We start from the raw sequence: 56,982 nt of genomic DNA, 5'->3' as shown, positions 1-56,982 counted from the left end.
ATGGCCAGGCATTCGCGGTAACACTGCTCGGCCAGCGCCGGATCACCGCGGAGCTGGGCCACTCGGCCCAGGTGGAACATGCTGTTGGAGACACCCGACCGGTTACCCCGCTGCTTCTTCAGCGTCACCGAGGCACGCAGGTGCTCCTCGGCCTCTTCGTAGGCGCCCTGATCCTGGCAGACCAGTCCGAGCTGATGGTGGATGATGGCTGCGTTGGTGTCGTTCCGCAGCCGTTCGTAGAGGGCGAGCGCGGACAGGTAGCGCCGCTTGGCCTCCTCGAACTGGCGGACTGCCAGGCCGACGTGCCCGAGATCCTCGTGGCATTTGGCGATGCCCTCGGCGTAGTCGGCTGCTTCACACAGCGGCAACGCGCGCTGCAGGAACATCCGGGCGGTTCCCAAAGCACCGCGATCAAGCGCGGCGTCGCCGAGATGCACGTAGGCGCTGCCCAACGGTGTGGGACTGGGGTGGGAGTGGCGGAACCGGTGGTACTCCGCCGTTCGCTCGATCGCGTATGCCGCCGTCGACTCCTCCGCGTACCGCCGTACGGCCTGGGCAAAGGCCTGGGCGCCCAGTTCCATGCGCTGCACGGTGAGCAACTCAAGGTCCTGAAGGCCGCGCCGCTCGTCCTGGAGCCATGACTCCAGGGTGCAGGGCACCGCGGCGGCCACGTGTCCCAGAACCGTTCGTACGGCTCCGAGTTGCCGACTGCACGATGTCAGGTATGCCTTCTCACCCAGGTGGGCGAACTCGTCCCTCGCCCGGGAGAAACACCTCTCCGCCCAGGCCAGGTCCCCGTTCTCCCGCGAGATCTCGCCGAGCAGATCGTACGCTTCGGCGATGTTCCGGCTGCTCCCGATGTCCTCGAAGATCTCCAGCGCGGCTCGTCCGCCCGCCAGCGCCGCTGCGTGGTCGAAGCGGGCGAGGGCGATCTTCGCCAGGGCCATCCTGCCGTTGCCCTCGTTGACCCGGTCGCCCAACCTGACGAAGTGGGACAGGGCGCTTTCGGCGCACCGGGCCGCTTTGTCGAAGTCCTTGGCGCGCAAGGCCAGGAAGCCGACCTGGTGGTGGGCGGCCGCGACCCCCGCGAGGTCGTCCAGATCCTCGCACAGCGCCAGTACGTCGAGGTACTGCTGCTCCGCGAGCCGGTCGTCGCCCCTGTTCGAGGCCAGGCCCGCGAGGTGGTGCAAGGTGAACGCCATCCCTCGGCGGTCGCCGATGCGTTCCTTGACCGTCATCGACTGGCGGTACAGCCGCTCGGCCTCGGGCTGGTCCCCTCGGTGTTCGGCAATCAGCCCCAGTTGGTGCAGTGCGGCCCCCACCCGGTCGTCCGCCCCCAGCTCGACGAACGCTTCCAGAGCCTTCAGGTACCGTACCTCGGCCTGGTCATAGCGCCCCCTGCGGGCATCCAGGCCGCCGAGGTCCGCGAGGCACTCGGCAGCCCTGAGCGACCCTGGCGCCGCCATGGACAGCGCCTCGTTGCGCAAGCGCTCTTCCCGTGACCACTGGCCGGCCTTGTCCAGCTCGGTGCAGGCGAGCGCCGCGTAGTCGAGGGCCTCCATCACTCGGCCGCCGGCGAGCTCGTGGTACCTGGCCTCGAGTACGAAACGGATGTAGTCGGCCTGCTCCAACGGTGTCCCGCACCGCCAACCCCAGTAGGCACCCGCCCTGCGGTGTGCTTGCGTCAGCCGGTCCGGGCCGGCCAGACGGGCCAAGGCCGCGGCTGTCCACCGATGCACCAGGTAGCCGGAGCCGACGGGCGCCAGCAGCCCGAGGTGCAGGAGCCGGGCGAGGGCGTCCTCCAGGCCGTCGGGCACCGCGGGTGGCTCCGCCCGCGCGGACGGGGCGGCCGGCGCAGTTGCCACCTGCCAGACGAGACCGACCCGGTCCACCGGCAACCGGTACACCGCGGCGCCCAGTAGCAGCGGCTCGGCCAAAGCAACGGTTTCGAGGCCGGCCAACAGTTCCGGCAGCAGCACGTCCTGGGCGATCAGGGCGCTGGTGTCCTCCATCATCTGCCCCAGCCCGCCAGGAGTGACGGACCGGTCGGCCAGTGCCACGCGCAGCCGCGTGCTCAGTTCGTCGAAGCGGTCGGCGCCGTCGCGCAGCAGGGCGTCCAGATATTCAAGGGAACGCGGATGACCGCCCAGCCTCGTCCACACCTGCCACTGCTCGGCCGGCGACAACGCGTCCAGGCCAGGCAGCCGCCACATGAGCTTCCGGGTCTCCTGCCAGGTCAGCGGGCCGAGATGATGGGGATCGAGACCTGGTGCCGGGAAAGGGAACCTGCTGGTGACGATGATGCGATGATGCTCCGCCCAGATACGGACGAACTCCGACAGATCCGGGTCCACCAGGTGATGTCCGGCGTCGAGGTTGTCCTCGGCGTTGTCGAGAACGAGCAGGAGCGGCACGCTGCTCCGGGTGGTCGCCGCGAGCCGGTCGCGCCAGTCGCGTCCGGGTTCGCTCAGGGCCATGACCAACCGGTGCAGCGGGTGGGTCCGCCCAAGTCCTTTCCGTGCACAGTGAGCACGCAGTTCGCGACGTACCTGTTCCAGGATCGCGTCGGCGGCCGTGTCACCGCTGACCGCCACCACCACGCCGTCCGGGACCGCGGCCAGGAAGCGCTGGACCAGTTCGGCGGCCAGCGTGGTCTTGCCGACACCACCGATACCGTGCAGAAGGATCCGCCATTCGGTGCCGGTCAGCTCCCGCAGGGTGCTTCTGCGGCCGACGAAGTCATTCCGTGCGCGCACGATGCCGTCGAGGACGACGGACTGCGGACCCCGTTCCTCGGCGGGTTCCGCGGGGGAAGGACTGCCGTCGGACACACACAGCTCGGGGTCGGCGAGGAACAGCGCCGGTGTCGCCCACTCCGGAAGGGGGCTCGGTTCCTGTGCCAGTTGCCGACGAACCTCGCAGAACACGGCGAGCAGGTCCTTGTCCGGGTGCGCCGCAAGCCCTCGGTACAGGCGCGCGCCGAGCTCGGTGGCGTAGTCGTCGCTGACGGCGTTGGTCATCGCGAGAACGGCTGGAACACCGTTGTCCAACAGGCTTCTGGCCAGCCCCGGCAACTGCGAGTGCCCCTCCACGGCGGTGGAACAACCAGCCAGCACGATCAAGCGCACGTTGCCGTGGGAGGGCAGGACTTCCTGCACGAAGCGTGCGGCGTCCACCACGTCCTCCTGGCCGGAGCGCGTCTCCAGCAACAGTGCACCGGGGCGGGCATGGCAGGAGATGTGCAGCACCTGACAGGCTTCCTCGGCGAGCGCGGACCGGATGGCCGCCGCGCTGCCCCACTCGAGGATGCGCACCCGAAGGCCGGTGCGGTGACCGGGCTCCACGGCGTCCAGAATTCTGCCCAGTTCCCGCTCGTAGTCAAGCAGTTCGGCCATGCTGTTGTCGGGGGCGGCCACGGCGGCGAGAATCCGCAGGGGCCCGCCGGCGGCGCCGGCTGGGCCGGCCGTGTGCGTGGTCGTGCGGTACAGGTCGACTTCGGGATCCAGAGCCAGCGGGAGGGTGCGGCCGGGCGGTACGAGGGTCTCCCACGGAAGGTCCGCCACCGCCGGATCTCTCGCCTCGATGCCGATCCGACGGCGCCCGGGCTGACGCAACTCCTCGTGCAGCATCCGGCCGACGGGCCCGTCCAGGAAGCAGTCCGCGAGCGCTGCCCCCACTTCCCGCAACAACATGTGCGAGGGCTGTCTGCGCAGCCGCCACAGCAGGTCACCCGTGCGCTGGTCCAGCCCCCTCGGTGTGTGGGTGACTCTCTCGCCCCTCACTCGGCAGGCCACCAGCGCGGTGTCGATCGTCAGCCTGATCATGTGAGCCCCCGTTGTCCTTGCGGCCAGGATGTCGGGGCAGCCTGCCGGAAGACAATGGCGCCCCATCGCACCTGCCCTCATAATGAGTTCATGTCAGACGCTCCGGAAGAGCATCCGAAGACAAACGCGGTACGGGTCAACGACTCCGGCATGCTTGAGTTCTTCGACGGCGAGGTGTGGGCGCCGTACGTGGACCTCCCCGACGACGACCCCGGGCCGCTCGGTGTCGTCTTCCGCCGAGACACCCGGTGAGCGCCAGCCCACCGACCCCTTCACCCGGCACCGCAGTGCTGGACGCGCTGCCCTCACCCCTGGACTCCGTCGCCGACAGCCGGGAGGCGGCGCGCTGGACCCTGGTGTCCTGCGGCGCGGTGGGTGCTCTGCTGCTCGGTGGCGGCCCGCTGCTCGTCGTGGGGAAGATCAGCGACTGGGTGCATGCGGCCTGGGCCGGTGGCGGACTGCTCGTGGCACTGCTGGGGATCGCCTGGGCGATGTGGCAGACCAGTGAGGTCCTCGTCCCGCCGCTGACCACACCCGATGACCTGACCGCACCAACCCTTCGCGGGCTGCGAGAACAGTTCGATGCCGCACCAGACCACTACTTCGGCTGGCTCGCCACCGACGTCGAAGACCTCCTGCGGCACCGCCACCTCGCCCTGGAGATCAGCCGACGGCTGGCACACGCCGAAGGCGCCGAACGGGCGGCGCTGGAAGGCGGCTTGGCCACGGCCCGGCGCAACATCGCACGAACCGATCCCTATCTGCGATGGCTGCTGGCGACCGCACATGCCTGGCTGGTGCGGGAGAAGCTGCGCAGGGCGCGACGGCACACCTTCGCATCCGCCGTACTGGTGATCACCGGCGCGGTGGTGTTCCTGGGCGCAACGGGCCGGTGACTGCCGACCCGAACGTCAACAGAATGCGATCCGGTGGATCCCCGAAGGACGTGTGCACCTCCATACCGGGCCGGGCGGCACGGCGTGGTGGACGGCCTCCGCGTACGTGGAACTGGCGGCCACCCGCGCTCGGCTGGAGGAGGACGCCGATGCCGCGGCGCGTCGTACACGGAAGGCGCACAGTGGACGTATGCGCCTTGGGCGGAACTTCGCTTCGACACGGCGGCGGTGGCGCTCCACCCAGCCGTGCGCCCAGTCCTGCTTCTCCGCGTCGACCATGTCGAAGTTGACCCAGTCCGCGACCGTCACCGGGTCCTGGGGGCGGCAAAGTGGGAGGTGATGCAGGTCTGGAGCACGTGCTGCACCCCGCCGTGCTGCGGTCGCGCGGCGCCGTGGTCGGAGGCTGCCTTCCCGCTGTCCGGCCGTGGTGGCCCTGTCCGCGCCCTTGGCTGTCCGCGTTCGGCCTCCGGCCGTCCGTCGGCGGTCCGGCGTCCCCCCGTCCGGCCTCCGGCCGTCCGTCGGCGGTCCGGCGTCCCCCCCGCCGTGCCGGTCCCTTGGCCGTCCGGAGGCTTGCGCCGAGCTTGCGGCGGCCCGGTCGTGCCCGGCCCATCCGGCCGCGGCGCCTGACCGCCGCCCGCCCGTCCGTCCCGCGTGCCGTCCGCCGCCTGCCCGGTCCCGCGGGCCGGGCCGTCGTGTGCTCAGGAGCGGATCACGGTGGCCACGCGCTGAGGCCAGGTCGCCAGAATGCATGCGTGCACAGTATCCAGCGGTCGGCGGAGCGGCTTTGGACTGGAGGTGCTTCGGGGCGAGTGATCACGGCCCCGTAAGCTGATGGCGAGTCGGGCAGTCTGTGGAAGCCCGGAACTCTCCGGCCGGCAGACGGTTCCGGCGGCGTCACCCGTTTCCTGCGCCCGCGCGTCCGCCGCGGCGTCCCGGCGCTTCCCCGTCAGGCGGTTACCGCACAGGAGGGCAGCGACCGGGTCTGCCGGGTGCGGGGCCCCGGCCGGTCACGGGGCCGGGCTGGTCTGGTCCGAGGCCCACAGCCTGGATACGGAGCTCAGGTGCAGGTGAACGGTGCTGCGACTTCGGTCGCGCTGGGGAAGGTGGCGACTGTAGGAGATCATCACGCCAGCCGTGCAGTCGGCGAGGGTGGCGATGCCCCGCGATGCGAGCCATTCCGAAAGCCGCGCCAGTGCCCGAGAGCGGTGCTGATGACGCTGGCGCTGACTTGTGGCCGCCAGGAGACGGCGATCAGGGGCGATCAGACCGGCGACCGCAGGTCCTGTCGCCCCCGGGCGTGGGTGGTGAGGCGGCCGACGTACTGAAGGCGGCGTTCGTCGTTGTCCTTCCGAGCAGCAGCGTCCGCGAAGCGGTCAGGACGGCCAATTGGTGCCGCCCTGGGCGAGTGCGCTCCCCGCTCTGACAGGAGGCCCAGGGCGCGCCCGAGCGGACCGGCCACCCGGTCGTGTTGAAGCCGACCGCGCACGCCCCGGGTATCGGTGCGCTCGGAACTCGCCGGCGGGCCCCGCCCACTCGGTCGACAACGCCGATCTCCTGCTCGACCAAGGCATTGTCTTTCCGATCACCCGATCGCTGAACTGGCAGTCAGGGGTGGAGAGATCCCCGACGTCATGTGGGCGATGGTCGAGTTGCTGCTGCCGCCGATGGATCGTACAAGCCCTGATGGGGGCGCACGAACGCTTCATGCATCGAGAACTCTCATGCGTTCTACGCCTGCCTACCACGAAGTCGACGTGTCGTCAGGACTCATTACCCAGCAATTCTGCGCACGCAGCGGACTTTTCAGTAGGGCTTCGGAGTCCTGGAGCAGCAGCTCTCGCATGCGTAATGTCCAGGGCTCCTGCGTCAGCCGCTCGTGTGCCTCGGTGTCCTTGTTCCGGGAGACGGGGCCACGGCGACGTCCTGTGCCGCACCTCGGTGAACAGGCCTGACCACGACCCATACGGTGCCTGACCCCCGAGCAGTTGCCCCGACCGGCGGCCGACCCGGATTCGAACCAGTTCTCCGCCGAGCGCACAGGCAACCGACTGATTAAAGTGGGTCAAGGGGGCGTCGCACCTGAAAACAGGTCAGCGCGGCTGGCGACAGGTCGGAAGACCGACCGGTCGTGCCTCGCAACGGTGATACACCGCCGTTCAACAGTTGAAGTCACCATCAGCACAAACTCCGATACTCGAGAAGGAGGCGGAGTCATGGTGAGCAGTATCAAGCTCCGCAGCGCCTCGACCGTCGCAACGGCTCTGCTGGCTGCGGGAACCATCATTGCCCCGACCGCGGCCGAGGCAGCACCCGCGCCCTCCTCCGGCCCTGCGGCCCTCACGCCCGGAAGTCCCGCCGTCTTGCCGACGCAGGTCCACATGGGCAAGAACGTGACCTTCGGCGGCGGGGTCCCGGTGGGCGGCTGGTACTCGCTGAGCGTCTACCCCAGCGGGTCCTACAGCTACTCCGGCCACATGCACGATTCCGGCGCGCCCAGCTACAACTTCGCGGGTGTGTGCGTCGTGCGCTTCTCCGACAGCACGGCCTTCGTGTTCCAGACGTCAGGCCGGATGCATGGGACTTTCGAGTCGGGATCCCGTGACTACAACTGGAGCAGAAGCGCCTCAAGGGCGTCCATCCGTGACGCCTGGCGGGCCTCAGGTGGCGGCTGGAACGCGCGCTGCACCAACAGGGTGAATGCAGACATCGGCGCTCTGGTCGACTCGACGATCCAGGCGGTCGGATACGCCGCGAAGGTCATCGCGATCGTGGCCTGAACCGACGAACGGGTCACACCAGTCTCACCGGTCAACTCCCGGGGCCGGCCCAGCCAACCGTCGTTCGTCAGACCACCTGCAGGGAGCGTGATCCTCTACAACTGGGCCGAGATGAAGACCTTCGGCCAATTCCGGAAGCCTGGAAGCATTCCTGCAGGCGAATTCCCGCGCCTGCATCACATGCCGTGAACGAGCCGGCAAGCGATGCTCGACGTGACGCACCGACCGTCCTGGTCGACGCCCCGGGCACCCGATCGTAGCCGCCATCGAGCCACGGCAGTTGCCGACCGGTTGGCGGGAGTCCGACCACCTGGGACCGCAAGTGGCCCGGGCAGTCGCCTGCGACAGCCGCCCGGACGCGCCATACACACAACACCTAGACCTGCACTGCCACCGTGTCGGTCTCTCTACCGTCTCGGCGTCCGCGGTGTCGCTCGAAGCAGCCGCGGTGTCCTGGCCAGAGCGCGAGGTGTACATCACCACCTTCTGCCACAACGTGCCGATGCCGCTCGGTTCTTTACCGCGCACGGACGCGGGACGTCACCGGGCACAGCCTGCGGCAAGCGCGGGCTCTGCTGGTCGGGTGGTGACCGTGCCCGCCACGGACGTCGTACGCCTGCCGCCGGCCGCCTGGACGCCCCAGCTTTCCTGACGGACGGCTGGGGCGTTTCCCGTCTTCCAGTCACTGGGCAGGAGGGCCGCGTCGTTCAGGGAAGCGATCGTGGGTTGCTGCCGCGGCATAGGCCGCGTCCGGCCCGGTTTCTGGGGGGCGCGGTCGTCGCGAACTGGTCGCATTGCCGGCTGGGCCAGGGCTGGAGGCTTTGCAGACTCCAAACCCCGGCTCGGCTGTCTGGTGTCGATAGCCTGGGCGGACGTGCATGCACCGGACTGAGATCACTGAAATAGTTGAAACCTCATCCCCCGGGTCGGAGCAAGTGCCCACAGTTTGTCGACTAGTGACGGCCTCTCGGCTTGGAAGCCACGCGCTGTCCGGAAGCGGGCGGCTCCTGTTTACGTCGCACCTCCTCTTCTGGAAGCTTCACTTCTTGAACAGCGAGAGTGCCTATCGGCGTGTAAGTCTCCACACGTACACGCCAGGGTGAGGAGCTAATACTCCAGCCGTAGATGTGATCTTCATGGTTGAAGGGCGGCTTGGCGGCGGTAGTGGCTGCGTTGGGCGCGGGCTTGGTGGCGTCGACGCCAGGTGGACCAGCGCAGTCGGTGGGCGAGGTCGCGGGTGGGCGGTGCGATCAGGGCGGTGAACAGGCGCTGGATCTCATTGCAGGTAAGCGGGATCAGCCCGTTCGGACTGCTTCCGTCGTCGGCCAGGGCCTGGTCGCGGCGTTCGAGGGCGGCAGTGACGGCGAGGAAGGCGTGGGCGAGCAGGGCCAGGGTGACCCAGCGGTGCCAGGAGTCCCAACGGCGGACCTGGTGCTCATCCAGTCCGGTCAGGGTCTTCGAGCTCTGGAATGTCTCCTCCACCGTCCAGCGGCTTCCTGCGACCTTGACCAGGGTGGACAGCGGTACCCGGCGGGGCGAGAAGCAGCGGTAGAAGGCCAGTGCGCCGGTGCGGCGGTTGCGGCGGATCATCAGCCAGTGGTGTCCGGGGCCGGCGGGCAGGTCGAGCAGGGCCCAGTCATACCAGCGGTGTCCCTTGGCGCCAGCTCCCGCGGAGATCCTCTGCCAGGCCCGTTTCGGTATCCGGGTGGCCAGGGCGTCGGCCCGGAAGCGGCCGGGGCCGATGGTGAGGTGATGGTCGCTGGCGACCGCGAGCACGTAGCCCAGCCGCCGCTCTTCAAGGGCGGCGCGCAGGTGCGGGTTGTCGCCGTAGACCTCGTCGCCGGCCGCCCATGCGGCCCGGACACCGGCGTCCAGTGCGCGTTCGATCATGTGCGCGGCGAGCTGCGGCTTGGTGGCGAAGCCGATGTCCTGGGGCACGCTGGCCCGGTGGCACCGCCGCGGGTCGGAGGTCCAGGACTTCGGCAGGTACAGCGCGCGGTCGATTCCTGCATGGCCGTGCCGGGAGGCGTAGGTGAGGTAGACGGCAACCTGAGCGTTCTCGATCCGCCCGGCGGTACCGGTGTACTGGCGTTGCACACCGACAGTGCGGGTGCCCTTCTTCAGGTCGCCGGTCTCGTCCACCACCAGTACCGCCTGGTCGTCGGCCAGGTGCTCCAGCACAAACGCCCGCAGGTCGTCCCGCACGAGGTCGGCGTCCCATTTCGCCCGGGCGAGCAGGTGCTGCAGCCCATCCGGGCTGGTGCCTCCGGTGTGCTCGGCAATCGTCCAGCAGTTCTTGCGCGGCAGATCGGCAAGCAGCCCGAGCACCAGCTGCCGTGCCCGCAGCCGGGGTTCAATCCGACCGAAACGGCCCGCGATCCGGCCCATCAAGCCCTCGAACACCGCCTGCCAACGGGCAGGAACTACGCTGTGGCCCGCGGCCACCAATTCATCTTCAGTCCACACACCTGACGATGATCAACGGTGGCCGCAGCCATCTCCCCACCAGGCCCGCCAGCAAGATCACACCTCCGGTTGGTGTCGGGATCCTTCGAGGGGCGAGGTCAGTTCCTACGATTGCGTAATCCGGTCGCGCAGCCAGGAGTCGACGCCGCTCAGTGCCGTCCTGGCCATTGCCGTGGGGTGGCTCGTGAAGCCGTGGGGTGAGTCGGGGTAGACACGGAGCTCGACGTCATTGCCGGCCGCTGACAGCCGACCTGCCAGCGTCAGGTTGTCTTCCAACAACACGTCTGCGCTGCCCACGATCAGCAGCGTTGGGGGAAGCCCGCCAAGGACGCCGTAGACGGGAGAGATGTCGGGAACAGTGCGGTCTTCCACATGGCCGGCGTACGCCTGGATGAAGTACTCGTCCGCGATGCGGCGACCGGCCGGGGTTCGTGCGCTCAAGTCGTAGGTCCCGAATTGGAGTGCAGCGCCGGTGAATTGGCCGACGGCACCTCTGTCTCTCAGCCGGAGCAAGGTCGCCAGGGCGAGTGTGGCTCCCGCGGAGCTCCCGCCGATCGCAAGTCGGGACGTTCCGAAGCGGGCATCGGCTTCTTTAACGAGCCAGAGCGCCGCCGCTTCACAGTCGTCGGGTGCCGCTGGCCAGGGGTGCTCAGGGGCCAGCCGGTAGTCGACGCTGACAACGGCGAGGTGCAGGGCGTCTGCGAGCTCGCGGTTGCGTTTGTCTCCTCGCGCTGCGGAGTCCATGTAGAAGCCGCCGCCGTGTATGTCCAGGTAGACGCCCCGCGGCGGACCGTCGACAGGCGTGAAGATCCTGACAGGCACGCGAGCTCCCGCGGCTTCGATCGTCTCTTCGATGGCAGGCGGATCGGCGACACGAGGGGCGGACCTCTTCGCTCGCGCCTCCTTGAGCTCCTCCAGTGTGCCGGGGCCACGGCCAGCCGCCCTCGACTTATAGAAGTCACGAGCTTCATCGACCTGCTCCGCAGGCACGTCAGCGAACAGTGCGTCAAGCGCGAATCGCACGCGCCCTCCTCGTCACTCGGGTCTCAACGCCACGCTATCGCTGGCCTGTGGCGCCGGGTCCGCCGCATGCCTGGAAACAGCGCACGCCCACCTACACGTCTTCGTTGACGGTCCTGACGCGGTGGCCGTGTCGCGTCCACGCACTCCCGAGGAGTCAGCCCGGGTCACGACCCGATCTTCGGCTGTAGTACTAAGTGGTGCATTTCCGGATGGAGAGGTTTACAGCGTCCGCGGCAGGTTTCACCGGGTTGGCTTTGTCTCTCGGCTTGGTCGCACCCGTTTTTGCGCAGGGCGACGCGCCTGGGTCCGTTGCTCCGGCTTGCGTGGCGATTTACGAGAGCTGGCGCTACACCACTGCCGCCAACAACTGCGCCGACGCTGTCAGTGTCTCGGTGACTTACCAGGACGGGGCAACCGGTCCCTGCGTCGCCCTGCCCCCAGGCGCTGTCACCACGGTCGGAGAGGGCTACCTCGGCCAGCACGGTCATCCCGACCTCCTGGCAACGTGCCAGTCGTACTGAGGTCTGACCAACCGGCCGCGACGCTCACCTGAGAACCCCCAACGAAATGTTCTCCGAGGACTTGAGAGCCAACTCAGGTCACTCCCCACTCGTCGGTCACAGCCCGTAATTGGCCAGAAGTCGTCTGTTCCAGCCCTGTTTCGGTCGTCCTCCGCTGCCTAAGCTCGGCCGAGTTGTCGCGGCATCACCGAGTGTCTCTTGTCGACCCAGGAGGACCACCGTGAACCAGCTGACCACCCATGAGGGCCAGTCCCGCACCGAAGCCCGTCCCTCCGCCGAGGAAGAGCTCGACCTCGTCATCGGCGAGCTGGAGCAGGAGATCCCCGCCCGCACCGGAGCCGCGGCCGGCACCTGTATCCGCGTCTACTGCTTCTGACACCAGCCGCGGTCGACGACAGGCCGCGGCACGGTACACGCGGTGCCGTTCCGCCGCAGGCGGGACGGCACCGCGCCGGGAAGGACGCCATGACCCAGGTGCTGTGGCAGGCGGAAGCGGTCGCGCCGACCGCGCGGGGAAGCGTTTACGCGCTCGGCCCCGCCGCGCGCAGGGTGATCGACGCCGTACGGGCGGGCGCCACCGGCCCCTTGTTCCCTCCGGTGCTGCGCCTCGACGAGGACGGCCTCCTCGCCCATGACCGCTACCTGGCCGGTGAGGCAGATGCCGCGCTGCTGACGGCTGCGCTCACCGATCCCCGCTTCGCCCCGCTCGACACGCTGCTGGACGCCCTCGATGCCTGGTGCGGCCGCACCGCCGCCCAGCACACCGCCCTTCTCGCGGCCGGAGTGCTCGACGTCACCGACGGCGCGCTGTTCGGTCCGCTGGTGTGTGAGGCGTTCACCGCGTGCGCAGCCGGCGTCGCCTACGACGCCGAAGAGGAGTGCGCCCGCTGGACGGGCTTCCTGGACCGCTTCCTGCAACGTCTCGCCCGCGACACCGGCACTCCCTGGTTCGACCAGCTCGACCTGCGGCTGCCGGTGACCGGCATCGAGGCCCAGGGCGCGGAGACCCACAACGGCCGCCGCCGAGTGCTGCGGGTGCGCCTGGGCGGCGGCAGCATCGCCTACAAGCCGCGCCCGGCCGGCGGCGAAGTCCTCTTCCTGCCCCCGGACGACTCCGTGTTCGCCCTGCTCAACGCGTTGCCGAGCGCGTCCGGTCCGGTACGTCTTCCCGTGCTGCGCTGCACGCCCGGCTCCGGCCCCGACGGACGGGAGTACTCCTGGCAGGAGTGGCTCGGACCACCAACGCAGTGGGGCGTGATCCGTTCGGGGGACGGCCGGCGGCTGCACGGCACTCGCCTCGGCCGGCGCCAGGCGGAACGCTACTGGCACCGGGCGGGCTCGCTCGCCGCCGCGGCGTTCCGTTTCGGCATCGCCGACCTCGGCGAGGGCAACCTCCTGGTCGGTACCCGGCTCCAGGACCGGGAACCCCTGCCGTACCCCGTGGACCTGGAGATCTTCCTGACACCGCTGCGGCGGCTTCACGACACCGGGCTCATAGCCGACGAAGCCGCCGGAGACCATCACCATCCGGGCTTCGAGGACCGGCCCCGCTGGTGCACGGTCGACGGACCCGTCGCCCACTTCACCGAGACCGCCGACGGTGGACCACGACTCGTACGGCGGAACCGGCCCTGCACCCGGGGCGGCACCCGCACGGTCGTCGCCGACACCCACGGGCGCGCCGGAATGGGGCCCTACCTGCCGTCCTTCCTGCGCGGCATGTTCGACGCGTGGACGCTGATGTCCCGCCATCACGACCGCATCCGCGCCCACCTCCAGCGGGTCGCACCGGACACGTACGTCCGCGTGCTGCTCAAGCCGACGGCGGCGTACACCGAGACCTTGGCCGACCGCCTCACCGGCGCCGGGACCCGAGCCGAGACGCCGTCCCCGGCCCGGCCCGGCGGCACCCCCGCAACCGTGCCCCAGGAGGTCGCCGGTGCCACGGCCGAAGCCGTCCACGGAGCCCTCGCCGAGACCGTCTTCGGCCCGGCCGAGACGGCCCAGCTCGACGTCGGCGACGTCCCCTACTTCTTCCGCCGCGCGCACGGCGGCCCACTGCTGCGCACGGCAGACCCGGCCCACTGCCCCGGCCCCGCCGCCCACCTCACCGTCCCCGCGGATCCCGACCCCGCCTGGCCGCCGTCCGCCGCCGTGCTCGATGAGCGCGGCCGGGACCTGGCCGGCCTGGGCGTGGCACTGCGCGACGCGGTCGAGTACGCCTGCGCCAGCGCGGGACCAGGCAAGGTCGAGGGTGATGGCGTCCGGGTGCGCGTCACCGACCGGCACACCGGCGAGGCCGAGTTCACCTGGGCCGAAGCGGGACGGCGGATCACGTACAGCTGGGACCGGGAGACGGTCCGCATCCGCGTGGAGCCGTTCACCCGTCCCGAGCCGGTGCCGGATGTGCGGCGGCGGCTGCTGCGCATGGACCGGGTCGACGCGGTCCTGCGCGCCCGCTGGGTGGCCTCCGGCTTCACCGACGAGGCGACGGAGAAGCGGCTGGTCGCCTTGACCACGGCGGGCATGGGATGGCTGGCCGACGTCGTGGCCCGGTACGGCTGGCCCGGTCACGCCCTCGTCGGGCCGGCCGCCGCGGCCGCCGCGTGCAGACTCGTCCAGCACGCCGAGGGCCCGATCGCCTTCCAGCAGGAGTGCCTCCGGCTCATCCAGCGGGCGGCCCGGGACGGTGACCTGCCGAGGCGTCAGGTGGCCTACGTCACCGACGCGCTGCGGGTCGGCCAGGGCCGCCCGCAGGTGTACGGGACCAAGTTCCGCATGTGCAAGGGAGAGTTGGAGCCGTGTCCCATCGAACAGCCCGACCGGGTCGACGAACTGCGACGCGACCTGGGGATGGAACCGCTCGCACGCTACGCAGGCCGCCTGCGCAGCCGCTACCGCACCCGGACCCGGTGACCGCCGCCTGGGACGACCTGGCCGCCCGCCACCGGGGGCGCGAGCCCGCCGTCGCCCCCGCGCCCGGCGGGACGGACGCGGTCGACGCCCTGCGCGCGTACACGGTCATGGTGCGGGCGGCACGGCCCTTCCGGGCCGGCACCCGGTTCCGCGCGCTGCCCGACGTGCGGTTCCTTGTCGAGGGCGGACGGATCCGGACGCCCGGCGATCTGCTGCCCGGCCCGCGGGACGACACCGCCGAGCGGTACGCCTCGCGGCTCGACGCCCGGACGGGAGGGAAGGGCCGGCTGCTCGCCGTGGAACAGCCGCTTCTGCTCGACCACGTCCTGTGGGCTCAGGTACGCGACCTGGTCGCACCGTTGTGGGAGCGGATCGGCCATCCCGTGCTGCCGGTCGTCGCCGAACTCGCCCTAGGCGAAGGGATCACCGACAGCGACGGACTGCGGCGCGAACCCGCGCACTCCAGCCTCGTATGGGTGCTGCAGGGCAGCGTCACGGTGCTGCCGGAGCACCCCCAGGACGGTCCTGCCCTCACGGCCGGCACCGGGGAGCTGCTGCACTGGCCGGCGGGACGACCCCACGCCCTGCGCTACGGCGCGCGGACCCTCGCGCTGCGGCTGCTGGTCCCGGCCGATGCCCGACTGCTGACGGAAGCGGTCAAGGACGTCGTCGCGGGCCTGCTGCACGAACGACGCGGCCACGACCACGTCCCCTGCCTGCCGTACCCGCCCGCCGACGAGACGGGCGGTGTGCCTGAGATACCCGAACTGGCAGAGGCGGCACGGGACTTGCGGCAGGTGACCGGTGAGGAGCGGCTCGGCCGCATCCTGCGCGTCCTGTGGGCGCGCCGGGTCAGCGCAGGTGCGCTGGAACCCGCCCCGGCCCCCCGGGCGCCCGTCACCCTCGCACCGGAGGACCGGCTGCGGGCCGCGTCGCCCGTCGTGCGCATGCCGCTCGACGAGGAGCAGACGTGGATCTGGGCCGTCGACGGCCACGCCTTCTCCCTGCGGGGCACGCTCGGCGAGCGCGTCCTGCACCTGCTGCGGCAACCCGGCGCGCATACCGTCGCGCAACTGTGCGCGGAGGCCGGCCCGGGCCGCCGGGCGCAGGTCGCCGCACTGCTGAACAAACTGCACGCCCTGCGCGGCGTGGACGTGGTCGCAAGGACGGACACGGCATGAGCGAGGAACCGATCCTGGCGGTCGAGGAGGAGTTCTCCTGGAGCACCCTGATGGAGCGGTACTGGGACCGGCGCCCGGTCCTGTTCCGCTCCGTCGCTCCGGCGCCGTTCACGGCGCCGGAGGTGTTCCGTGCCGCCGTGCGCGGCTGCGCCACGGGCACAGCGGACGCACCCGTGCCGCCCAACGTGCAGTTCACGGTCGACACCGTCCAACGCGATGACGCCGAGGGGGTGTTGCCCGTCGGCGGGGACGGCGCTTTCGACGCCTACGACGCACGGCTCGCCGCCCGCCTGGACGACCGCCGGTACGCGTTGGTGGTCAACGGCTTCCACGCCTTCGACGCCGCGCTGTGGTCCCGGGAGCGCGCGTTCTTCGCCCCGCTGTGGCAGACCGCCGGCCTGCCGCTGACCGGCGCCATCACCACGTTGTTCCACGGCACCTACGAGCACAGCCCGGTCGGCGTCCACAAGGACCGCTTCGCCACCTTCCTGTTCGGCCTGCGCGGCCGCAAACGGATGCGGTTCTGGCCGCGCAGGCCGTGGGACGAACCCGTGTCGACCAAGACCGACTACGCCCGCCACATCGCGGCGTCCGTGCCTGCCGAGGTAGGCCCCGGCGAACTGCTGTACTGGCCCGCCGACTACTACCACGTCGGCGAGAGCGCCACCGCCGCCCCGGCGACCAGCGTCAACGTCGGCGTCCCCCGCGACGAGCACCACACCGGCTACGAACTCGAAGACCTGCTCGCCGACCTCGACCCGGCCCGCCTCGCCGGCCGCGGCGGCCTGGACACCCTGCTGGGCACCACGGACGCCCCCCTGACCGCGCCCGGCCCCGCGACCGGAGGCGTCCTCGCTCCCACGCTGCCCGAGGCGCTCACCACCGCCGCACGGGCCCTGTACGACTTCGCCGACCCCGTCGCGATGCGCCGCCGCGTCGCCGTGCTCTCCCTGCGCCGCTGGACCGCCGGAGGCTTCGAACCGGTTCCGCCCGCCACGGCCCCCCGCGCCCTCAGTGACGCGGACCGGCTGCGCGGCGACCCGCAGGCGCCTGTGCTGTGGGCGCCGGACCCGGACTCCGGCACCCTCTGCGCGGCGAACGGCCACGAGACCCGCACCCCGCTGGCCCCTGACGAGGTGCGCCGGCTCACCCGGGCGCCGTCCGGGCCGGACCCGGTCGCCGTGGGCGCCCTGTTGAAGGCCGTCGCCCCGGGCGCCCGGCGCGATGAGGGCCGTGCGCTGCTGGAACGCCTGGAGAGCTTCCGGGCGTTCCACCGCGCGCCATGACGCGACCGGCGGAAACCGCTACTTGCTGACGGCGGACCGCACCACGGTGTGCCGGCCTTGCTTGACCTTCGAGGAACTGGCGGGCGTCCGGCATGACCTGGGCGCGGCGACCTGGTCGACACCGAGGATGGCTCCGACCAGGCGCCAGGCGTGATGTCTGTCAAACGAGCGGCCCTGTCCCGCATCCGGTGGTGACGGAGGGTGGCGCTGTCCGAGGAGGGTGCGGCGGAGGAGGGAGCAGCCTGCTCGGCCGTGCGTCCGGCGCGCGAAGGAGCCGGTCCGGCCGGCTGGCCGCGGCCAGATCACCGCCGTCGTCGTGGATGGCCGCCTGTGGCTGTGGCACGGCCGGCCGGCCGACTGGGACGCGGCCGCCCTGGTCCGCCGGGCCGCCGCGGCGGGACCCCGGCTCGTCCGGAGTGCCGGCGTTCACCGGGTCGACCCCGACCCGGACGGCCTCCGCGCCGCCCCACGACGCTCCCCGTCCTGAACCGGGCCGCCATGACCGGACATCCGGCCCCGCCCGGGCGCCGAAGCGGCCGGGCGGGGCCGCCCCACGCACCCGCTCCACGCGTCAGGCGGTGCCGTCGTCCCCGTGGCTGCGGACGATCTCCTTGACCTTGGCCACCGCGAACCCCCAGCCCTGCTCGACGGTCGGCTTGGCCGGGACCGCGACCTCGTCCGGGTTGGTGAGCACGTCGAGCAGCACCGGCCCCGGCGTGTCGAAGGCGCGGCGCACGGCGTTCTCCAGTTCGCCCGGTTCGGTGACGCGGATGCCGGGGATGCCCATGGCCTCGGCGACGGCGGCGAAGTCCGGGTTGTCCAGCACCGTGCCGAACTCCGGCAGCCCGGCCTGCTCCTGCTCCAGTTTGACCATGCCCAGGCGGCGGTTGTCGAAGACGACGAGCTTGACGGGGAGCCGGTGCGTCTTCAGCGTCATCAGGTCGCCCAGCAGCATGCTCAGCCCCCCGTCCCCACAAAGGGCCACGACCTGCCGCTCCCGGTCCAGGCACTGGGCGCCCAGCGCCTGCGGCATCGCGTTGGCCATCGAACCGAGGTTGTAGGAGCCGATCAGCCGCCGCTCGCCGCGCATCTCGACGAACCGCGACAGCCACACCGTCGCCATGCCGGTGTCGGATGTGAAGACCGCGTCGTCCGCGGCGAGCCGGTCCACCACGGCCGCCAGCGCCTCGGGGCGGATGTCATCGGAACGGTTGTCGAACGTGGACCGCAGCCGACCGATCAGACCCTTGTCGTGCGACGGGTCGGCGAGCCGCGCCTGACCGGTGCGCCACTCCTGGAATCGCTTCCGCGCCTTCTCCAGGTGCGAGCGGTCCCGCGCGCCGTCCGTCCCGGCCGCGGGGGCGGCGAGGTGGGTGAGCAGATCGCGGACGGTCGCGCCCGTGTCGCCGACGAGGCCGACTTCGACCGGTACCCGCCGCCCGATGTGGGTCGCCTCCGTGTCCACTTGCACGACGGTCTTCCCCTCGGGATACCAGTCCCGGTAGGGGAAGTCGGTGCCCAGGAGCAGCAGAGTGTCCGCCTCTTCAAGGGCCGAGGCGGCGGCCGGGTTGCCGATCAGTCCGGTCTGGCCGACCTGGAAGGGGTTGGCGTCGCCCTCGAAGCCCTCCTTGGCCTTGAGGGTGAGGACCATCGGCGCGGCCAGCCGGTCGGCCAGGGCGAGGACGTCCTCGCGGGCGTGGCGGGCGCCCCGCCCGACGAGCAGCGTGACCCGCTCGGCGCGGTCGAGGAGCTCGGCCGCCTCGCGCACGGCGGACTCCTCCGGCCGGGTCACCGGCGGGTTCAGCGAGAAGCGGGCCGGGCGGTCCGTGCTCAGCTCGCGTTCGCCGAGGTCGCCCGGCACCGTCAGGACGGCCACGCCCTTGCGGCCGAACGCGTTGCGCACGGCCAGCTCCAGCAGCTGCGGCAGCTGGTCGGGCGAGGTGACGGTCGCGCGGAAAACGGCCACGTCGCTGAAGAGGGCGTCGTTGTCGACCTCCTGGAAGTAGTCGCTGCCCAGTTCCCCGAGCGGCACCTGACCGGCGATGGCCAGCACCGGCGCGTGGCTCTTGGCCGCGTCGTACAGCCCGTTGAGCAGGTGCACGGAGCCCGGTCCGACCGTGCCCATGCACACGCCCAGGGTGCCGCTGAGCTGCGCCTGGGCGCTCGCGGCGAACGCCGCCGCCTCCTCGTGCCGGCATCCCACCCACTCCACGCCGTCCGTGGTGCGCAAGGCGTCCGTCAAGGGGTTCAGGGCGTCCCCGACGACGCCGAACACCTGGCGCACGCCGAGTTCGCTCAGGGCGTCCACGATGACACGGGCGACAGTACGGGCCACTTCGGTCCTCCAAGTCAGACGGTGAAACGGTCGGGGTCGGCGGTCTTCCAGTCGGCCGCCCAGGCCTCCGGCGGCTCGGCGAGCAACTGCCCGGGCTCCAGCCACTCGTACAGCTCCTCGTAGGAGCGTTCGGTGCGGGGGTCGATGCGCCGGCGGAGCATGTGCGGGCGCAGGTCGGCGGGGTCGGTGACGCCCATGGACGCCATGATCTCCAGGGCGCTGGCCACGGTCGCCTCCTGGAAGCGCCGCACGCGCGGGGCCTTGTCCCGCACGTCGAGGGCGCGGGCGCGCCGGGGGTCCTGGGTGGCCACGCCGCTGGGGCAGGTGTTGGTATGGCACCGCTGCGCCTGGATGCAGCCGACGGCGAACATCATCGCTCGCGCGGCGTTGCCGTAGTCGGCGCCTTGGACGAGGCGCTTGACCAGGTCGGTGCCGGTGGCGATCTTGCCGCTCGCCCCGATCCGGACGCGGTCGCGCAGTCCCGCGCCAACCAGTGCGTTGTGCACGGTGAGCAGGCCCTCGGTCAGCGGGGCGCCCACGTGGTCGGCGAACTCCAGGGGCGCGGCCCCGGTGCCGCCCTCTCCGCCGTCCACGATGATGAAGTCAGGCGCGGCGCCCTCCTCCAGCATGGCCTTGCACACGGCGAGGAACTGCTGCCGCGAGCCCACACACAGCTTGAACCCGGTCGGCTTGCCCCCGGACAGCTCCCGGAGCCGGGCGACGGCGCGGACGAGTTCGCGCGGGGTGGAGAACAGCTTGTGGTACGGCGGTGAGATCACCGTCTGCCCCTGGGGCACGTCGCGCACCTTCGCTATCTCCGCGTTGACCTTGCTCCCCGGCAGGACGCCGCCGATGCCGGGCTTGGCGCCCTGCGACAGCTTCAGGGAGACGCACTTGACGTTGTCGTGCGCGGCCTTGTCGGCGAACTCGGCGGGATCGAAGTCACCGTCCCGGGTGCGGCAGCCGAAGTAGCCGGTACCGATCTCCCAGACCAGGTCCCCGCCCGGTCGCAGGTGGTACTCCGACAGACCGCCTTCGCCGGTGTCGTGGGCGAAGCCGCCGGCCGCTGCGCCGCCGTTGAGGGCGAGGATCGCGTTGGCCGACAGCGAGCCGAAGCTCATCGCCGACACGTTCAGCAGCGCCATGTCGTAGGGGTGGCGGCAGTCGGGGCCGCCGATCCGGACCCGCGGTGGCGTGCTCGGCGCCTGGAGCGGGGCCATGGAGGGCACCAGGTACTCGTACCCGGCCAGGTAGACATCGCGTTCGGTGCCGTACGGCTGCTCGGCGTCCGTGCCCTTGGCCCGCTCGTAGACGATGGTGCGGACGTCCCGGTCGAAGGGGCGGCCGTCGAAGTTCCGCTCGATGAAGTACTGCTGGAGCTCGGGGCGGATCCGCTCCAGGAGGAAGCGGGCGTGGCCCAGCACGGGATAGTTGCGCAGCACCGAGTGCCGGCGCTGGAGCAGGTCGCAGGCGCCCAGCAGGCCCAGCGCGAGGAGGGGCACGGCGCCGAAGCACCACCATGGCGATGCCAGCACCGCGGCGACGGCCGCGAGGAGGCCGAGTGTCAGGGTCAGGACGACGATCGCAATGCGGGTCACCCTTGGCGCATTGCCCTCGATCGGCCTTCCAGTCCTGTGGTTCGTCAAGAAACCCGTAAGGGTGGCGCACGCGGCCGACGGCCGCCCGGCGCCGGGTCACCGGGACGGAGCGGCGGGAACGCGAGGACCTACGGGCGACGCCGTGCGCTCACGGGGCCCTCGGCCGCCGGCAGATCACCACCGCTACCGTAGACCGATGCCACCGGCCCCGTACCGTCGCCAGGTCGCGGCAGACCCTCGACGAGCGGCTCACCGACCCGGACGCGACCGCCCCGCCCCTCCTCGAACGACAAGACGGCACTCTTGACCACGGACCTCACCCGTTTCGCGCACAGCATTTTCCAGGCCCAGCCGTTCAGCATGTTCCTGGGCGCCGAACTCACCTCCGTAGGACGGGACTCGGCCGAGATCCGTGTCGTCAACCGGCCCGAGATCCAGCAGCAGCACGGCTTCGTGCACGGCGGAGTACTCAGCTACCTGGCCGACAACGCGCTGACCTTCGCCGGAGGACTCGCGCTCGGCGGCGACGCGCTCACCGCCGAGTACAAGATCAACTACATTCGGCCGGCCGTGGGCGATCTCGTCGTCGCCCGCGCCGAGGCGACCGCCACGACCCGGCGGCAGGCCGTGTGCCAGTGCTCGGTCTACGTCGTCTCGGACCAGGGCGAGGAGCACCTGGTCGCCGTGGCGCAGGGGACGATCGTGCGGGCGGCCGGCCAGGAGGACTGAGCCACAGAGGGGCACGTCGAGCGGCGCACCGGCACCCTCCGCCGGTCCGACGGCGCGCCGGCCGGTCCGCCCGTCAGGTCACGCGTACTGGATGCCCCCCAGGTTGCCATCCCGATTGTCGGTGGCTTCGGAGCCGGGCAGGGCGCCGAGGCCGACTCATCGGCACCCGAGCCGGAACGACTGCGCGGGTTCGAAGTAGCGAGGACACCCTGGACCTCTGAGAGGCCGCAGCCCGTTTCCGGTGGCTCGGTCATCCAGTCTGCCCGGACGCCGGGCCTGCTGTGAGCGGAGGGGCTCAGCGCAGCCGTCGCGCACGCAGCACCAGGTCGTCGGTATGGTGCGCGCCGGCCCCTCCGTCGGGTGCCACGCGTGGTCGCTGCTCGTTCACCTCCACCTTCCAGTCGTCGGTGAGCAGGGCGGCGACCATCGAGGGCCAGACGTAGTCAGCCGGGTCGAAGCCGCTGTCGTGTGCCTGATGGGTGTCCATCCCCGCGTGGTGTACGAGCAGCAGCACGCCGCCGGGCGCGACGGCCGCGAGCAGCGCTCGCTCGGCTGCGGCGTCGGGGGTGCGCAGCAGGGCCGGATACTGCGCGGAGACCAGGTTGAAGGAGGCCGGCGGGAGCGCCGCTTCCGTCAGCGCGGCGTGTACCCAGCGAACGGCGACGCCTGCGTCCCGTGCGTGCCCAGCCGCCCGCTCCAGCGCCACGCCCGAGACTTCGAGTGCGGTCACGTCCCAGCCGCCGCGCGCGAGCCAGACGGCGTCCGCGCCCTCGCCGCAGCCGACGTCGAGCACCCGCCCGGGCGTGAGCCCGGCGACCTCGGCCACGAGCGCACCGTTGGGCCGGCCGCTCCACAGCTGTTGTCGATCGGCGTACCGGTTGTCCCACTCCGCCCGCACCGCGGGGTCTCCGACGTATCCGTCGCCAGGCAAGGAAGTGTCAGACGCGGGCGATCCCGCTGTGATGTCGTCGGTCACGGGCCCAACGTCACCCATCGTGGCCCGGTCACGCCACTCCTGTTGCCGCTCTGGCAAAACGGCGTCCAAGGGGCGAGGAACGGCCGGGCGCGGACGCGCTGGACGTCATCGAAACAGACCGGCCGCGGCATCCTTGACCTGCTCAGTCAATCTTCGACGGCACAAACCGTCGTCGATCAATCTTCGGCGGCGATCGGGCAGGGTTCGCCGTCACAAGTCAGTCGGCTCGGTGGATGCCCCGGATCGAGGCGTCGTAATGGCGGGGGGAGACGGGCGTGTCCACCGGGTGCAGCCAGCGCAGCGGCGCGGTGAGCGAGTTGGTCCGGTGGAGTCCGTCGCGGTCGCGCTGCTCATCGTCTTCCCCCGCCTCACCCTCATCACGGCCGGCCGGAGCACCGGGGTGTCCCCTCGCGGGTACCGGTGTTGGTGACGGCCACGCTCATCGTCACGGTCTTGGCGGTCGTGTCGTAGGTGACTTCGAGGGATCCGTGGGCGAAGGCGGCGTAGGACAGGCCGTGGCCGAAGGGGAAGCGTGGCTGCTGGCCCTTGCTGTCGTAGTGGCGGTAGCCGACGGAGATGCCCTCGTCGTAGGTGACCGCGCCATTGCTGCCGGGGTGGGTCGCCGGTGTGGTGCCAGGTCCCTGAGTCGCGTCGGCGGGGAAGGTGAGGGGCAGACGGCCCGAGGGATCGCTGTCTCCGAAGAGGACCGCCGCAAGCGCGGTGCCCATGCCGCGCCCGTCGTACCAGGCCCGGAGCACGGCTTCGACGTCACCCAGCCAGGGCGTGGTCACGGGACCGTCGGTGATGAGGACCGCCACGGTGTGCGGGTTGGCCGCGGCCACGGCGATGATGAGCTGGTCCTGGTCGCCGGGCAGGCCGGGTGTGTCATGGTCCATGTCCTCGCCGGCGATCCGGTTGACGAAGACGATGGCGGCGTCGGCGGCTGCGGGGATGCCCGAGCCGAAGCCCGGCTTCGGCAGCAACGGCTCGATGAGCGACCACTGCGGACCTGGGGGAATTCCTGGGCCAGGGGTGGGTCGCTCACGATCGCCCCGCGCAGGCGCTGTGGCGCCGGGGTCAGGCGAGGGCGTTGCGCAGGTAGGCGGGCAGTGTCTGGCAGATGGCGGGATCCGCTTGCCAGCCGGGGCCTGTGAGCTGGCCGGGGGTGATGACGTGCCGGCTGCCTTCGTCGGTGTGGACGACGACGCGGAACGTCTCGCCCTGGGTGGAGCGGCCGGCGAGGCACGCGGCGGGGACGGTGCGGCCCAGTTCGGCGGGGTCCGCGCCGGTGGTCGCGCGGCCGAAGTCTTTGCAGATCCACACGTGGCTGAACCGCTCGTGCATCAGGATCTCCCACCGCACGCACGCGGGAACGTCTTCGCGGAACACAACCCCGATCATGCCCATACAGGCCGACCTCACCCACCGCTACCTGCGAGTACTGGCCGGAAAACGCGCCCCTTCCAACCATGCCGGGAAGCGAGTGCATGGGTGTGCCGCGGTCCTCAGCACGGCCGTCGGCCGCATGGTGGCTTCCTGCCTGACGCCGGGTGCGGACAGGGAACCGGGGGGAGTCGACCCGGATCGCGGGCGGGGTGGGCTCCCGGACGGTGCCGTCGGTGACCTGGACATCGACCTGGGGTCCACAGAAGGCGGCTCTGGCGGTCGGCCGGCTCGGAGGGGGCGCGTGTCCGATGTGACATGTAATTCGAACAAGCGATCTAATACGGGTATGAACGTGACCGACTTCCCCGACGACCTGGTGCAGATGCAAGCTGCCTTCCACGCCACCTACCTCGCGCTGGCCGCACCCGGCCCGCGCGACACCACTGCCTTGCGCCGCCGCCTGCTGTGCCTGTCCGTACGGCTGTGGTGGCACCCCTACTGGCAGACCGCCTCCTCGGCGCCGGCGGCACGCTGCGAGCTGCGCCGGCTGGCCCGCGCCCGGGAAGCCGTCCCGGCCGCTTGGCCCTGCGCTCCTGCTACCAGCCCATCCCGAGCCGGACCAGCCGGGTCTCGTCGCATCCGGTCCGCCTGTGCCCGCGCGCCGGTCCGTGCCGGGGGCTGGCGCCGCCCCGCGACGTCGCCCGGGCCGAGCCGTACCGCCCCGTCGCCGAGTCCACCGCCGTCCTGCGCCGGCCCCGCCACCGCGCCCCTCCCGGTCCGCTCTCGCCCCGCGCGGCCCTGGGCCGGCCCCGGCCGTGCTGTGCTGTCGGCGCGGCGACGACGGCTGCGGCGCCCGGGGAACGTTGCGAGCGATCACCTCCCGCCCGGCCGCGTTGAGCATGACCTGCCCGGTCCGCGCAGCGGCGCGGGGGCTCAGCGGTGCGGGGCCGGCAGCTCCCCGGGCTTCACGTCGACTCTCTCGATGTCACTGGCCCCGGCCTCGGCCAGTTCGTCCCGCCGCTGGCCGGCGGATGCCTCCTCGGAGGCCACGGCGGAGGCGCGGGGAGTGCCGTCGGGGTCGGTCCAGATGAAGCTGTAGCTGCGCATGGTGATGCAGCACATGCCCCTTTGCGGGAGCTGCTGCCACTGGACGTGTACGGCCGGTACACCATTGGTACCGCCCACGACGGCAGCGACGCCAAGGTGCACATACAGTCCGCGGCCCGGACCCTGCACGGCTTCCTGGTCGGTGTCACCGGGTCCGGGAAGACGATCACGGTCGCCCTGATGTGCGCGGCGTGGGCGCTGGCCGGCCTGGCGACCTGGGTGACCTCCGCCCGTACCCGCCGCCACGCGCCGGGCCGTATCGCCGGCCGTTCCGTCTGCCGCCGGCCAGGCCGGCGCGGGCCTCGACCCCGCGCCCGCTGCGCCCGGCGGCCGTGTGGTGCCGTGCCCAGAGGCCGCCCGTTGCCCGGCCCGGCCGCCCCGCCGCCGTACTTCCCGCGCCTGCCGTCCTGTCGCCCCCCCGGTAAGGCCGCGCTACGCGCCATGCCCGCCCCCGCCCCGGTCACAGTGCCGCTGCCGCGCTGTGCCGGCCCGCGCGCCCCGTCCCGCCGGACTGGGCCTGCGTCCGGCCGCCCGCACCGAGTTGCTGCTCGTCGTGCGCCCCGTGCGCTGTCCCACCCCAGCCGCCCGCTGGGGCCGCACGGCTGTCTCCGTCAAGCCGGGTCTCGCCCGCGGCCCGGTCATAGGTGGCGCGCCGACGGGCTACCACGGATGCGGTGATTCGGCATAAAATGCCACGAACCTCTGCCGGGACTGCGGCGCTGCCGAGTGCCGTGCCGCAGCCGTTCCGCCTGGCCGCACGCGGCCATGAAGAGGTGCGTCATGACCTGTTCGTCCAGTGGACACCCGGCGGCTTCCGACTGGCGCGATCAAGCATCATGCGTCGGAGAAGATCCCGACATCTTCTTTCCTCTCTCCGACCTGGCGGCTCCCGGGACAGAGGCCGCCCTGGCCCGAGCGATATGCCGCCGTTGTCCGGTCATCATCGCGTGCCGTACCTGGGCGCTCGATCATGGAGAGGACGACGGCATCTGGGGGGCCACAACGGCAGCCCAGCGCCGCGCCATCCGACGCGCGATGACGGAGCCCATCCCTGTGGTCAGGCGGCGCGGTGACGGACTCGGGGAGGAGTCGCTTCCCGAGTAGCACGGCAACGGTGAAGCGGAGACGTGCGCGCGTGTGTGCTACTTGGCGGGAGCCTCGGAGGCGGTGTGGGGGGCGCGTCGTACGACTGCGTCGAGGCGGCTGCGGTCCTCCGGTAGCCGGTCAGTGCAGGCCGGTGACGTGCTGCTCCGACCGGTGCAGCCAGTCGGCGTGCCCGTCCACGCCGGTGTGCGGCCATGACCTGCAAGTCATCGCGGGCGCGACCCTGGCTGCGGCTACGGGCTGACTGGGTCGAGGAGCTGGGGGCCGTTGTTGCGGACGTTGTTGACGGCCGTGGAGACCGGACGCGCATGCAGGTGCCCGTCGGCGGGCTGGCCGAGCAGGGCCCTCAGTTCGTCGGGGTCCTGGTGGGCGGGGTCGAGCCAGGCCTGGTAGTGGTCCTCGGTGAGGGCGAGGGGCATGCGTGGGTGGACGCGGCCGGCTGCGCCGGTGGCCTCGGTGGTGATGATGGTGCAGGTCGTCAGCCAGGCGGCAGGGTCGTCGTCCTGGAGGATGGCCGGGTCGCGCCAGTACTCGTACAGCCCTGCCAGCGACATCACCTGGCCGTCTTCGGGGCGGATGAAGTACGGCTGCTTGCGCACCTTGCCGGTGACCGGGTCCTTACCCGGCAAGCCGTCCGCCGGGAGCAGGCAGCGGCGCTTCAGGAACGCGCGGCGGTAAGCCGGTTTCTCGTGGACGGTCTTCACCCTGGCGTTGATCATCCGCGCGCCGATCTTCGGCTCCTTCGCCCACGACGGCACCAGCCCCCAGCGCAGCGCCCGCAGCTCCCTCACCGGCGCCGCACCACCGCCCTCGTCACGCGGAGCACGCTCCAGCACGGCCCACACCCCGTCGGTCGGCGCGACGTTCCAGCTCGGCGTGAGCGCCTCCGTCATGGGCCACTGGGCGGCATGGAACAGCTGCGCCAGGTCCTGCAGGTGATGACCACCGACCGGCAGCGGTACCAGGACGGGGTGGACGAAGTCATCGGGAGCTCTCATGCCGGGCAGGGCTCGCGCGATCACCCGATCGATACTCCCGTTCGATCGACAAACTCCGTGATCGGTATGGCAACGGCTTCTAAGGATCGGCCTCAATGGACAATGCGGTCGTCACGGGCCAGGTCTCCCTCAAGCAGGTGGTCGGTGATCATTCGGTCGCGGTCGGTTACCCGGCCCAGTGCGGCATCCCAGGTGCTCTCGTTGACCTTTGACCGCAGGTCATCGAGTCGCTGGAGATGTTCGTCCCAGCGCTCGCGCCAGAGTTTCTCGGGCCAGGCGGAGCGAAGCGAGATCAGCTGCCGGCGCAGAAGCGCGAGGCGCGGGTGGTGGCCGGTGTGAACCCGGGAGTTCTCGCAGGACAGGCAGAGCAGGAAGTCGGCGCCGCAGCCCCCGTTCGGGTCCGGCCAGGGGCTGTTGTCCTCATCCGCGCAGTCCGCCGTCGCGGTCTCCTGGGCCTCGTTGGCCGTGTCCGTCAGGCGCCCGTGGAAGGTGTAGTCACGGGCCTGTTCGAGGACCTCCTCGGCTCCAGCCGCGATGACGTCCACGGCGGCTTCCTGGACGTTCTCGTCGGGCAGGACGTAGATGCTCTCGTGGGTGCCGGGCTTGTGCTGCAGCGGCTTTCCCGTCGTGGTGACAGTGGTCCTGCGGGCGCGTTGGAAGGGTGAGCCGATGTTGTGGGATCTTGCCCAGACTCGCGCATCGGCCTTGGACACCCCGAAGCACAGCGGGCCGACGTTCCGGGGTCGGTCCAGATTGGAGTCCACATCCGTACGGCGCCGGTTGCGGGCGACCATCAGCAGGTCGTGGCCCGGTGACAGGGCGGCAGCCAGGGTCCGCCCGTGTTTCGTGGCTTCCAGGGCCTGGGTGATGAGCCGGCCTGGCGGGTCCGCGCCGGAGTCGGTGTAGTTCTCCGTGGCGAACCACCGTCCCTCGCCGGAGCGGCGCTTCTCCACTAGGACCTCGTAGGTGACTGTGGTCTTCTCTCCTGCAGATGGGGTGATCACGGGCACGTGCAGACGGTCGTAGGCTGACAGGTTCCAGCCGTAGCGGTCGGTCATCATCACAGCCAGCGCCGTCAGCTCCGCCCGGCTGAGGAACAGCCGGCCGGCCGTCTTCCCACGGTTCTTTCCGCGCAGCAGATGCTCGGCCCGGGCGTAAACCTTCCCCTCCTTGTCCGGGTACCCGGGCAGTTCGCCCGTGGCGGCCAAGCACTCGAGGACGAAAGCGACCCCTCCACTCACGGCTGGCCGGGTCCAGCGCGCCCGCCCGGTAGCGGTCCAGCAGCGTGGTGTTCTCCCGGATCCGCAGCAGCGCGGCCCGGAACTGCCGTTCGGCGGTCTGCAGCACCTGGTCGCGTTCCGACGGCCGGTAGGACTGCTTGGACGGCTTGCCCTTCTTCGGAACAGGGCGAGTCAATTCCTCGGCGGCCAGGCCCTCGGACAGCCGAGGCTCCCGCTTGAGCAGCGTACGGACCTTCGCGAGGGCCTCACGCCCGCCGGGGATGTCCTTGTGATTGTTGCGCCAGAGCCGGAGCGTGGCCGAGGTGAGGTTGCCGAGATCCTCGGCCGGGTGCCCCTGGTCCTTGAGGAACCGGGCGAAGACCTCCAGGGACCGCCAATACGACTCGCCGCTTGCGTGGCTGTTCCACCCCATGGACTGCGTGGTGAACGCTCGCGCGAGTGACCCGCGCATCGGCTGCGGTACGGAGATCTCGGCGAAGTCGAAGACCCGCCTGTAGCCCTCCTTGTTGACCACCCTGACCTGCGGCCCGTCGGCGGCTGTTCGCTGGGTCGCCTGGAAGTCAGGCGGTGGCAGGACCGCCCGGCGTCCCCGCCCGCACATGACGCTTCCGCGACGGGCAGGGCGTCAACCAGCACCTCGATGTCCTGGATCCCGGAGGTCTCCCGGGCCAGCCGGGCGAACAGACCGTTCAGATCCATCGCCTCGTCCGTCTCCTCCCCGTGTCCGTCTTCGGTATCGAAGGCGAGGATGGGTCTGCTGCCGCTGGCGGCGGAAGATCTTGCCAAGGCGCGATGGACCGCGGCCCAGTGGTGGGCCAGCCAAATCGTGGCGTGCCGACTCGATCCCGTGCGCGGAGCGAAGCTGATCTATGAGGAAGCTGCAGCCGAACTCGACTACCCCGACGCGCTGCAACCCATCGTTGATCTGGCGAGAGCACTCGACCTGCCGAACGATCAACCTCTGCACCAGCAGCACATTCGCGACCGGGTCACCTCCACGGCGCGAGACTTTCTCGCCACAGAAGCGCACCAGAACCACAGCCTTTGAGCTACGTCGCATGACCCATTGTGACCGGTTCACGGAAAGCGAGCCAGAACCCCTAGAGATGCACGAAGCCACGCGCCTGGTTCGCCACCGCCAACCGGGCCGCCGCCGATTCCGGCGACTCCCAGCTGCACGCGTGGATGATGGTGCCGCTCAACTACGGCGCCCCGCGAGCAGCGGCCGACCTCGCCGACCAGGCCCGGCAGGCGGCCGGCTCCCGGCCGACCGCCGCGGCGACGCTGGCCGCCGCCGTCGCCGCCCGTGCCTTCGCCCTCACCACCAGCCCGAACAGGCCCGCCAGGCGCTTACCGACGCCAATGCCCTCATGGAACGACTCCCCGAGGGCGAGCGGTCGGACACGTGGCTGACGTACGGCGAGCAGAAGCACCACGTCCACCTCAGCCACGCGTTCACCACGCTCGGGGACAGCCGCCGCGCCCGGGAGAGCCAGCAGCGGGCGCTGGAGCTGTCCGCGCCGACCAGCACCATGACGCGCACCCTGCTGACCATCGACGCCGCCGCCTGCTCCCATCACGACGGCGACAGCGAAGAGGCGTGCCGTCGCACCGTCGCCGCCCTGACGGCGCTGCCCGGCGACTACCGCACCGGCCTGGTCCGCCGACGCGCCCTGGACCTGTACGAGGCGATCCCCGCCCAGCACCACCGCGAGCGCGCTGTACGGGAACTACGCGACGTCGTAGCCGGCTGACCGCGACCGCTCCCACAGCGGGCGGGCACGCCCGGTCCCCTCGCAGTGGAAGCACGGGCCGCCCCCTGGTGGGCCCCGAGACTGCCAATGGAGTCCCGCAGGAGCTGGGTGAGGCCGCGACGTGGCCGGTGTGCAGCGCCAGTTCTTGCCGCTTGCCGACCATGACCTGCAACACGATGTCGGGCACGAGAGCGAAGTCGCCGATCTGACTGCCCCCGGCGAGGCCGCGCGTCACCGTATCGATCAGGTCGTGAAGGTGGCCCATCGTCTCTGTCCCGGACAGTCCCACCCGCGCCGTGAGGACGAGATCGTCCGGCTCCGTGATCGACAGCAGCGCCGACGGCCGCTCGAATGGCGCGCTGTGGCCGACCGGCTCGGGGTGGGCTGCGTGGAGACGGGCCATCGCGTACCACAGGTCTCCCGGGTAGCCATAGTTCGCCGGCGTCGCTTCCTTCTCCTGCTGCTTGCTGAGCCTCATGGCTGCCTTCCGGTTGATGGCATCGGAGCACCTGAGTACGCCGTGGCCAGGGCACAGTGCCGCCGTGGCCCTCGTTATCCCGCCGGGCGGCGCGTCGACTTTGGGAGCCGTCCCGCCGGGCGGGCGGTCACCGGCGGTCCGGCGTCCGTCGCCTCCTCGATGGCGATGGCGGCTCGTTCGGCGCTCGCAGTGGCGCCCGGGCGGGTGATTTTCCCTCGCGTACGTGGGCGCAGTCCTAACGGCGCGCGTCCAACTTGCGCATTTCGGAAGAGTATTGACGGCTTTTCGGGTACTCTGTCATGTTCTGTTCGCCGCTTCCCGGCGAACGAGCGAGAGGTGATCTCATGCGACGAACCGAGTACGACGCGAGCCAGGCCGTCAAGCGCCTGAAGGTGCCCGCAGCCACCTTCCGGTGGGCCCGGCACACCGGCCTCATCCCCGAACCAGACGTGTCGTCCTACCAGTGGTCCCGGGCCGCCGTGGAGACGCTGGACGCCGACGCCATCCGGGCCGCGATGCCCTCCCCGCCTATCTCCGGCGGCGCGGCGGCCGACCGGATCGCCGACGCACTCGGCACCCCGAACGTGATCGGCGAGAAGGCGAACGAAGGTATGCCAGCGCAAGGACCTGGCGGACCTGGTCGGCGCCGCCACCCCGCTCGGACCCGAGCAGGCCGCAACCCGGCTTAGGGTGCGCAGGGTCGAGTTCGACTGGATGGTGCGACTCGGCTGGGTCCGCTCCCCGCAGTCGATCGAGGTCCGCTTCGGCACCAGCCGGGCCGGGGCCGTCGACGTCGCGCTCTACACCACGGCCTCCGTCGACGCAGTGCCCGCCGACCACCCGGAGGTCGACTGGCAGTAACTGCTCGCGGTGGAGAAAGGCCGGCGCTCCCCGCTCGCCGCGCACCCCGATCAGGCGACCGAGTTCAACGGTGCCGTCTGGCTCTGCCTGGGCTCCGCCGTCTGGGCCCTGCGCACCACCCACCAGCTTCGAAGACGCGATACGCGCGGCGATCGACCTCGGCGGTGACACGGACACCGTGGCCGCGGCGACAGGAGGCCTCGCTGGGGCATACTACGGGCTGGACGCAATCCCCGCCCACTGGACCCAGCCGCTCCACGTCCCTCTCCCGGGATTCGATGGGCAGGTGCTGCACCTGGCAGATCTGCTCCACCTTGCACATCGCCTCGCCTCGAAGAAGGACTGGTGATGAGACAAGTGCGGTGGCCCGCATAAACGGCGAGTTGGTCGTACAGGAGGCCGGGCGGCCGGCCTTCAAACCTCATCGGCACCAGCCCGTCACCGCTGCCCGCTGGGCACGACTCGCGGGCGACAACTGGCACGCCTTGCTCGGCATCGCCCGGACGCACAACCTCGCCCTCGCCGGATAGGACGGTTGGCCACACTGTGGCCAACCGTGCCCGAGACGAACTGGAGATCATTTATGGACAACTCTTAGCGATCACCCCGCCCGGACGGCGAACCGGCCACACCCTGCCGAATGCTGTACTACAGCCCTTATTCGGACAGTCCTTTTCCGGACAGTCCCAGTCGAGGCTATTGACTGCGACCATCCTCTCATTCAAGATCACTACACAAACTCCCACTGGGGGAGTTAAGGAAGGAATACCGTGAAGATACCCGGTAGATCGATAGTTCTCGGCTTTGTGGGCATGGTACTCGCAGTGTTTAGCTTCGCTGCGCCGGCCGCCGCAGACGCCTCTCAGGCTGCCACCGTTACGGCAGACGGCACTATCGTCGCCGCGGATGGTTCCGAGGTCGGACACGTCACCCTCCACAAGCGTGGTGACGGTACGAAGCCGCCCGCAGAGCTGGGTAACCCCTCGAAATGGGGTGCGGTGGTGATCAACGTGGACGCTTCGTCCGTTGCGCCGAAGACCTGCATTGGTGCCAGTGGCGGAAATTGGTGCTACGGCTACGACCTGACCACGGATGGCAAGTACTGCTACTCGAACTACTACCACCCCACTGAGATCCACAGGTCCACGGTGAAGATTGCCGGAGGCTCGCTTACCGCTGGGGCATATGCTGGCGAAACCTCCTACGCCCACATGACGGCGGGCGCTGCCTACACCTGCTACACGTACTACGCTCTTGCCTAGGTTCCGGTCCCCGCATCACGCGGTGACCCTTCGGTAGGTGTGTAGGTTGGTGCGCCACTCGGGTCTGTTCGGTCGCCCGCGCAGTCTCCGAGTGGCGCCACCTCCTACTTTCAATTAATCATGGAACAGGGAAGAGAAATCGCACACTTTCCGCGCCCTCGCGTTGCGTCGCTCGCAGTGTCCCTCGGAGTAGGTTTGCTACTTGGACTAGCGGGCCCCCTTACCGAAAAATGGGGCAATCCCGTTTGCGACACTCTGAATATTGTTTTTTCCGATGGATGGTCGTGGGTCTGTTATGCATTCTTGGTAGGCTATTTCGGTCGATCCAAAATTGAGTCAGCGTTGCTGTCGTCTTTGGGGTTGGCTATCGGTGTAGTCACGTACTATCTATTCAAGTTTCTGAGCCCCACCGTCCCGGCCGGACTGGAATCTGGCGCCGCCAGCGAGGGGATTTTCTCTGGGGTGCTTTTGTGGGGAATAGCAGCTTTCGTTCTTGGGGCACCCGTCGGGCTCTTGGGTAACCTGGCGCGCATTCCAGGTGTTGGTGGTCTCCCATTCCGCCTGATTGTTCCGTTCGTAGCATTTTTCGAGACCTCCATGCGGCTGACTACAGAGGCGGATGGCCAACGCGCGGTCGTTGGAATTACTTGGAATGTTATTCGGTTCGTCGCGGGCGCTGTTGCTTTGGCTCTAGTAAGTCACACCATCCGGAGTTGGTGGCGCTCTCGGCGTACTCGTTCCCCCTCGGAGTCGGAGGGGCCCCGCGCCAGAGGAGACATTTCGTCCGTGTGACCTTCTGAAGTCCAGTACCCCCTTCGCACTTCGTGATCCAAGTAGAGGACCCACGGCGCACACACGAACGCGCCGTGGCCTCAGGGCTCAGGTGACGAGACGTCACGGTTGTGAAGTAGTAGGCGCGTGCCGGTTTCACTGGATCGCCTGCCCGACCCGCGCCGGGTTCGCGGCCGTCGCTACCGGCTCGGAGCCCTGCTGGTGCTGCGCACCACGGCCGTGCTGGCCGGGGTCCCGACCTGGGTCGGCATCGTCCGCTTCGCCGCCGGACTCGACCCGGCCTTGCTGGGTTCGTCTGCATCTACCCCGACATCAACTTCAACGGCCAGCCCTACGTCAAACGCGCCGTCGACGGGTCGGTGCGGCACCTGCCCGACTACATCCGCGGCACGGGCAGCTCCATCATCAACAACAGCAGTCGTACTGCACGCGTCTACCAGAAGGACAACTACTTCGGCAGGCACGTCTGCGTGGGACGCGAGGGCGGCACCATCGGCGACCTGCGTTCCTACCAGCTCAACGACGCCACTCACAGCCTGCGCAACAACGACACCCCCTGCGGCGCCTTGTGATTGCTCCGGAACGGATCCATCCGCCTCCCGGCCGCCCGCCGGCGGGCTCCTCGATACGCCCCGGCCTGCACCGATTCGACCGCCTGATCCGCGGGCCGGCCGCTGCGTTGCGGAGCCCGCCATCACACCCCTCGGATGCGCTCTGCCCGGCCGCTTCCCGGAGCGGCCTACGCCCAGGGAAGGTGGGCCGCCCCGCACGAGGCGGCCCACCTGCGGACTACGGCTCGCAGGCCGTTGTCACTTATCTGCGGCTGTAGGGGTCAGTGGCGGTCCCCTCCTCGGTGGTCACCGCCGTGACGCCAGTCGTCGTCGCGGTGATCGTGGCGGTGGCCCCAGGACTTCCTCGTCCACGAACCGGTCACGGTGGTTGCGCAGGGTCGCGGTGTCGGAGTGGTTGTCCCACACGTACGCCCGCCGGTCCTGGTACAGGTCCGTCCGGCTGTCGCGGCCGATGCCGGTGTGGACGCGGACGGTGGCGCGGCCGTTCAGCCGGTAGTGGTCGAAGGTGTAGGTGTGGCCGTCCTCGTCGGAGAGGGTCCAGCCGTCCAGGTTCACCGTCCGACCGGAGTTGGCTCTGTCCACGAGAACGGGCTCTGGCTCAACTTCTGTGGTCCGTGACTGTAGGTCACCGATTAGATCTTGAACAGGGCTTCCTCCTGTGGCGGGATTGGAGGGTCAAGGACGTTGCGGAGGCGGGTGATGCCCTGGCGCCACGTCGACCAGTTCGCAGCTTCGGCCCACAGCTCGGCGAGTTCAGACCGGTTGGAGACCACTTGGTCTAGGGCGTCGACGGCGAGCATCCGAAGGTCTGCAGGCAATTCCGGTAGCGGCTCTGATGGGCCATAGTTCGAACACGCTGGATCGCCGTCAGGATGCTGGGCGACGACCAGGGCCGCCGCGCCCACGGCTCGCTCGCCGTCGTAGATTCCCAGGAAGTCCGCCGGCCCGGCGGCGCGCTTGAGCACGCCGCGGATCATGGCTTCGCGTTCTTCCAGTGCTGCCTCGTCCAGGTCACCGGCGAAGTCGGCGGCGGTGTCATTGTCGAAGGGACCGATGTCCCAGGTGCCCATGTCTCTCCTCGCGCGGTCGTCCGGGGATCATCGCACTGGTCACTGACAGTGCGCTCAGGAGGCAAGCAGTACCCGTTTGCGCAGGAGGTTGAAGCCAGCGCGTCCGTACATCTGCCGCTTGATCATTTTGATGCGGTTGACATGGCCTTCGACTGCGCCCGAGCTCCAGGGCAGGGTGAGACCGGCGATGACGGCGTCGCGGTCGCGGTCGATGCCTGCGGCGAGGGTGTGGAGGCTGGGCAGGTCGTCCCGCCGGACGGCGGCTAGCCAGTCCGGGAGTTGCTCGCCTTGGCGCTCGGTCAGCATGACTGCGAAGGCGCGGACGTACCGGGTGAGCGCGTCGATCTCGGGGCATTGGGTGCGGACGACTTTGAGCAGCAGTTGTTCGGCCTCGGGAAGAGTTTCCGGTCGCCGGAGAATCCATCAGGCGACGGTGCGGGGCGAGGGTGGACGGGCGGCCACCGGTCGCGGTGAGGTGCGCTTCTTGTGCAGGTAGGCGCGGACGCGCTGGTAGCTGCCCTTGTAGCCGAGCGGCATGATCTCTTCCCACAGCTTCCAGGCGTTGGTGCAGCCCTCGTTCCACCGGTCGTCCAGGTAGGGCTTGTAGTCATCGAGGACCGACGGTCGGCTCTGCCACTGCCCGGTGAAAAGCTCCTCCGGCCTCGCTGCGTCGGCGAGCTTCTTGACGGTCCGCCAGGTCATACCGAGCTGCCGCTGGACCGAGCGACGGCTGTGTCCGGCCTCCAGCAGTGCGTGGACGTCGGCGTGCCTGGCGCGAGTGCGGTCGGCGAAACGATGGCCGGTCGGCCATGGTGAGCCAGAAGAATCTTCCTCCGGCGCAGGCTCCGGATCGGGTTCGAGGGCAGCCGTGACCAGGGCACGGAGGCAGCGGCGGTGCTGAGCGACGGACCGTTCGGCAGCCTCGCTCACGTTGTGCCAGAGGTGCCACCGGTCCGCGACCTGGACCGCTTGTGGAGCGCCGGCGGTGGCACCTTCGGCAAAGAACGGCGCCCGGTCTCGGCAGATGACCTCAACTCCCGGCCGTGCGGCGAGCCAGGCCGCCAGGCTGGACGCCTCCCGGTCGGGCAACAGGTCGACGGGGCGGCGGGTTTCGATGTCGATGAGGACGGTGCCGTAGTGGCGGCCCTTCCGGGTCGCGTACTCGTCGACACCGACCACCCGCGGTGCGACCATTTCGGGCTCGGGAAGCGCGTCCACCAGCCGAAGCACCGTGCTACGGCTGACGGAAAGGCCGAGAACGCTGGCGATGCGTGCCCCGGCCCGGCCCGCGAGGGCCAGGCCGACCGACGCCAGGGTCGAACGCAACCGTTCGGTCCGTTGACTGTGCCGGCGCGTCAGGCCCGTTATCTGCTCGACGAAGGTACGGCGTGCGCAGCTCGGGTCTTCGCAGGTGAACCGCCGGACCCTCAGCTGAAGGACGACCCGTCGGCCTCCGCTCGGAACATCAGCGGGAAACCGCAGGTAGGAACCGTGAACCCGGTTCGACCGGGTACCGCAGACCGGGCACACGGCACCGTCGGCGGTGCATTGCGCGTCAACGCGCACTATCGCGACGTTCACGTCTACCGACAGCACCGCGACGTCCGCGATCGACGGGAACAATAACTTCTTCAGCCGGAGCAGGACCTCTTCCACGGCCCTGAGCATCAGCCCAACTGCGTTGTCCATGGGCCATTTTCAGGCGACTTCACCCACAGCTCGACGAGGCCCAGCAGTCACGGAAAGTCATCGTGTCACAGAAGTTGAGCCAGAGCCCGAGAACGGACAGCAGACGTTCACCACTTCGGGGAGGCACTAAGGATTCGAACAGGCCGCAATCTGAGGCGGAAGGTCCGTGAGTTCACGACCCCGACGTGCTCCCCATGAACCAAGTGTGGTGAGCCGATGACGGACTTAACTCAGGGGACGGTCTGCCCGTCTCAGGTCGCGGTATCGATCGAACGCCTCGCGGGCGTCTGGGACGAACCTCTGCTGCCGTACGAGGGACTCGAGCTCTGGCTCGGTGAGCCAGTCGTGCCAGGCGACTTCCTGGACACTCGGCTGGACGGATGCCGTGATGACGACCTCGTGCAGTCCGAGCCAGATTGCCCCAGCGCACAGGAATTTGAGCACGAAGCGCGGGGCAGCATGAACGCCTAGTTCCTCCGACAATTCCCGGGCTGCCGCCTCCTCGTACGATTCGCCAACATCAGCGGCACCGCCAAGCATCCAGTTGTACTGACCAGGAAAGCGGGACGAATCGTCCGGGCGGCAATGAACAAGGAACCGTCCGTCTTCGTCGCGGCACACGATCGTGCGGGTGCGGCGCCGCGTGATCACGTCCATCGCTCTCACGCTGACCTCGCCGTCCTCGATGCGGCGGCGGTACTCCTGCCAGTCCTCGGGCATCCATTGGTCCAGAGCCGACGGGAACGCCTCGTCACCGCCGTTCACTGGTCCACTCCAGCGGCCCGGACGCCGTACATGGCCGCGCAGCACTCGCAGGCACGCAGACCGCCCACGGGGTATCGAGGCGAGGCCGTGCCCGCGCCCCACGCGCGTGGTCACTGTGATCTCCGGCGGTGCCGGGTTCGGCGGCGGGGCCGCCAGCGCGATTCGAGTGCTCATAGCGACCAACGCCACGCCGACAGCGAGCGCGCTCGCCATAGATCTTAATCACACGAAAGGGACTCCTTATCGGAGCTGAAGGGCCCTGAGTGACATAGACCGTAAATGTGGAACACGAGGTACAGCAATGACGATTCGGCCAGTCACTCCACCTGCCAGTCGTAGGCCGGTGTTGTCTCAGCGGTTGACTTCGAGATTTGTCAGGACGAGCAGGTCCCGCAGGAGGTGGGTGGCGCGGACGGGGTCGGTGCGAGCTTGGTGAGGGTCCGCCATTCCTAAGAGCTCGTAACACGATCTTGGTGGCAAGGTTGGTGAGATGGATGCGGCTGCGATAATTGCGGCCATGACCCTGGACTGGTCCCATCTGAAGCACGCCTATGGATCCGCATCCGATCTACCACAGCTCTTTGACGAGGTCGGTGATCCCGAGCTGGCTGAAGTGGCGTGGGAGGAGCTGTGGGCTTCTCTCTACCACCAGGGCTCGGTGTACACGGCCAGCTTTGCGGCCCTGCCCGTTCTGGCAGACATCGCTATCGGTCGCAGGCCGGGCAGTTGTTGGCAGGCCCTTGGGCTGGCCGGCCGCATCGTCGTCGAGGAGCAGCAACTTCACGAGCCCGGTTACGTCCAGGGTCACTACCCGGCTGCGGTCAACGAGCTGCACCAGCTGACGCAGAAGCAGGTGATGGCAAGGCCCTTCGAGGGTGATGAAGACGACTTTCTGTACTGGCTGGAGCACCTTCTGGCTTTCGAGGGGGTGCCCATATGGAGGCGCGACTTGCGCCGCGATGCTTACCATGTGGTGTGCCCCTCCTGCGCAGGGAGCTTGGAGATCGACCTCTCCTCCAAGCTTCGAGGCACTCGCCGTCGGGACCCGAACGCGTGTTTTCGGGTTGTCGGCCGCGAGGGATCCATACTCACCGCAGTCCGCCCGGCGGCCCCCGCGGACCTGCCGCCGCTGGCGTCTCGGCTGCACGATCTGGCCGTCAAGGCCGGGCAGTCAGCCGCCGCGGACCATCTGACCCATCTGTTCGGCCTCACGACGTGTCCGGATTGTGCTTCAGAGTTCTCGGTACCGGACCAGATCGCGGCCTTCCAGGCATAGCAGTGTGTCGGTGATCTGAAACTGCTCTCTTGAGCAGTCTCCAGCAGATGAGGCTGCAGGCAAGAGAGACGAGGGCGTCGTGCAGGTCGAGCCGCCGCTCCCAGCGGACGGCCAGGCGCTTGAAGTGGTGCAGGAGCGAGAAAGTCTGCTCGACAACGTAGCGGAGCTTGCCCAGGCCCTTGATGTTCGGGGCGCCCTTGCGGGAGATCACCGGCAGGATACGACGCCTCCGCAGCTCGCGGCGGTTGGGGTTGCTGTCGTATCCCTTGGCACCGAGCAGCGCTTCGGGGTGGCGCCGTGGACGACCGGGCCTTCCGGCCACGGGCGGCATGCCGTCGACCAGGGCCAAGGTCTGGGTGACGTCGTTGACGTTGGCGGCGGTAGTGATGACCTTGAACGGGGTCCCCTTCCCGTCGCAGATCAGATGGTGCTTACTGCCTGTCTTCCCGCGGTCGACCGGTGACGGACCGGTGCCTTCTCCCCCTTTTTGGCGCGGATGTGGGAGGCATCCAGGCAGGCCCGCGACCAGTCCAGCTCGCCGGCCGCGTGCAGCTCGGCAAGCAGAAGGCGGTGCAACTGGTCGAAGACGCCGGCCTCATGCCACCGGCCGAGTCGGCGCCAGCAGGTCTGACCCGAGCCGAACCCCAACTCCTGCGGCAGCAGTTGCCAGCTCACGCCGTTGTAGAGGACGTACAAGATGCCCTGCAAGCAGAGCCGGTCGTCCACCGGCTTCGGACCAGGCGCCTTCTGCGGCCACGGCGGCAGCAGCGGCCCGATCAGCGCCCACAAGTCATCGTCCACGATCCACGGCCGGTTCCTCACACCTCACGAACGGCAGAATCGTCGTACTGGTCACGCCCAATCAGGGCACCGCAACAAGATCGTGTTACGAGCTCTAAGGTAGGCGAAGCCGTGCCCGACCGGTGCCCGCCGGATGGAGAAAACGCGGTTGGCAGTGTTATGAGCCGGTGGCGCGCAGATGGGCCAGGATGTGGTCCTGACGGGCGGAGGTGTTGTCGTGGGTGCGGCCGGGCCGGGCGGCGGAGGTGCGCCACAGGCTCGGCGAGCCGTCCGGGGCACTGCCGTCAGCGGGAATGGCGCCGGGCGGCGGCATCGATGACGGGTACAGCGTCGCGCGCAGCCTGGACGCGTCGGCGAGTTGATCCAGGCCTCGCGCCGCTCCGGTGAGCGCGTTCACACCCGCTTTGAGCCTCGTCACGCGATGGGCGTGGGGTGGGGCGGAACGGCGCTGCGGCGGCATCGACTCTGCCAGCCCAGAATCTGAATTCGATAGCTCTGACCTGCAAAACCGCCCGCCCGGTCTTGAATACACCGCCCCGATCCGGTACCGCCTACTCCTTGGTTATGGGGAAAATCAGCGCCGATGTTTGGGGCGATCTCGGTTGTCATCAAGGGAGCCGGACACCTGACGGACAGACAGCGCAGCCCGACGGATCCACCATGACCACCGCCAGCCCAGACGCAGGTCGCATCCTGGGTTCCGCCCTGGGTGGCGTCCTTGGTCCTGCCCTGGGTCGCGCCGCAGGTCGCATCCTGGGTCGCGTCCGGTGTCATCCCGGGCCCCAGTGAAGCCCCAGCTCAGCGCCGCAATCGCGGGCGTTCCGGCACGGCGACTACTTCCAGGGACGCCCTCCGTGCGGGACCGGCACGGTTCCGCCGACTCGCAGAGGCCCCGCACCGGCCGTGCAGATGCTGCGCCGAGCTGGTCGCCGTCGACGACCAGGAGCACGAGCTGCTGCCCGGCGAAGTTCACCGCCTCGCGCGTGCGTGACACGCGCGCGCCTTGGGACCGGCCGGAGCGGGTGGGCGGGGCGGTGAAGAAGAACTCCGGCCCCGCCGCGATGATCGGGCGATGACCGACCGCCGCCCGCTGGGCACCGGACCCGCCACCGCCGCCGTGTCTCACTTGATTTTCCGGCCAGAAGCGTCCCTGGAGCGGGTGTGACCTGGTCAGGAACCATAGCGAACATGTCCGGGACGTGGTTGCGGACTCGCTGCCTCTCACTCGATTGGGTCTCCCCAGGAGACGGTTGTCCATCTTCGAGTGTTGAGGAACATCGGAACGAACGGCTACCGCGCGCCGAGTGGATTGCGCCTGCACCCGCACTCCGGAGGCCGAGCAGGCGTCGTTGTCCCCAGGCCACACCGGTTGTACGGTCCGACCACCAATGACGGACTACTGAGAGGAACCGCACGTGGAAGTGTCGACTCGACCGTTACGGCGAAAGGCCCCCCTGTTCAAGGGCTTGGTTGTCGCTCTGGCTTCTCTTGCCGCTCTGATTGTTCAGGCGTCCCCGGCGGCCGCAGACGACGTCTGTGGCAAGCAAGTCGGCGGAGCGATCCTCGTCAAGTACACCGAGCTGGACCGCGAGGCAGGGCCGCTCGGCTGTCCGATCAACATCGAGTTGGACAACCCCGACGGGCACGGAAAGCGCCAGGAGTTCGCGGGCGGCACCATCTACTGGTCCGCCACCAGCGGCGCGCACCCCGTATGGGGCGCCATCGGCGGCAAGTGGGGCGCGCTCGGCTGGGAGGGCGGAAAGCTCGGCTACCCGGTCGACGACGAACGCACCAACCCCGACGGCGCCGGCAAGCGGCAGCAGTTTCAGGGCGGCACTCTCTACTGGCATCCGACGCTGTCGAACGGGGCGCACCCTGTCTGGGGGAAGATCGGCCAGCTGTGGGGAGAGTACGGGTACGAAGGCGGCCCGTTCGGCTACCCGACGTCCGACGAGTTCCAGGACGACGAGTACACTTCGATCGACCAGAAGTTCTCCAATGGCCGCACCCTCTATTGGAGCGCCGGAAATGGTGTCGAAGGATGCCACGGCGAATGCGTGGGTTACTTCGGCACCAATGGGACCGACTTGTTCAAGCAGGTCCGGGTTGAGATTCCGTACGGGACCAGCAACGTCGTGGTCCGCCCCTTTCCCACGGACAAGGGGTTCACTGTCGCCCGTACGGATTTCACGGTGTCCTGGAACCAACTGTGGCAGGTAGTTCCGTACCCGAACGGAGTGGACGACACCGAACACAACTCCATGTATGAGCAGTTCGCCTGTCACTCGAAGTTCGTGTTTCCAGATCCAACGGACGAAAGCGGATGGAGCACAGGGCCGACCTGGGACCTGGAGTCTTGGCACAGCTCCGTCGGCATGGGCAATGCCACGAGTGAGGTCTACTTTCTGCGACACCAATGCAACTGGGACTGAACGTCACCGACGTAGCGCAGGAAAGCCCCTGCCCTGGCGACCGAGGTTGTTAGGGTAGTTCCGCCCCGCTGGAGATCATGCAGCGGGGCGGAGAGCTGCGAAGGGGGAATGCGGTGCGAGCGGGCCCCCCGGCCCTTCTGGCCATCTCTGTTTCCTCCTTCGCAAGCGTCCCATTAGATCGCCTCCTTGTCGCGGCCGCCGTCGATGACGGTGAACAGCCGGTCATAGGTGCCCAGCTCTCGCTGTTCGACCTCGACCAGCGGGCCGCCGCCGGAGCCGACGACCTGAATCTGACCCGTGGGGCGCTGCCGTGCCTGGGGCCGCATCATCGCTCCCGCACCTCCCAGACATCAATGGCGTTCCGGGGTATTTGCGGCCTCAGTCTCCCAGTTCTGTCCCCCAGACTCAGGAGGTCTGCGAGACAGCGGAGCGTGAGTCCCGACGCATGCCTGAGCGGGCCGTGCGATTACTGCGCTACGACCGGACGCGAGCGAGGAACACGGCGAGGTCACCTGTGGCTTCGGTTTCGGTGGTGGCGAGCCGGGCCGCCAACGCCAGCTGGTCGACGTCGGCGCCGGGGACCAGGCGGGCGAGTAACGGCGAGCAGCGCGGCGTGCGCGAGGACCAGCGGGGTAAGAAAGCCGGCGGCGGCCTCGCGGGCGGCCGGGTCGCGGTAGGGCCCGAGGTGCGCGTCCAGGCGTCGACATCTGCGGCCCTGACGTAGAGGGCCCGCACGAGGCTCTGTGACGGTCCCTACGGGCACGTAGAGGAGTTCCCGGACGGCAGGAGGTGAAACTCGGGGTGTTCCTGTCCAACAGCAAGAGGTCGCCGGGCCAAGCTGACCACCGAAAAGCTCGTCGCGTTCGCCGACGTCGGGCTGAAATGGGGGGCAGGGGCCCTCTGCGGTCATGTCTCCAGCGGTACGGCTTCATCGACGATGGCGGTCGCCAGAGCAGCCGAGAAGCGGCGTACGGTCAACGCCCGTCGCAGTCCCGCGCGCAGGAGTCCTCGGAATTCCTGGTCGGTGGGGTTGGGGAGGACGGGGACCGGCTGCTCGGTCACCTCGTGAATTCGTTGCACGGCCCGGACGGCATTGCCCAGCGCGTCGAGCGCGGCGCGTTCTACCTCGTGCGCCGACTCTGGACCGATGCCGACAGCGAGAAGGGTCTCGATGCTCAGGAGGAGGACGGCGGGGAGCAGGTGGGCCGGTTGAGCCCGTACTGTCGCCCCGTGGGCCGCGACGCGGACCCAGCTACCGAGTTCGCCGGGGCGTGGGTCCACACCTGATCGGCGGCCGCGGTCCAGAGGGGAAGGCCTCCGGCGGTCTCCCACAGGTGGGGACGGCTGAAGGGTGCGGCGGCGGGACCCGCCTTCCAGCCGTCGGCGGCGGCGGTCTCGGCGAGGAGGGCCGGGGTGACGGGCAGATCGACCACCTGGGACGTCAGCAGGACGCGGAGGTCCTCGTCCAGGCGGTCGGCGGTGAACTCGGGGTAGTCGTCGTGCTCGGTGAGAACGTGCAGCAGAGCGAGCGATCCGAACGTGGGGATGCCCTCTGCGATCAGCTGGCTCCGTAGGAACGCGTCATCGCACCACAGAGGTGCGCCTACGTCCAAGGCGAGCTGGGCGGCGGAGAGCCAGGCGTCATCCGAGTCGTCGGTCGGGCCTGACATGCTCAACCTGCGGCGGACCTCGGTGAGGTCGGACACTTCGACCGGTTGGAGACCGGGGACGGCCGGGAGAGAGCGGCGGCGAGGCCCCGGATCTCCTGCCGGTCCGGGTCGGTGTACTCGGCGATGAAGGGCCGGCCGCCCCGTACGCCGAGCACGCCGGCCGACCGTTCCGTCTCGCGCAGGCTGTAGCAGGTGTTGAGTACGTCGCCACACACGGCGGTGGGGGACGGTGTGGATGCGAAAGCCGCCCTCATCTCGCCGAGGCGTCCGGGCAGGAAGGCGGTCAGTGCCAAAGCCGTGACGTCGACGACGGCGGTCCGGCCGAGCGCTTCGTGCACGGCCTTCCGCTCGGCGGCGGTGTGCAGGGGGTCGGTGCTCCCTGCGGGGAAAACGCCGACCGCGCGCTGGAGAAGGGTCAGGGTGACGGGCTGGTGCGCCACTGCGGCAAGCATGCCGACAGGGAGCTGTCCGCGCGTACCCCGCTGGCCGTCGCCTCCAGGAGCACTTCGCGGCGCCCCAGGGTCTGTTCGAGGCGTCGTGCGAGTCCGTGCGCGCCGCCTGTGACAGGGGTCAGCACCGCACTCGGAGGCAGCTCGGTCAGGAGGCGTGTCAGGCGTTCGCGCAGCGGCTCGGGCAGCTCGAGCGCGTGCCGCGTCTCCCCCTCCAGGGCGGAGGCAGATCCGTTGACGTCGCCAACGGGCTGCGGCGGCTCGCCGGTCGCGGCGTGGACGGCCGCGGTGAGGAGCGCGGAGAGTTCGGTGTCCGTCGGCTGGAAGTGTTCGGCCAGGCCGAGTGCTGTTTCGGCGAGCGCCGGGGTCCAACCCGACCAACGGGTCAGCGTGTGCCAGGCCCGCGCGTCCTGCTCGTTGCGGACCTGGGGCGCGAACCGGGTCAGGGTGTCGCGCGCGGTCTCGAGGCTGCTGTTCCTCACCTGGGCGTGGATGGCCGCCCGCGCGAAGTCCATAGCCGGGGACGACAGTGCGCGGCCGACTCCTTCGGCGGCCATCACGTGGTCGATGCCCGCCTCCTCGGCCAGCCCGGCCAGTGCAAGGTCCTCCATGTCGCCCCAGTCCCCGCGCTCCCCCGCCCACTGGACGAGGGCGCGCCGCAGGCGGCCACGCATGCGGTCGGGCAGGAAGGGGCGGGACACCAGGGTCAGCGCGGCGATCCGGGCCCGTTCCCACAGGTCGACGGCTAGGACCCGGAGCGAGGTGTCGCCGAAGCGCCGACCCGCCCGCTCGGCGGCCTCCGCCGCCAGGGCGTGCTCGCCCCGCTTGTCGTACTGGACGACCAGCCCCGCCGCTGCCACGACACTTCGGGACTCCCAGTGCGAAGGCGCCGGACGGCAGCTGCGTCGTCACCACGCGCGGCGTCGGCACTCGCCCAGCGGGTCTGGTAGAACGCTTCGGCGAGGGCGCCTTCAGCGTGCAGGCGCTCCAGATGGGCAACGGGCCACACCCCGAGACCGGCCAGGGCGTAGGCGGCCACGGCGCGCTGGTCTTCGCTGCCTGCGCCGGCAACCGCGGCTTCCCAGGCGGCGATGCGCGCCTCTCGGCTGCTGCCCGCCGCGGCGTCGCACATGTGGGCCAGCAACTGCAGCCGGTCGCCCTCGCCGGTCACGCTCTCGGCGAGGGTGGCAGCTTGTTCGTCCTGACCGGCCTGGCTGGCCACCCGGACCGCCTCAACCAGAAGTTCCTGGCTGGAGGTCTCCGGATCCTGCGCGTCCCCTTCAGGTTCGGCCAGCACTGTCCCGATGGCGGCAGTGATGGCGCCGGCCATGACACGGGCATCAAGCAGGACGCGCGCCGTCCGAATACTCGGGCCCCGCCAGCGCCGGTACTCGGCGCGCGCGGCTGACGCCAGACGCATGGCCCGGCCGATGTCGAGGAAGGCCTGCCGGGGAGCCCCGACCGCGTTGCGGTACAGGAGGCACCGTGCAAGTTCGGCCTGGATGTCAGGATCGCCGGGCGTGAGGCGCAGCGCCCTTTCGAGCACGGCCTCGCCTTCGTCGTGGCGGCCCGCGGTGAGGTGGCAGTGGGCCGTGAAGCGCAGGACGTTGGCGTCGGCGGTGGCGGCCGGACCTCCGGCGGCCAGAGCCTGTTGCACGACGTCGGGTACGTGTTCGGGCATCTGTTGCGGGGAGTCGATCACCGCCCGGACGACGGCCAGGAGAAGGGTGTCGCCTTCTTCCCCGGCCTGGTCGGCCAGCGACGCCGCCTGAGGACTTCCCTGGTAGGCGGCCGCTAGTGCAGCCAAAGTGAGGAGGCGGCCCCGGCTGTCGGCGGATACGGTGGCGGCCCGCTCCAGCGCGCTCACCGTCGGCATGCCCAGTTCGTGGCTGACGGCGTAAGAGGCGGTGATCCTCCAAACGTCCTCCAGGTGCGCGGTGTCGGCTTCCGTCAGCCAGGGAGGGGGTGAGGTGAGCAGTACGCGGACGGCGTGGGCGGGATCGGAGTCGGCGAGGAGCAAGGCCAGCGGCGCCGCGTGGGCCCGTCCGGCGCGGTGGGCCTTGAGGAGCCGGAGACGGGTTTCCGCCGGCAGACGATCGGCGGCCTCGGTGACGGGTCGGCGCCCTGTTTAGAGCGGGCCGGAGCGGCCAGCCGCGTCGGCGTTGGCCGTATCGAGCTGCTGGGCCGTGGGGACGAAGATCTTGAAGTGCTTGCCCGTGGACACCAACGTCGTGGGATTGACGTGCTGCCAGTAGACGCTGCGGGTTCCCGTGTCGACCAGCATGACGACGACCCGCAGCGAGTGGCTCGTCCAGTACTCGACGTGCGCGGCGTCGCAGGGATACCACCAACCACCGTCGGTCGCGCCGGCGAACTGGCTAGGCCCGGACTTGATCTGCACGGCCAGCAGTCGGCCAGTCGACTTCCCGGAGGTACCCGGGCTCATGCTCGCGCCGAGCACGACCTCCAGCTGTGCGTCGATTCCGACGTCGCTGGTCTCCTGCTCGCGAAACAGCCATCCCAGCTCTGACACCACCTGGAGGCTGACCAAGCTAACGCCGACCCGTTCCGTGAGATGCGTGGGGCGCACCGTCGTCAGGTCCCTGTCCCTTCCCCCACGCTGCCTATTGCTGCAGCCCTAGCTTGAAGCCTACGGGCCCCCACCGACATCGAATTCCTCCTGCGCCGACCGGTCCAGGATCCCCGAGTCCAGCTGGCTCCGCCGACCTGTCCACCTTTCTACGCGACCTGCTCGCGATCGAGCTCGGGGACTTCGGGCCGGCTTGCCGCGCCCGGTGCGCCGACAGAGGACGGGCCGGGATTCTGCTGATCTCGCCTCCCGGTCCCCTGAAAATTCGTACCCACCGAGGCAGGGCAGTTGACAGAATCTGGCACGTGAAGGCAGCGCGCACAGCCCGGCAGCACCTCGTTTCCCAGATCCTCCCCCGCTCTGCGGGTGTCAGGCGCAGGGCAGACGGTCGGAGGCGGGCCAGTCGATGCGCACTCCAGGGCGGATCAGCACGGTGATGCTGTCGACCTGGCATGTGGGCGGCTGCTCCTGGGCGAAGCGGCGCAGCACCCGGTGCACGCCGTCGCGCAGCTGGCCGTCGGTCATCGCGGGCGCCTGCTCCTGCAGTTCACGGATCTCCACCTGCTGCAGATCGTTTGTGCGTTCGCGAGCTGCGGAAGCCCGACAAAGCCAATGCGAGTCGCCGACGGCCCCAGCCCCTCGACGTCCTGCCCTACGACTCGGGCCACACGACTGTGCCGCCGTGCCCGGCAGTTTTCGCCTGGCATCTCATCCGGGATGGTCACGCACGAGGGCACCCAGAAGCATGGCGTGAGGCGCCAACGTGCCTGTACAACTCGCCGGCGACGGCCACGTGCCCCACCCCGCCCGGCACATGACAACTGGCGAGGTCGCCGCCCAGGACACCGGACAGTGGGACAGTTCATTGGCAAAGAGCCAAGTCCGCTCGGAGCGGGCCGGGCGCGGCACCACAGTCATCCAGCGCTTCCTCAGCTCCTGAAGCGCACGGTCGGTGACCTCTCGCAGCGAAGCTTGAGCATGCTCAGCGAAGACTGTATTCGATCTTCTTTTCCTGTATCAGCTTCTCCAGCTCCGTGTCCGACAGTGGATGCAGAGTGTCCAGGAAGAGGCGTAGCCCGGGCTCGTCCAAGGTCTGGCTGGTGACCTCGACCTCCACGTTCTGGTGGCGACGTATGAAGGTCACAGCGCGGGCGCTGCCGGGGAAGTCGCGGACCGTGAGCATCCCGCCGTACGCATCTACTGTGCAGGTCACGCCCTTCTCCGCAGGCTCTGGGCATCGGAAGGCCGGCGTGAGCGGCCCGCGCACCGTGAGGTCCACATACCCCAACTCACCTTGGACGGGGCGGTATTCGACGCGGAAGTAGGCAGGACCGACCTCGGCACGGGATAGCTGCATGCCGGGCGGCGCAGTGCCCAGGTACAGCAGTTCCGGATGCTCCCGGTACCGGGCGACCTCTGCCTCGTTCTGGCGCTGCTGCGCCTGCGCCGGGCCGACGAAGCCCCCATAGGCCACCCCGGCCGCCAGCACGGCCAGCGCCCCCAACCGCACCCACCGGCTCGGCACGAAGAAGGCCGCGGCCACGGCATACGGCACCCCCGTCAGCGCGATCCGGGTACTGGCGTTCCCCAAGTCAACCTTCTCGGCGTACGCGGCCAGACCTGCCAGGACGCCGAGCGTGCCGAGCGCGAAGACCACTACCGCCCAGCCGAGCCGCTTGGGCATGGAGCCGCACAGGGGCACCACGGTCCGCGCCGGTATGCCCGCCGTGGCCAGCAGTCCCACCATCAGCGGCACACCCAACGCGAAGACCGGATCCGTCGCATCGGCCACACCACCCCAGGCACCTATCACCAGTTCGAATCCGAACGCCGGCACCACGGTCGCCATCGCCGCCCAGACCAGGAAGAGATGCAGGGCCGTCAACGACCCCCTGCCACTTTTCATATCGCGGAGCCTGCCAGTCAGCGTCCTGACGAACATGAGTACGCGTACTCAACGCAAAACCCCGCCGCCCGGGCAGCCTGAGGCGCTCTGCAGAACGGCTACCGCGGACAGCGGGCGCGGCGGTCGGCCAACGCCCAGTCGCGGGTTCTGCGTGCGCCGCCATGTGCCCGCCCGCGCGCCGCCCGGGTTCTGAGCGAGTCAGTCCCACCAGAGGACGACGAGCAGGTGGCGCTGCGCTGCGTTGAGGTAGAAGTCGCGCAGGGCGGTGAAGTGCTTCAGCAGGTAGCTTCTGGGACCCCGGTGATCTTGTCAGCCCCGTGACCGATCACGGACGCGGCGTCACTGTCGTCGCAGGGCAGGGCTGCCCGGAGCGTGGGCATGTCGATGTGTGCGAGCAGTTCTGCGATGCGGGCCACTTGATCGGGGGTAAGGGCGGCGGGTGCCGAAGGGGCCGATGGCGTGCGGGTGCGTGTTGAGGAAGCCCACATCGAGGGCGGTGTCGCCGTCGGTCGCCTGGCGCAGAGCGTCGAGGTGGCCGTCGTCCAGCCCGGCCAGCTCGCCGGCCCGTGCCAGCAGGGCCGGCGCCCAGTCCAGATCGAGCACGTCCGATGCGAGGGGATCCCAGTGGGGATCACCGTCCGGTGACGCGCCGGCGGACTGGCGACAGGTGGCGAGGTACTCCGCCGGGATCCGGGCGAGTTGCTGGGTAACGGCCATGACGGCAGTATCCCAACAGTGTCCACAGCATTGTCAGGAGCTGGTGGGCGGGCGCACGGAACTCGGTGATGGATCGTGTCCGGAAACGGCACGGAGGCTTTCCCCACCTGGCCCGGTCGAGGAGCCACCCAGCGGCTGACCACGCCCGCCCTCATATCCGGGCCGGTGCCGCCCCGGGCGCGGTTTCCCTCAAAGCCTGAACCGCGGCCGCGTCGCCTTGTGCCCCCTCGGAGTCTTCGGTTTCGAGCGCCTCCAACGTGTCTGCGATCTCGATAAGGTCTTCAGTCGAGAGTGCGGGTGACGTCCAGTGGTGTGCACGTGCGTGACCGATGAAGTCCTCGTCCAGCGGAACGTGGTAGCGCTCGACATAGTGAGCGAGGTCTGAGTACCAGAACCACTCGCCGTCGGTGTGCAGCTCCAACGCACCGATGAACTCACCACTCAGTGCGTCATGGACCGGTGATCCGGTCACGGCAAGAGCTGACCCTGCTCGCAGGTAACGCACCAGCTTCTCCTCCTCCGGCGCAGTGTGGTCGCGGACCGAGTCGCGCAGTGAAGGGCCGTCGGGGCGACCGTGCGCCAGCTCCTGGAACTCACCAAGGAACCGGTCGTAGGGAAAAGATCGGCTGGCCATACGCGGAAGCCTATGCACGGAAGGTCGACTCTTCGATACTGACACCGGGCAGCACAGCGGCGCGGGAAAAAGCCGATAGCGGAGGAGCTGCGAATCACGTGCGCGCCGGCATACGTGCCCAGCGGCGCGTCGTCGGTGGCCAGGCTGCTGGCCGGGTCGGGTGCGGGCAGCTGCCGGCCCGACGTGCTCACCACGGGCCTGCTCGATCGCGTGAAACAGCGGCCGGTCTCGCCTTCGCCGCCCTCCACTGCCTCTGCTACCGCCGTACCCTCGCAGCCGGGTCGCACTTGGAACTGCGAGACCAGGAGGGCTCGCACCACCTGCACCCGCGCCGGTGAGGAGTGAGTCTGGTCGGTGCCAGCCGCCCTCGCCCCCGTGGGAAAGGCGTGCCCTGCGAGAGAAGCGCACCTCGCCACGGCCAGTCACCGCGCAACCGCCGGCACTCCGCGTGGTGACGAGATGGATCCTCAGCCGCCCCGAGACGCTGACCGAGATCGAACAGCTCCGACTCAAGGCCGACCTTGCCAACTGTCCCGAACTCGACGCCCTGACCGGTCACGTCCGGTCCTTCGCCCAAATGCTCACCGAGCGCGAGGGCGAACAACTCCCGCAGTGGCTCGACGCCGTCCGCCAGGACGACCTTCCCAGCCTCCACACTCTGGCGGCCGGCATCGAACCGAGACCGCGACGCGGTCATCGCCGGCCTGACCCTGCCCTGGAACTCCGGCGTCGTCGAAGGACACGTCACCGGATCAAGATGCTCAAGCGCCAGATGTTCAGACTCGCTGGCTTCGCGCTGCTCCGCGAGCATGTCCTCCTTGCCCCGTGACCGATGTCAGCGGCTCCTGGAACCATTCCTTCGTCCGAGACAGCCGTATCAGGGAGCCATGCATGGGAACGTGGGGACCCGGCCCGTTCGACAGCGACCTCGCCGCAGACTTCGTCGATGAACTTGAGGGACTCACCCACCAGCAGGTCATCGACGTGCTGGAGCGGGCATTCCAGCGAGTCACCGCCTCGGGAGAACGCGTCGATGGCGGAGACGGGGTCGAAGCCGTTGCTGCCAGCGTTCTGGTCGCCAGCACCCTCCCGGACAGCCCCATCGTGATCGACCCCGATGACAGCCCCAGGGAACCGCTGCCCGAACTGCCAGCCTCGCTTCGCGCGTCGGCGAGACGCGCACTGGACCGGGTTCTCCAGGACGGATCAGAAGTGACAACCGGCTGGGTGGACAGCGCCGACGCCGACCAGTGGCGCCAGGAAGTGCGACAGATACTCGAAGCACTCGCAACACCGGCTGATCACTAATCGTGACCGCTTCACGGAAGTCGTGCCAAAGCCCCCGGAGGCTCTGGCACAACTTCCGTGACGCCATCACTGCCCGTCACGACAACAGGGCTCGATTCCGCAGGAGTTGGAAGCCAGAGCGACCGAACATCTGTGCCGGAGCACGGCCGGCGCCGGTGGTTCGGCGCCTGCCCATGGACTCGGCCCTGACCTGGACCGCTTCCAACTCCTTCGCTGTCCGGCTGAGTACGAGTACTCAGGTGCTGGTTGCCGTACTCCTCCATGCTGGGGCCGCGAACGCCGGACCGTCTCGGGGGGACATACACATGGACCACGCCCTGCAGCTGCGCACTGCCACGCCTCGGGATCACGACTGGATCCACGAACTGCGCCACCGCGTGTACGCGGAGGAGCTCGGCCAGCATCCGGTGGATCCGTCGGGAAGGCTGAGTGACGGACTCGACGGCGACAACATCTATCTCGTGGCCGCGCGTGGCGAGACGCGGATCGGCTTCGTCAGCCTTACCCCGCCGTGGGTCGGCCGCTACTCCCTCGACAAGTACCTGACGCGCGAGGAGCTACTGGTCCTGGCCGAGGAGGCGCCGTTCGAGATCCGCGTCCTGACCGTCGAGGAACACTGGCGGTCCACCGCGGCGGCGCCACTCCTCATGTACGGGGCGCTGCGCTGGGTCGCGGCGCGGGGCGGCCGCCGGGTGGTGGCGATGGGACGCACGGAACTGCTCGACATGTACCTCGCCGCCGGGCTGCGGCCGGTGGGGCGCACGGTCCGCTCGGGCGCGATCTCGTTTGAGGTCCTCAGCGGCTCCGTGGCCGAGCTGACGAGGACGGTCGCGGAGCGCCACGGCCGGATCCTTGAGCGGCTGAGGACGGACCTCGACTGGCGCCTCGACGTGCCCTTCACGCCGCGTGCGGACGGCTGTGAGCACGGCGGGGCGTTCTTCTCGGCGATCGGCACGGACTTCCGGACCCTGACCCGCCGTCACGAGGTGGTCGCGGCGGATGTGCTGGACGCCTGGTTCCCACCGTCCCCAGGCGTCCGCGCGGTCCTCTCGGAGGATCCGGGGTGGGCGGCCCGGACCTCGCCACCGACTGGCACGGAGGGACTGCTCGCGGAGATCGCCGCGGTCCGTGGGCTCCCGGTGGAGTCGCTGGTCGTCGGGGCGGGCTCGTCCGATCTGATCTTCCGCGCGTTCGGCCGGTGGCTGACGCCGGGGAGCCGGGTGCTCCTGCTCGATCCCGGCTACGCGGAGTACGCCCATGTCACCGAGCGGGTGATCGGCTGCCGGGTCGACCGGCTCCCACTGCGCCGGGAGGACGGCTGGCTGCTCGACCCGGCCCGGCTCGCCGCCGCGACCGGCGACGGACGGTACGACCTCGTGGTGGTGGTCAACCCGAACAACCCGACGGGCCGGCACGTCCCGGCCGACGCGCTGCGCGCGGTGATCGAGGCCTCGCCCGTGCGGACCCGGTGGTGGACCGACGAGGCCTACCTGGGATACGTCGATCCGGCGGACTCGCTTGCCGGGCTCGCCTCGGCCGACGCCCGGGTCGTGGTCTGCACCTCGCTGTCGAAGATGTACGCGCTGTCGGGGATGCGGGCCGCGTACCTGGTGGTCGGTCCGGAGACGGCCGGGGAGCTGCGACGCTGGACGCCGCCGTGGCCCGTAAGCCTGCCGGCCCAGCTGGCTGCCGTGACGGCGCTGCGCGACCCCGCGTACTACGCGGAGCGCTGGGCCCGCACCCATGTGCTGCGCCGGGAACTGGCGTACGACCTTGAGGAGTTGGACGGGTTTTCCTCGGTCGATGAGGGGGTGGCGAACTTCCTCACGGTTTCCCTGCCGCCGGACGGACCGAGCGCGGCGCGGCTGGTGCGCGAGTGCCGGCGGCACGACGTCTTCCTGCGTGACCTGTCGCCGATGTCCCCGGCGTACGAGGGGCGGACCGTTCGGATCGCCGTCCGCGGCACGGCGGAGAACGCGCGGATCGTGGCGGCGTGCCAGAGCGCCCTGGACGCGTTGCGCACGCCGGCCGCAGTGGTCTCGGGCACGCCGGGACGGGGCTCCCGGTGACGACAGTCGCCGGTCTCGTGCCGTACCTCGGCAGGGCACTGGCGGTCGGAGGCGTCGTGGTAGCGGCGACCCGGCGCCGTGAACTGATGGTCCGCTGGTGCGTGTGGGCGCTCGGAGTGCCCCTGGTGGCCGCCGCGTTCTGGCTCGGTCCACCGGGGATCGCGGTGCTCGCGGCCGTGGTCGGTGTGGTCGCGGTGGCGGAGTTCGGCGGGCTGCTCCGGCTGGGTCCGGTGGACCGGACGGTGCTGGGCGCGGCGATCGTCGGACTCGTCCTGACTGCCTGGCTGGCCCCCGGGGAGGTGCTCCGGGTGGCGGCGGCCGGGCGCTTGCGATCGCCGGGGTGCCGTTGCTCTCGGGAGACGCGGAGCACGGACTGCGCCGCCTGGGGGCGGGCGTACTGGGGCTCGTGTGGCTGGGCGCCCTGGTCGGCCTCGTATCGTCCGGCGCCGCCCTCGGCCTCGTCCTATTCGTGGCCGTGTCGATCGCCGACATCGTCGCGTACGCGGCGGGCCGCCGTCTCGGCGGCCCCCGGCTCTCCCCGCTGTCGCCCGCCAAGCGGTGGAGCGGCACGCTGGCCGGGGCCGCGGCCGGTCTCCTTACGCTGGCCGTGCTCTCCTCCCCGACGTGGCAGAGTCGTCCCGCCCGCCGAAGGCATCGCCCGCCTGGAGGAGACCATCGCCATCCTCCGCGGCATGTGGACGCGGGACGTCTTCCACTTCCACGGGCGCTACTACACCCTGACCGGTAACCGCAACGAGCCGAAACCCGTCCAGCAGTCAGGCCCGCCCATGCTGATCGGAGGTTGGGGAAACCGAACACTCCGCCTGGTCGCCGAACACGCCGACATCTGGAACATCCCCGGCCCGCCGCACAACACACTCGACTACATCACCGAACGCAGCGCCGTCCTGAACGACCACTGCGCGGCCATCGGCCGTGATCCGCGGACGATCACCCGCTCCGTGCAGTACATCGTCTCCTACGACGACCCGGCCGCCGACCGCAAAGCCATCACGCAGCTCATCGCCGCAGGCGTAACGCACATCGTGCTGAGCCTGCGGAGCCCCTATCCCTCACAGGCCGCGCGATGGCTCACCGACGAGATCATCACACCCTTGCGCAGCACAACCGGACAATTCTGCTGACGGCCGCTTGCCACTCGGGGAGAGGCTCCTTCTTGCACAAGCGACCTCACGGACTCACCTCAACCGATCCACAAGTCTTGACTATTGCTCGCCTTGATAGGCCAGCCCGGTGTGGCCGGCACTGAGCGCCACATGGCCCGTCCGGCCAGTACGTACCCCACGGCCGGTTGGATCAACTGGTTAACGCCGGAAGGGATCGGGGCCTCGGCCCTCAAGTCGAGTAACCGATCTCCACAATGTCTACGGCCAGGTCGGAGAGCTCGACGTATGGGTTGAGCTCGGCGACGATCTTCGCAGTCAGCGGGTGCCCGGCCAGGACGTCGCGAACAGCTTCAACTTCGACGGAAACCTCGTGATACTCAGACGCCCACTCTGCGTAGGCCTCTGGCGAGCGGTCGACGAGAAGCTCGAAGAGGACGTCAGCACCGTCCGGGGCGCCGTCCTTCTTTTCGGGGAAGACGATGGCGCCAGTCCGCCAGACCTGGTCTGTCGTCCGGCGCCATAGGCAGCAGGTGATGGTGGGGACACCGTGCTCATCGCAGAAGGCGGGCTCCGTGATGTACGGGCGGAAGGTTTCTGGCACGTCGTCGACTACGCCCGGTCACACTGTGGGAACGTCCATGCGAGCCCAGGGACTCATAGGCGACTCGTGATCGAAGCCACGGACATAGACCCCGGCGGCCGAGAAGACGACCGCGTACTCCCCGCCGATGCCGTCCCGCATCGATGCCATCTGCTCGCCGTCACCCCAGTGGGCGTCGTAGGAGTAGAATCGCGCGTCCCATTCAGGGCTGAGCACGGCGTCCAGCATCGCGAGCCCTCGGCAGTGGTTGCGCAGTTCCTCTATACCGGGGAGCGCTCGGGCCACATCATGAACGGTCACGCGGCCATTCCATCGCACCTCGCTGGCAGCCGGGAGGGCGCCCCGCACGCGGCGCCCTCCCGACGCGAACCCGGGCCGCAACCAGGCCGCTCACGGGCCGACTGCAGTGCTTAGATGGGTGCTGTTCCGGCAGGTTGTGCCGCCGACGGAGGTGACCCATGCGGGAAGCTCGCTTCCCAACCTCCGCGTTGCGAGTCGCCAGGTGGGCGCTGGGCATTCTGGCGCAGTCAGGCCAATTGTCAGAGTGGGGCCCGAGCCCATCCTGAGGCAGGGCCGGGCCCCACTCCTGCGCGCATCCGCGGGGGGTGCCCCTATGTCCTTGGTCAAGGGAAACGCGCGTGCGTGGGGTCGGCGATCCGGGCAGCATGGCGGGGTGAGCGACCTGCTGTGGCATGACGTGAAATGCTTCTTCGACCTGGACTTGATGGGGTCGTTGCCGGACGTGCGTGTCCCGAATGCCTCGGTGGACGACTGGCAGGCGGTCCTCGACCTTGTCGCGGAGAAGGGCTGGAAGTGCCAGTACTCCGAGGGAGAGACGATGCTTCCGGTGCCCCGGGCGGAGGCCGTGCTGTCCCGTCCGGCGGATGCCGAGTGCCCGGACCTGCGGGTCTGGCTGACGGATGATGTGTTGGCGATATTCAGCTTCCATGCCGACGACGAAATCGACTTCGACGTCGACCTGCGGGAGTTGCAGGGCCAGGACCGACTTGATGTGCTCTGCGGCTTCCTTCGGGAGATCGGGCGTCGGCTGGGCAAGCAGGTGCTGATGGATCCGGAGGGCGAGTACGGCCATCCGGTGCTGGGCTTCGACGTCGAGGCCGATCGAGTCGTTCTCCTCGCAGACCCGCAGCTCAGGTGATGGTGGCCGACGGCTTCGGTTCGTAGAAGGTGCCGTCCCTGAGCATCGCGAAGAGGACGTCGGCTCGGCGTCTGGCGAGGCAGAGCAGGGCCTGGGTGTGGTGTTGGCCCTGGGCGATCTTCTTGTCGTAGTAGGTCCGGGATGCGGGGTCGCCCAGGGCGGCGAACGCGGAGAGGAAGAAGGCTCGTTTGAGCTGCTTGTTTCCTCTCCTGGAGGGCTGTTCGCCGCGGATGGATGAGCCCGAGTTGCGGGTCGCTGGGGCGAGTCCGGCGTAGGCGGCGCGGTGGCCGGCGGTCGGGAAAGTGCTGCCGTCGCCGACCTCGATCAGGATGCGTGCTCCGGTCCTGACGCCGATGCCCGGCATCGACGTCAGGACCTTCGAAAGAGGGTGAGCCTCCAGCAGTTCCTCGATCCGCCCGGCCAGCAGCTTGCGCTGGCCGGGCACGGCCGTCAGGGATGCGGCGAGACTCGGGACGATCAGCGCGGCCGCCTCGGTGCCGGGAACGGTGACGGTCTGGCCGTCCTGACCGGCGAGAGTCGTTCCGCGATTGCCTCCGGCCATCCCTGACAGTCCGTCCGCGACGCTCCCGAAGCTGGCCGACTGTCAGGCGTCCCTGGTTGAGCCGGCAACCAAGT

The 56,982-nt window shown here is 69.5% G+C and carries 54 protein-coding genes and 6 pseudogenes (1 of these 60 only partly in view); 28 read left to right on the top strand and 32 right to left on the bottom strand.

From position 1 onward, the window contains the following. Positions 1–3,905: the 5' portion of a tetratricopeptide repeat protein gene (locus ACH4LD_RS25780; RefSeq protein WP_398056811.1), read on the bottom strand. Its footprint begins 373 nt before the window's first position; 3,905 of the gene's 4,278 nt are visible here — the first part of the coding sequence; it begins with the start codon at positions 3,903–3,905; its stop codon lies beyond the left edge, outside the window. Between the two features lie 9 nt (positions 3,906–3,914). On the opposite strand from ACH4LD_RS25780, the gene ACH4LD_RS25775 reads away from it, so the two are divergent. The 3 genes from ACH4LD_RS25775 to ACH4LD_RS25765 all read left to right on the top strand — a co-directional run bounded on the left by ACH4LD_RS25775 (position 3,915) and on the right by ACH4LD_RS25765 (position 7,497). Then, positions 3,915–4,076 carry a hypothetical protein gene (locus ACH4LD_RS25775; RefSeq protein ID WP_398056812.1) on the top strand — a complete coding sequence of 54 codons (162 nt, stop codon included), beginning with the start codon at positions 3,915–3,917 and terminating at the stop codon, positions 4,074–4,076. Further along, entirely contained in the window at positions 4,073–4,720 is a 648-nt protein-coding gene (locus tag ACH4LD_RS25770; protein WP_398056813.1) for a hypothetical protein, read from the top strand. The genes ACH4LD_RS25775 and ACH4LD_RS25770 overlap by 4 nt, the downstream gene beginning before the upstream one ends. 2,213 nt (positions 4,721–6,933) lie before the next feature. Continuing rightward, a complete protein-coding gene (locus ACH4LD_RS25765; RefSeq protein ID WP_398056814.1) occupies positions 6,934–7,497 on the top strand; it encodes a hypothetical protein in 564 nt (187 codons plus the stop codon). A 1,134-nt stretch (positions 7,498–8,631) separates the two neighbouring features. Here ACH4LD_RS25765 and ACH4LD_RS25760 read toward each other — a convergent pair. Further along, the gene (locus ACH4LD_RS25760; RefSeq protein ID WP_398056815.1) at positions 8,632–9,885 is read right to left on the bottom strand and encodes an IS701 family transposase; all 1,254 of its coding nucleotides are present in this window, start codon (positions 9,883–9,885) and stop codon (positions 8,632–8,634) included. A gap of 183 nt (positions 9,886–10,068) precedes the next feature. Then, positions 10,069–10,986, bottom strand: coding sequence for an alpha/beta hydrolase (locus ACH4LD_RS25755; RefSeq protein WP_398056816.1), 918 nt, complete (start codon positions 10,984–10,986; stop codon positions 10,069–10,071). A gap of 209 nt (positions 10,987–11,195) precedes the next feature. Between ACH4LD_RS25755 and ACH4LD_RS25750 the strand changes: the two genes are divergently transcribed. From ACH4LD_RS25750 to ACH4LD_RS25730, 5 genes are all read left to right on the top strand, one after another. Beyond that, positions 11,196–11,507, top strand: coding sequence for an alpha-amylase (locus ACH4LD_RS25750; RefSeq protein ID WP_398056869.1), 312 nt, complete (start codon positions 11,196–11,198; stop codon positions 11,505–11,507). Between the two features lie 220 nt (positions 11,508–11,727). After that, positions 11,728–11,883 carry a hypothetical protein gene (locus ACH4LD_RS25745; protein ID WP_165951792.1) on the top strand — a complete coding sequence of 52 codons (156 nt, stop codon included), beginning with the start codon at positions 11,728–11,730 and terminating at the stop codon, positions 11,881–11,883. 89 nt (positions 11,884–11,972) lie between these two features. Then, positions 11,973–14,423: a DUF6624 domain-containing protein gene (locus tag ACH4LD_RS25740; RefSeq protein ID WP_398056817.1), complete on the top strand. Its 2,451-nt coding sequence runs from the start codon at positions 11,973–11,975 to the stop codon at positions 14,421–14,423. Next, positions 14,420–15,604 carry a hypothetical protein gene (locus tag ACH4LD_RS25735; protein WP_398056818.1) on the top strand — a complete coding sequence of 395 codons (1,185 nt, stop codon included), beginning with the start codon at positions 14,420–14,422 and terminating at the stop codon, positions 15,602–15,604. The genes ACH4LD_RS25740 and ACH4LD_RS25735 overlap by 4 nt, the downstream gene beginning before the upstream one ends. Beyond that, complete coding sequence (locus tag ACH4LD_RS25730; protein WP_398056819.1) at positions 15,601–16,890, top strand: JmjC domain-containing protein; 1,290 nt, start codon at positions 15,601–15,603, stop codon at positions 16,888–16,890. The genes ACH4LD_RS25735 and ACH4LD_RS25730 overlap by 4 nt, the downstream gene beginning before the upstream one ends. Positions 16,891–17,461: 571 nt before the next feature. Here ACH4LD_RS25730 and ACH4LD_RS25725 read toward each other — a convergent pair. Together ACH4LD_RS25725 and ACH4LD_RS25720 are read right to left on the bottom strand one after the other, a co-directional pair. After that, positions 17,462–19,225, bottom strand: coding sequence for a thiamine pyrophosphate-dependent enzyme (locus ACH4LD_RS25725; protein ID WP_398056820.1), 1,764 nt, complete (start codon positions 19,223–19,225; stop codon positions 17,462–17,464). A gap of 14 nt (positions 19,226–19,239) precedes the next feature. Further along, entirely contained in the window at positions 19,240–20,823 is a 1,584-nt protein-coding gene (locus ACH4LD_RS25720; RefSeq protein ID WP_398056821.1) for an FMN-binding glutamate synthase family protein, read from the bottom strand. A gap of 303 nt (positions 20,824–21,126) precedes the next feature. Here ACH4LD_RS25720 and ACH4LD_RS25715 point away from each other — a divergent pair, with 303 nt between their 5' ends. Further along, complete coding sequence (locus tag ACH4LD_RS25715; protein ID WP_398056822.1) at positions 21,127–21,552, top strand: PaaI family thioesterase; 426 nt, start codon at positions 21,127–21,129, stop codon at positions 21,550–21,552. Between the two features lie 295 nt (positions 21,553–21,847). On the opposite strand, the gene ACH4LD_RS25710 is transcribed toward ACH4LD_RS25715, so the two are convergent. The 3 genes from ACH4LD_RS25710 to ACH4LD_RS25700 all read right to left on the bottom strand — a co-directional run bounded on the left by ACH4LD_RS25710 (position 21,848) and on the right by ACH4LD_RS25700 (position 23,917). After that, the gene (locus ACH4LD_RS25710) at positions 21,848–22,528 is read right to left on the bottom strand and encodes a class I SAM-dependent methyltransferase (protein WP_398056823.1); all 681 of its coding nucleotides are present in this window, start codon (positions 22,526–22,528) and stop codon (positions 21,848–21,850) included. Positions 22,529–22,905: 377 nt separating this feature from the next. Further along, the gene (locus tag ACH4LD_RS25705; RefSeq protein WP_398056824.1) at positions 22,906–23,511 is read right to left on the bottom strand and encodes a glycoside hydrolase family 3 protein; all 606 of its coding nucleotides are present in this window, start codon (positions 23,509–23,511) and stop codon (positions 22,906–22,908) included. Positions 23,512–23,605: 94 nt separating this feature from the next. After that, positions 23,606–23,917, bottom strand: coding sequence for a hypothetical protein (locus tag ACH4LD_RS25700; RefSeq protein WP_398056825.1), 312 nt, complete (start codon positions 23,915–23,917; stop codon positions 23,606–23,608). A 343-nt stretch (positions 23,918–24,260) separates the two neighbouring features. Here ACH4LD_RS25700 and ACH4LD_RS25695 point away from each other — a divergent pair. Beyond that, positions 24,261–24,494, top strand: a pseudogene (locus ACH4LD_RS25695) (hypothetical protein); the annotation flags it as partial. A 353-nt stretch (positions 24,495–24,847) separates the two neighbouring features. Here ACH4LD_RS25695 and ACH4LD_RS25690 read toward each other — a convergent pair. Further along, the gene (locus tag ACH4LD_RS25690; protein WP_398056870.1) at positions 24,848–25,021 is read right to left on the bottom strand and encodes a hypothetical protein; all 174 of its coding nucleotides are present in this window, start codon (positions 25,019–25,021) and stop codon (positions 24,848–24,850) included. 765 nt (positions 25,022–25,786) lie between these two features. Between ACH4LD_RS25690 and ACH4LD_RS25685 the strand changes: the two genes are divergently transcribed. Then, positions 25,787–26,125: a WhiB family transcriptional regulator gene (locus tag ACH4LD_RS25685; RefSeq protein ID WP_359278267.1), complete on the top strand. Its 339-nt coding sequence runs from the start codon at positions 25,787–25,789 to the stop codon at positions 26,123–26,125. A 233-nt stretch (positions 26,126–26,358) separates the two neighbouring features. Here ACH4LD_RS25685 and ACH4LD_RS25680 read toward each other — a convergent pair whose 3' ends face one another. Further along, positions 26,359–27,123 (bottom strand): SOS response-associated peptidase, encoded by a 765-nt coding sequence (locus ACH4LD_RS25680; protein ID WP_398056826.1) that lies wholly within the window; start codon positions 27,121–27,123, stop codon positions 26,359–26,361. 92 nt (positions 27,124–27,215) lie between these two features. Beyond that, on the bottom strand, positions 27,216–28,331 hold the full coding sequence (locus ACH4LD_RS25675) for a hypothetical protein (protein WP_398056827.1): 1,116 nt from the start codon (positions 28,329–28,331) through the stop codon (positions 27,216–27,218). A gap of 781 nt (positions 28,332–29,112) precedes the next feature. On the opposite strand from ACH4LD_RS25675, the gene ACH4LD_RS25670 reads away from it, so the two are divergent. The 8 genes and pseudogenes from ACH4LD_RS25670 to ACH4LD_RS25635 all read left to right on the top strand — a co-directional run bounded on the left by ACH4LD_RS25670 (position 29,113) and on the right by ACH4LD_RS25635 (position 34,083). After that, positions 29,113–29,412: a hypothetical protein gene (locus ACH4LD_RS25670; protein WP_398056828.1), complete on the top strand. Its 300-nt coding sequence runs from the start codon at positions 29,113–29,115 to the stop codon at positions 29,410–29,412. A 322-nt stretch (positions 29,413–29,734) separates the two neighbouring features. After that, positions 29,735–30,118 (top strand): hypothetical protein, encoded by a 384-nt coding sequence (locus ACH4LD_RS25665; RefSeq protein WP_398056829.1) that lies wholly within the window; start codon positions 29,735–29,737, stop codon positions 30,116–30,118. Positions 30,119–30,940: 822 nt separating this feature from the next. Further along, the gene (locus ACH4LD_RS25660) at positions 30,941–31,285 is read left to right on the top strand and encodes a hypothetical protein (protein ID WP_398056830.1); all 345 of its coding nucleotides are present in this window, start codon (positions 30,941–30,943) and stop codon (positions 31,283–31,285) included. A 1-nt stretch (position 31,286) separates the two neighbouring features. Next, positions 31,287–31,457: a hypothetical protein gene (locus tag ACH4LD_RS25655; RefSeq protein ID WP_398056831.1), complete on the top strand. Its 171-nt coding sequence runs from the start codon at positions 31,287–31,289 to the stop codon at positions 31,455–31,457. 42 nt (positions 31,458–31,499) lie between these two features. Then, positions 31,500–31,806: pseudogene (locus ACH4LD_RS25650) on the top strand (ADP-ribosylglycohydrolase family protein); the annotation flags it as partial. Between the two features lie 13 nt (positions 31,807–31,819). Beyond that, entirely contained in the window at positions 31,820–31,987 is a 168-nt protein-coding gene (locus ACH4LD_RS25645) for a hypothetical protein (protein ID WP_398056832.1), read from the top strand. A 240-nt stretch (positions 31,988–32,227) separates the two neighbouring features. Beyond that, positions 32,228–32,719, top strand: a complete 492-nt coding sequence (locus ACH4LD_RS25640) for a lactococcin 972 family bacteriocin (protein WP_398056833.1) — start codon at positions 32,228–32,230, stop codon at positions 32,717–32,719. 1,031 nt (positions 32,720–33,750) lie between these two features. Then, entirely contained in the window at positions 33,751–34,083 is a 333-nt protein-coding gene (locus tag ACH4LD_RS25635) for a peptidase inhibitor family I36 protein (protein WP_398056871.1), read from the top strand. A gap of 260 nt (positions 34,084–34,343) precedes the next feature. Here ACH4LD_RS25635 and ACH4LD_RS25630 read toward each other — a convergent pair. The 5 genes and pseudogenes from ACH4LD_RS25630 to ACH4LD_RS25610 all read right to left on the bottom strand — a co-directional run. Further along, positions 34,344–34,653: pseudogene (locus ACH4LD_RS25630) on the bottom strand (lamin tail domain-containing protein); the annotation flags it as partial. A gap of 62 nt (positions 34,654–34,715) precedes the next feature. Then, a complete protein-coding gene (locus tag ACH4LD_RS25625) occupies positions 34,716–35,153 on the bottom strand; it encodes a DUF4259 domain-containing protein (protein ID WP_398056834.1) in 438 nt (145 codons plus the stop codon). 54 nt (positions 35,154–35,207) lie between these two features. Further along, on the bottom strand, positions 35,208–35,573 hold the full coding sequence (locus tag ACH4LD_RS25620) for a transposase (RefSeq protein WP_398056872.1): 366 nt from the start codon (positions 35,571–35,573) through the stop codon (positions 35,208–35,210). Between the two features lie 3 nt (positions 35,574–35,576). After that, positions 35,577–36,809, bottom strand: a complete 1,233-nt coding sequence (locus ACH4LD_RS25615; protein WP_398056835.1) for an ISL3 family transposase — start codon at positions 36,807–36,809, stop codon at positions 35,577–35,579. Positions 36,810–37,067: 258 nt separating this feature from the next. Further along, entirely contained in the window at positions 37,068–37,607 is a 540-nt protein-coding gene (locus ACH4LD_RS25610) for an NUDIX domain-containing protein (protein WP_398056836.1), read from the bottom strand. Positions 37,608–38,124: 517 nt separating this feature from the next. On the opposite strand from ACH4LD_RS25610, the gene ACH4LD_RS25605 reads away from it, so the two are divergent. Then, positions 38,125–38,883, top strand: a complete 759-nt coding sequence (locus ACH4LD_RS25605; protein WP_398056837.1) for a hypothetical protein — start codon at positions 38,125–38,127, stop codon at positions 38,881–38,883. A gap of 25 nt (positions 38,884–38,908) precedes the next feature. On the opposite strand, the pseudogene ACH4LD_RS25600 reads toward ACH4LD_RS25605, so the two are convergent. After that, positions 38,909–39,687: pseudogene (locus ACH4LD_RS25600) on the bottom strand (IS5 family transposase); the annotation flags it as partial. A gap of 154 nt (positions 39,688–39,841) precedes the next feature. Continuing rightward, entirely contained in the window at positions 39,842–40,102 is a 261-nt protein-coding gene (locus tag ACH4LD_RS25595) for a hypothetical protein (RefSeq protein WP_398056838.1), read from the bottom strand. A 997-nt stretch (positions 40,103–41,099) separates the two neighbouring features. Between ACH4LD_RS25595 and ACH4LD_RS25590 the strand changes: the two genes are divergently transcribed. Then, positions 41,100–42,116, top strand: a complete 1,017-nt coding sequence (locus ACH4LD_RS25590; protein ID WP_398056839.1) for a hypothetical protein — start codon at positions 41,100–41,102, stop codon at positions 42,114–42,116. A gap of 173 nt (positions 42,117–42,289) precedes the next feature. On the opposite strand, the gene ACH4LD_RS25585 is transcribed toward ACH4LD_RS25590, so the two are convergent. The 8 genes from ACH4LD_RS25585 to ACH4LD_RS25550 all read right to left on the bottom strand — a co-directional run bounded on the left by ACH4LD_RS25585 (position 42,290) and on the right by ACH4LD_RS25550 (position 47,386). Beyond that, entirely contained in the window at positions 42,290–42,445 is a 156-nt protein-coding gene (locus ACH4LD_RS25585; protein ID WP_398056840.1) for a hypothetical protein, read from the bottom strand. A 577-nt stretch (positions 42,446–43,022) separates the two neighbouring features. Continuing rightward, entirely contained in the window at positions 43,023–43,196 is a 174-nt protein-coding gene (locus tag ACH4LD_RS25580; protein ID WP_398056841.1) for a hypothetical protein, read from the bottom strand. Positions 43,197–43,291: 95 nt separating this feature from the next. Then, complete coding sequence (locus tag ACH4LD_RS25575) at positions 43,292–43,786, bottom strand: hypothetical protein (protein WP_398056842.1); 495 nt, start codon at positions 43,784–43,786, stop codon at positions 43,292–43,294. 2 nt (positions 43,787–43,788) lie between these two features. Beyond that, positions 43,789–44,226 carry a hypothetical protein gene (locus ACH4LD_RS25570; RefSeq protein WP_398056843.1) on the bottom strand — a complete coding sequence of 146 codons (438 nt, stop codon included), beginning with the start codon at positions 44,224–44,226 and terminating at the stop codon, positions 43,789–43,791. After that, a complete protein-coding gene (locus ACH4LD_RS25565) occupies positions 44,202–45,095 on the bottom strand; it encodes a hypothetical protein (protein ID WP_398056844.1) in 894 nt (297 codons plus the stop codon). The genes ACH4LD_RS25570 and ACH4LD_RS25565 overlap by 25 nt, the downstream gene beginning before the upstream one ends. Then, positions 44,981–46,255: a tetratricopeptide repeat protein gene (locus ACH4LD_RS25560; RefSeq protein ID WP_398056845.1), complete on the bottom strand. Its 1,275-nt coding sequence runs from the start codon at positions 46,253–46,255 to the stop codon at positions 44,981–44,983. Before ACH4LD_RS25560 ends, ACH4LD_RS25565 begins: the two co-directional genes overlap by 115 nt. Positions 46,256–46,363: 108 nt before the next feature. Next, a complete protein-coding gene (locus ACH4LD_RS25555) occupies positions 46,364–46,825 on the bottom strand; it encodes a DUF4365 domain-containing protein (RefSeq protein WP_398056846.1) in 462 nt (153 codons plus the stop codon). Positions 46,826–47,194: 369 nt separating this feature from the next. Beyond that, a complete protein-coding gene (locus ACH4LD_RS25550) occupies positions 47,195–47,386 on the bottom strand; it encodes a hypothetical protein (protein ID WP_398056847.1) in 192 nt (63 codons plus the stop codon). 202 nt (positions 47,387–47,588) lie between these two features. Here ACH4LD_RS25550 and ACH4LD_RS25545 point away from each other — a divergent pair, with 202 nt between their 5' ends. Next, positions 47,589–47,765 (top strand): hypothetical protein, encoded by a 177-nt coding sequence (locus ACH4LD_RS25545; RefSeq protein ID WP_398056848.1) that lies wholly within the window; start codon positions 47,589–47,591, stop codon positions 47,763–47,765. Positions 47,766–47,807: 42 nt separating this feature from the next. Here ACH4LD_RS25545 and ACH4LD_RS25540 read toward each other — a convergent pair whose 3' ends face one another. From ACH4LD_RS25540 to ACH4LD_RS25530, 3 genes are all read right to left on the bottom strand, one after another. Continuing rightward, entirely contained in the window at positions 47,808–48,710 is a 903-nt protein-coding gene (locus ACH4LD_RS25540) for a hypothetical protein (protein ID WP_398056849.1), read from the bottom strand. 360 nt (positions 48,711–49,070) lie between these two features. Then, complete coding sequence (locus ACH4LD_RS25535; protein ID WP_398056850.1) at positions 49,071–49,448, bottom strand: hypothetical protein; 378 nt, start codon at positions 49,446–49,448, stop codon at positions 49,071–49,073. A gap of 151 nt (positions 49,449–49,599) precedes the next feature. Further along, positions 49,600–50,082, bottom strand: a complete 483-nt coding sequence (locus tag ACH4LD_RS25530; protein ID WP_398056851.1) for a hypothetical protein — start codon at positions 50,080–50,082, stop codon at positions 49,600–49,602. Between the two features lie 451 nt (positions 50,083–50,533). On the opposite strand from ACH4LD_RS25530, the gene ACH4LD_RS25525 reads away from it, so the two are divergent. The 5 genes and pseudogenes from ACH4LD_RS25525 (at position 50,534) to ACH4LD_RS25505 (ending at position 54,604) form a co-directional block, all read left to right on the top strand. Then, positions 50,534–50,911: a hypothetical protein gene (locus tag ACH4LD_RS25525; RefSeq protein ID WP_398056852.1), complete on the top strand. Its 378-nt coding sequence runs from the start codon at positions 50,534–50,536 to the stop codon at positions 50,909–50,911. Then, positions 50,908–51,390 carry a DUF4259 domain-containing protein gene (locus ACH4LD_RS25520; RefSeq protein WP_398056853.1) on the top strand — a complete coding sequence of 161 codons (483 nt, stop codon included), beginning with the start codon at positions 50,908–50,910 and terminating at the stop codon, positions 51,388–51,390. The genes ACH4LD_RS25525 and ACH4LD_RS25520 overlap by 4 nt, the downstream gene beginning before the upstream one ends. Before the next feature lie 305 nt (positions 51,391–51,695). Continuing rightward, positions 51,696–53,459: an aminotransferase class I/II-fold pyridoxal phosphate-dependent enzyme gene (locus ACH4LD_RS25515; protein ID WP_398056854.1), complete on the top strand. Its 1,764-nt coding sequence runs from the start codon at positions 51,696–51,698 to the stop codon at positions 53,457–53,459. Continuing rightward, positions 53,456–54,102: pseudogene (locus ACH4LD_RS25510) on the top strand (phosphatidate cytidylyltransferase); the annotation flags it as partial. The gene ACH4LD_RS25515 and the pseudogene ACH4LD_RS25510, both read left to right, overlap by 4 nt. A 49-nt stretch (positions 54,103–54,151) precedes the next feature. Continuing rightward, on the top strand, positions 54,152–54,604 hold the full coding sequence (locus ACH4LD_RS25505; RefSeq protein WP_398056855.1) for an LLM class flavin-dependent oxidoreductase: 453 nt from the start codon (positions 54,152–54,154) through the stop codon (positions 54,602–54,604). Positions 54,605–54,815: 211 nt separating this feature from the next. Here ACH4LD_RS25505 and ACH4LD_RS25500 read toward each other — a convergent pair whose 3' ends face one another. Further along, the gene (locus tag ACH4LD_RS25500) at positions 54,816–55,187 is read right to left on the bottom strand and encodes a hypothetical protein (RefSeq protein ID WP_398056856.1); all 372 of its coding nucleotides are present in this window, start codon (positions 55,185–55,187) and stop codon (positions 54,816–54,818) included. 18 nt (positions 55,188–55,205) lie between these two features. Next, complete coding sequence (locus tag ACH4LD_RS25495) at positions 55,206–55,487, bottom strand: hypothetical protein (RefSeq protein ID WP_398056857.1); 282 nt, start codon at positions 55,485–55,487, stop codon at positions 55,206–55,208. Between the two features lie 373 nt (positions 55,488–55,860). Between ACH4LD_RS25495 and ACH4LD_RS25490 the strand changes: the two genes are divergently transcribed. Continuing rightward, a complete protein-coding gene (locus ACH4LD_RS25490) occupies positions 55,861–56,346 on the top strand; it encodes a hypothetical protein (RefSeq protein ID WP_398056858.1) in 486 nt (161 codons plus the stop codon). Here the strand turns inward: ACH4LD_RS25490 and ACH4LD_RS25485 are convergent. Next, positions 56,339–56,869, bottom strand: a pseudogene (locus ACH4LD_RS25485) (transposase); the annotation flags it as partial. The gene ACH4LD_RS25490 and the pseudogene ACH4LD_RS25485 overlap by 8 nt on opposite strands. Between the last annotated feature and the right edge of the window lie 113 nt (positions 56,870–56,982).

Source organism: Streptomyces sp. NPDC017676 (genome assembly GCF_044329325.1).
GTDB lineage: Bacteria > Actinomycetota > Actinomycetes > Streptomycetales > Streptomycetaceae > Streptomyces.
The sequence above is the reverse complement of the archived record's forward strand: the minus strand, read 5'-3'. Positions and strand labels throughout refer to the sequence as shown.

Excerpts from the sequence above, each read along its gene's own strand:
- ACH4LD_RS25775 (WP_398056812.1), top strand. The coding sequence starts at position 3,915 with ATGTCAGACGCTCCGGAAGAGCATCCGAAGACAAACGCGGTACGGGTC.
- ACH4LD_RS25765 (WP_398056814.1), top strand. The coding sequence starts at position 6,934 with ATGGTGAGCAGTATCAAGCTCCGCAGCGCCTCGACCGTCGCAACGGCT.
- ACH4LD_RS25760 (WP_398056815.1), bottom strand. The coding sequence starts at position 9,885 with ATGGGCCGGATCGCGGGCCGTTTCGGTCGGATTGAACCCCGGCTGCGG.
- ACH4LD_RS25750 (WP_398056869.1), top strand. The coding sequence starts at position 11,196 with ATGGAGAGGTTTACAGCGTCCGCGGCAGGTTTCACCGGGTTGGCTTTG.
- ACH4LD_RS25740 (WP_398056817.1), top strand. The coding sequence starts at position 11,973 with ATGACCCAGGTGCTGTGGCAGGCGGAAGCGGTCGCGCCGACCGCGCGG.
- ACH4LD_RS25730 (WP_398056819.1), top strand. The coding sequence starts at position 15,601 with ATGAGCGAGGAACCGATCCTGGCGGTCGAGGAGGAGTTCTCCTGGAGC.
- ACH4LD_RS25690 (WP_398056870.1), bottom strand. The coding sequence starts at position 25,021 with ATGCGCAGCTACAGCTTCATCTGGACCGACCCCGACGGCACTCCCCGC.
- ACH4LD_RS25685 (WP_359278267.1), top strand. The coding sequence starts at position 25,787 with ATGAAGAGGTGCGTCATGACCTGTTCGTCCAGTGGACACCCGGCGGCT.
- ACH4LD_RS25680 (WP_398056826.1), bottom strand. The coding sequence starts at position 27,123 with ATGAGAGCTCCCGATGACTTCGTCCACCCCGTCCTGGTACCGCTGCCG.
- ACH4LD_RS25670 (WP_398056828.1), top strand. The coding sequence starts at position 29,113 with ATGGGTCTGCTGCCGCTGGCGGCGGAAGATCTTGCCAAGGCGCGATGG.
- ACH4LD_RS25665 (WP_398056829.1), top strand. The coding sequence starts at position 29,735 with ATGGAACGACTCCCCGAGGGCGAGCGGTCGGACACGTGGCTGACGTAC.
- ACH4LD_RS25660 (WP_398056830.1), top strand. The coding sequence starts at position 30,941 with ATGCGACGAACCGAGTACGACGCGAGCCAGGCCGTCAAGCGCCTGAAG.
- ACH4LD_RS25625 (WP_398056834.1), bottom strand. The coding sequence starts at position 35,153 with ATGGGCACCTGGGACATCGGTCCCTTCGACAATGACACCGCCGCCGAC.
- ACH4LD_RS25605 (WP_398056837.1), top strand. The coding sequence starts at position 38,125 with ATGACCCTGGACTGGTCCCATCTGAAGCACGCCTATGGATCCGCATCC.
- ACH4LD_RS25585 (WP_398056840.1), bottom strand. The coding sequence starts at position 42,445 with ATGATGCGGCCCCAGGCACGGCAGCGCCCCACGGGTCAGATTCAGGTC.
- ACH4LD_RS25575 (WP_398056842.1), bottom strand. The coding sequence starts at position 43,786 with ATGTCAGGCCCGACCGACGACTCGGATGACGCCTGGCTCTCCGCCGCC.
- ACH4LD_RS25535 (WP_398056850.1), bottom strand. The coding sequence starts at position 49,448 with ATGGCCGTTACCCAGCAACTCGCCCGGATCCCGGCGGAGTACCTCGCC.
- ACH4LD_RS25530 (WP_398056851.1), bottom strand. The coding sequence starts at position 50,082 with ATGGCCAGCCGATCTTTTCCCTACGACCGGTTCCTTGGTGAGTTCCAG.
- ACH4LD_RS25515 (WP_398056854.1), top strand. The coding sequence starts at position 51,696 with ATGGACCACGCCCTGCAGCTGCGCACTGCCACGCCTCGGGATCACGAC.
- ACH4LD_RS25505 (WP_398056855.1), top strand. The coding sequence starts at position 54,152 with ATGTGGACGCGGGACGTCTTCCACTTCCACGGGCGCTACTACACCCTG.